The sequence below is a fragment of the Candidatus Eisenbacteria bacterium genome, from assembly GCA_013140805.1.
GTDB lineage: Bacteria > Eisenbacteria > RBG-16-71-46 > RBG-16-71-46 > RBG-16-71-46 > JABFRW01.
Map to the genome: position 1 here is coordinate 1 of JABFRW010000033.1, position 57671 is coordinate 57671.

50 protein-coding genes (1 of these 50 running past the window's edge) are annotated in these 57671 nt (G+C 67.4%); 28 read left to right on the forward strand and 22 right to left on the reverse strand.

Going from position 1 to position 57671, the window contains the following annotated elements; all coding sequences use genetic code 11:
* Positions 1-126 precede the first annotated feature (126 nt).
* The 5 genes from HOP12_03370 to HOP12_03390 all read right to left on the reverse strand — a co-directional run bounded on the left by HOP12_03370 (position 127) and on the right by HOP12_03390 (position 7182).
* A complete protein-coding gene (locus tag HOP12_03370; GenBank protein ID NOT33190.1) occupies positions 127-357 on the reverse strand; it encodes a hypothetical protein in 231 nt (76 codons plus the stop codon).
* A gap of 44 nt (positions 358-401) precedes the next feature.
* Positions 402-2438 (reverse strand): T9SS type A sorting domain-containing protein, encoded by a 2037-nt coding sequence (locus HOP12_03375; protein NOT33191.1) that lies wholly within the window; start codon positions 2436-2438, stop codon positions 402-404.
* A 128-nt stretch (positions 2439-2566) separates the two neighbouring features.
* Positions 2567-3061 (reverse strand): hypothetical protein, encoded by a 495-nt coding sequence (locus HOP12_03380; protein NOT33192.1) that lies wholly within the window; start codon positions 3059-3061, stop codon positions 2567-2569.
* 9 nt (positions 3062-3070) lie between these two features.
* Positions 3071-5485 (reverse strand): hypothetical protein, encoded by a 2415-nt coding sequence (locus tag HOP12_03385; protein NOT33193.1) that lies wholly within the window; start codon positions 5483-5485, stop codon positions 3071-3073.
* Between the two features lie 137 nt (positions 5486-5622).
* Positions 5623-7182, reverse strand: coding sequence for a DUF4301 family protein (locus HOP12_03390; protein NOT33194.1), 1560 nt, complete (start codon positions 7180-7182; stop codon positions 5623-5625).
* Between the two features lie 109 nt (positions 7183-7291).
* On the opposite strand from HOP12_03390, the gene HOP12_03395 reads away from it, so the two are divergent.
* A complete protein-coding gene (locus HOP12_03395) occupies positions 7292-8023 on the forward strand; it encodes a hypothetical protein (protein ID NOT33195.1) in 732 nt (243 codons plus the stop codon).
* A 31-nt stretch (positions 8024-8054) separates the two neighbouring features.
* Here the strand turns inward: HOP12_03395 and HOP12_03400 are convergent, their stop codons facing one another.
* Positions 8055-8465: an ACT domain-containing protein gene (locus HOP12_03400; GenBank protein ID NOT33196.1), complete on the reverse strand. Its 411-nt coding sequence runs from the start codon at positions 8463-8465 to the stop codon at positions 8055-8057.
* A 106-nt stretch (positions 8466-8571) separates the two neighbouring features.
* Between HOP12_03400 and HOP12_03405 the strand changes: the two genes are divergently transcribed.
* From HOP12_03405 to HOP12_03430, 6 genes are all read left to right on the forward strand, one after another.
* Entirely contained in the window at positions 8572-9939 is a 1368-nt protein-coding gene (locus HOP12_03405; GenBank protein ID NOT33197.1) for a dipeptidase, read from the forward strand.
* Between the two features lie 17 nt (positions 9940-9956).
* Positions 9957-11585 (forward strand): hypothetical protein, encoded by a 1629-nt coding sequence (locus HOP12_03410; protein ID NOT33198.1) that lies wholly within the window; start codon positions 9957-9959, stop codon positions 11583-11585.
* A gap of 48 nt (positions 11586-11633) precedes the next feature.
* Positions 11634-12137: an SRPBCC family protein gene (locus HOP12_03415; GenBank protein NOT33199.1), complete on the forward strand. Its 504-nt coding sequence runs from the start codon at positions 11634-11636 to the stop codon at positions 12135-12137.
* 22 nt (positions 12138-12159) lie between these two features.
* The gene (locus HOP12_03420; GenBank protein ID NOT33200.1) at positions 12160-13779 is read left to right on the forward strand and encodes a M20/M25/M40 family metallo-hydrolase; all 1620 of its coding nucleotides are present in this window, start codon (positions 12160-12162) and stop codon (positions 13777-13779) included.
* A complete protein-coding gene (locus HOP12_03425; protein NOT33201.1) occupies positions 13776-15878 on the forward strand; it encodes a S9 family peptidase in 2103 nt (700 codons plus the stop codon). The genes HOP12_03420 and HOP12_03425 overlap by 4 nt, the downstream gene beginning before the upstream one ends.
* 152 nt (positions 15879-16030) lie before the next feature.
* The gene (locus HOP12_03430; GenBank protein NOT33202.1) at positions 16031-17251 is read left to right on the forward strand and encodes a hypothetical protein; all 1221 of its coding nucleotides are present in this window, start codon (positions 16031-16033) and stop codon (positions 17249-17251) included.
* A gap of 9 nt (positions 17252-17260) precedes the next feature.
* Here the strand turns inward: HOP12_03430 and HOP12_03435 are convergent, their stop codons facing one another.
* Both HOP12_03435 and HOP12_03440 read right to left on the reverse strand, forming a co-directional pair.
* Positions 17261-17767, reverse strand: a complete 507-nt coding sequence (locus tag HOP12_03435) for a YajQ family cyclic di-GMP-binding protein (GenBank protein NOT33203.1) — start codon at positions 17765-17767, stop codon at positions 17261-17263.
* The gene (locus HOP12_03440) at positions 17767-18297 is read right to left on the reverse strand and encodes an NUDIX domain-containing protein (GenBank protein ID NOT33204.1); all 531 of its coding nucleotides are present in this window, start codon (positions 18295-18297) and stop codon (positions 17767-17769) included. Before HOP12_03440 ends, HOP12_03435 begins: the two co-directional genes overlap by 1 nt.
* 168 nt (positions 18298-18465) lie before the next feature.
* Between HOP12_03440 and HOP12_03445 the strand changes: the two genes are divergently transcribed.
* The 12 genes from HOP12_03445 (at position 18466) to HOP12_03500 (ending at position 26728) form a co-directional block, all read left to right on the forward strand.
* Entirely contained in the window at positions 18466-18747 is a 282-nt protein-coding gene (locus HOP12_03445; protein NOT33205.1) for an AtpZ/AtpI family protein, read from the forward strand.
* Positions 18748-18772: 25 nt separating this feature from the next.
* A complete protein-coding gene (atpB, locus tag HOP12_03450; protein NOT33206.1) occupies positions 18773-20140 on the forward strand; it encodes a F0F1 ATP synthase subunit A in 1368 nt (455 codons plus the stop codon).
* Positions 20141-20158: 18 nt separating this feature from the next.
* Positions 20159-20395, forward strand: coding sequence for an ATP synthase F0 subunit C (locus tag HOP12_03455; GenBank protein ID NOT33207.1), 237 nt, complete (start codon positions 20159-20161; stop codon positions 20393-20395).
* Between the two features lie 11 nt (positions 20396-20406).
* Positions 20407-20898: a F0F1 ATP synthase subunit B gene (gene atpF, locus HOP12_03460; protein NOT33208.1), complete on the forward strand. Its 492-nt coding sequence runs from the start codon at positions 20407-20409 to the stop codon at positions 20896-20898.
* Positions 20895-21440, forward strand: coding sequence for an ATP synthase F1 subunit delta (gene atpH / locus HOP12_03465; GenBank protein ID NOT33209.1), 546 nt, complete (start codon positions 20895-20897; stop codon positions 21438-21440). Before atpF ends, atpH begins: the two co-directional genes overlap by 4 nt.
* Positions 21441-21487: 47 nt before the next feature.
* Positions 21488-22996, forward strand: a complete 1509-nt coding sequence (locus HOP12_03470) for a F0F1 ATP synthase subunit alpha (protein ID NOT33210.1) — start codon at positions 21488-21490, stop codon at positions 22994-22996.
* Positions 22997-22998: 2 nt separating this feature from the next.
* On the forward strand, positions 22999-23856 hold the full coding sequence (atpG, locus tag HOP12_03475) for an ATP synthase F1 subunit gamma (protein ID NOT33211.1): 858 nt from the start codon (positions 22999-23001) through the stop codon (positions 23854-23856).
* An 11-nt stretch (positions 23857-23867) separates the two neighbouring features.
* A complete protein-coding gene (atpD, locus tag HOP12_03480; GenBank protein ID NOT33212.1) occupies positions 23868-25277 on the forward strand; it encodes a F0F1 ATP synthase subunit beta in 1410 nt (469 codons plus the stop codon).
* Positions 25278-25295: 18 nt separating this feature from the next.
* Positions 25296-25568, forward strand: coding sequence for an ATP synthase F1 subunit epsilon (atpC, locus tag HOP12_03485; protein NOT33213.1), 273 nt, complete (start codon positions 25296-25298; stop codon positions 25566-25568).
* Between the two features lie 7 nt (positions 25569-25575).
* The gene (locus HOP12_03490) at positions 25576-25908 is read left to right on the forward strand and encodes a hypothetical protein (GenBank protein ID NOT33214.1); all 333 of its coding nucleotides are present in this window, start codon (positions 25576-25578) and stop codon (positions 25906-25908) included.
* Positions 25909-26056: 148 nt separating this feature from the next.
* Complete coding sequence (locus tag HOP12_03495) at positions 26057-26407, forward strand: hypothetical protein (protein ID NOT33215.1); 351 nt, start codon at positions 26057-26059, stop codon at positions 26405-26407.
* Positions 26408-26452: 45 nt separating this feature from the next.
* Positions 26453-26728 (forward strand): hypothetical protein, encoded by a 276-nt coding sequence (locus HOP12_03500; protein NOT33216.1) that lies wholly within the window; start codon positions 26453-26455, stop codon positions 26726-26728.
* A gap of 47 nt (positions 26729-26775) precedes the next feature.
* Here the strand turns inward: HOP12_03500 and HOP12_03505 are convergent, their stop codons facing one another.
* Entirely contained in the window at positions 26776-29301 is a 2526-nt protein-coding gene (locus tag HOP12_03505) for a M20/M25/M40 family metallo-hydrolase (GenBank protein ID NOT33217.1), read from the reverse strand.
* 176 nt (positions 29302-29477) lie between these two features.
* Here HOP12_03505 and sthA point away from each other — a divergent pair, with 176 nt between their 5' ends.
* Positions 29478-30875 (forward strand): Si-specific NAD(P)(+) transhydrogenase, encoded by a 1398-nt coding sequence (sthA, locus tag HOP12_03510; GenBank protein NOT33218.1) that lies wholly within the window; start codon positions 29478-29480, stop codon positions 30873-30875.
* Positions 30876-30891: 16 nt separating this feature from the next.
* Here the strand turns inward: sthA and HOP12_03515 are convergent, their stop codons facing one another.
* Positions 30892-31818 (reverse strand): hypothetical protein, encoded by a 927-nt coding sequence (locus HOP12_03515; protein NOT33219.1) that lies wholly within the window; start codon positions 31816-31818, stop codon positions 30892-30894.
* 276 nt (positions 31819-32094) lie between these two features.
* On the opposite strand from HOP12_03515, the gene HOP12_03520 reads away from it, so the two are divergent.
* From HOP12_03520 to HOP12_03535, 4 genes are all read left to right on the forward strand, one after another.
* Positions 32095-33825, forward strand: a complete 1731-nt coding sequence (locus HOP12_03520) for a hypothetical protein (GenBank protein NOT33220.1) — start codon at positions 32095-32097, stop codon at positions 33823-33825.
* Between the two features lie 104 nt (positions 33826-33929).
* The gene (locus HOP12_03525) at positions 33930-35255 is read left to right on the forward strand and encodes an MATE family efflux transporter (protein ID NOT33221.1); all 1326 of its coding nucleotides are present in this window, start codon (positions 33930-33932) and stop codon (positions 35253-35255) included.
* Positions 35256-35451: 196 nt separating this feature from the next.
* Positions 35452-37245: a hypothetical protein gene (locus HOP12_03530; GenBank protein ID NOT33222.1), complete on the forward strand. Its 1794-nt coding sequence runs from the start codon at positions 35452-35454 to the stop codon at positions 37243-37245.
* A gap of 161 nt (positions 37246-37406) precedes the next feature.
* Entirely contained in the window at positions 37407-37919 is a 513-nt protein-coding gene (locus tag HOP12_03535) for a hypothetical protein (protein ID NOT33223.1), read from the forward strand.
* A gap of 146 nt (positions 37920-38065) precedes the next feature.
* Here HOP12_03535 and HOP12_03540 read toward each other — a convergent pair whose 3' ends face one another.
* From HOP12_03540 to HOP12_03550, 3 genes are all read right to left on the reverse strand, one after another.
* Positions 38066-38548, reverse strand: a complete 483-nt coding sequence (locus HOP12_03540) for a hypothetical protein (GenBank protein NOT33224.1) — start codon at positions 38546-38548, stop codon at positions 38066-38068.
* 5 nt (positions 38549-38553) lie between these two features.
* The gene (locus HOP12_03545) at positions 38554-40356 is read right to left on the reverse strand and encodes a hypothetical protein (protein NOT33225.1); all 1803 of its coding nucleotides are present in this window, start codon (positions 40354-40356) and stop codon (positions 38554-38556) included.
* A 93-nt stretch (positions 40357-40449) separates the two neighbouring features.
* Positions 40450-41136: a phospholipase gene (locus HOP12_03550; GenBank protein NOT33226.1), complete on the reverse strand. Its 687-nt coding sequence runs from the start codon at positions 41134-41136 to the stop codon at positions 40450-40452.
* A gap of 125 nt (positions 41137-41261) precedes the next feature.
* Here HOP12_03550 and HOP12_03555 point away from each other — a divergent pair, with 125 nt between their 5' ends.
* On the forward strand, positions 41262-43721 hold the full coding sequence (locus tag HOP12_03555) for a T9SS type A sorting domain-containing protein (GenBank protein ID NOT33227.1): 2460 nt from the start codon (positions 41262-41264) through the stop codon (positions 43719-43721).
* Between the two features lie 94 nt (positions 43722-43815).
* Here the strand turns inward: HOP12_03555 and HOP12_03560 are convergent, their stop codons facing one another.
* Genes HOP12_03560 through HOP12_03570 form a run of 3 tightly spaced genes read right to left on the reverse strand, consistent with a single transcriptional unit; the run spans position 43816 to position 47946 of the window.
* Positions 43816-44538 carry a hypothetical protein gene (locus HOP12_03560; protein NOT33228.1) on the reverse strand — a complete coding sequence of 241 codons (723 nt, stop codon included), beginning with the start codon at positions 44536-44538 and terminating at the stop codon, positions 43816-43818.
* The gene (locus tag HOP12_03565; GenBank protein ID NOT33229.1) at positions 44535-45125 is read right to left on the reverse strand and encodes a sigma-70 family RNA polymerase sigma factor; all 591 of its coding nucleotides are present in this window, start codon (positions 45123-45125) and stop codon (positions 44535-44537) included. The genes HOP12_03560 and HOP12_03565 overlap by 4 nt, the downstream gene beginning before the upstream one ends.
* Positions 45126-45153: 28 nt before the next feature.
* Complete coding sequence (locus tag HOP12_03570; protein NOT33230.1) at positions 45154-47946, reverse strand: CHAT domain-containing protein; 2793 nt, start codon at positions 47944-47946, stop codon at positions 45154-45156.
* 169 nt (positions 47947-48115) lie between these two features.
* Between HOP12_03570 and HOP12_03575 the strand changes: the two genes are divergently transcribed.
* A complete protein-coding gene (locus HOP12_03575) occupies positions 48116-48703 on the forward strand; it encodes a DUF4394 domain-containing protein (GenBank protein ID NOT33231.1) in 588 nt (195 codons plus the stop codon).
* Between the two features lie 236 nt (positions 48704-48939).
* On the opposite strand, the gene HOP12_03580 is transcribed toward HOP12_03575, so the two are convergent.
* Positions 48940-50658 (reverse strand): peptide transporter, encoded by a 1719-nt coding sequence (locus tag HOP12_03580; protein NOT33232.1) that lies wholly within the window; start codon positions 50656-50658, stop codon positions 48940-48942.
* A gap of 137 nt (positions 50659-50795) precedes the next feature.
* Between HOP12_03580 and HOP12_03585 the strand changes: the two genes are divergently transcribed.
* Entirely contained in the window at positions 50796-52148 is a 1353-nt protein-coding gene (locus tag HOP12_03585) for an MFS transporter (protein NOT33233.1), read from the forward strand.
* On the opposite strand, the gene HOP12_03590 is transcribed toward HOP12_03585, so the two are convergent.
* From HOP12_03590 to HOP12_03610, 5 genes are all read right to left on the reverse strand, one after another.
* Positions 52145-53056, reverse strand: coding sequence for a formamidopyrimidine-DNA glycosylase (locus HOP12_03590; protein NOT33234.1), 912 nt, complete (start codon positions 53054-53056; stop codon positions 52145-52147). The genes HOP12_03585 and HOP12_03590 overlap by 4 nt on opposite strands.
* Before the next feature lie 63 nt (positions 53057-53119).
* Positions 53120-53746, reverse strand: coding sequence for a thioredoxin family protein (locus tag HOP12_03595; GenBank protein NOT33235.1), 627 nt, complete (start codon positions 53744-53746; stop codon positions 53120-53122).
* On the reverse strand, positions 53743-54348 hold the full coding sequence (locus HOP12_03600; GenBank protein NOT33236.1) for a TlpA family protein disulfide reductase: 606 nt from the start codon (positions 54346-54348) through the stop codon (positions 53743-53745). The genes HOP12_03595 and HOP12_03600 overlap by 4 nt, the downstream gene beginning before the upstream one ends.
* Positions 54349-54414: 66 nt before the next feature.
* Positions 54415-55950, reverse strand: coding sequence for a carboxypeptidase M32 (locus HOP12_03605; GenBank protein NOT33237.1), 1536 nt, complete (start codon positions 55948-55950; stop codon positions 54415-54417).
* Between the two features lie 85 nt (positions 55951-56035).
* Entirely contained in the window at positions 56036-56605 is a 570-nt protein-coding gene (locus tag HOP12_03610) for a peptidylprolyl isomerase (protein ID NOT33238.1), read from the reverse strand.
* Positions 56606-56868: 263 nt separating this feature from the next.
* On the opposite strand from HOP12_03610, the gene HOP12_03615 reads away from it, so the two are divergent.
* A protein-coding gene (locus HOP12_03615) for a class I SAM-dependent methyltransferase (protein NOT33239.1) crosses the window boundary here: on the forward strand, positions 56869-57671 show its 5' portion. The gene runs 10 nt beyond the window's last position; only the first 803 of its 813 coding nucleotides appear in the window; its start codon is at positions 56869-56871; its stop codon lies beyond the right edge, outside the window.

Here is a 57671-nt window from a genome sequence, read left to right on the forward strand (position 1 = left end):
CATCGCTTCCTCCTTCGTTGACGTCTTCCAGGACATCGACGAGGAGAGCCGACGCGGCCCGCCGTTGCAACTCCCGGCGGCCGCTCATGCAGGAAATATGAATTTACAGAAGCGACGTTACGCTAACTACACGGTGAGCTGCGCGCTGTGATGCACGAGGCGGTTGATGGTCTGCCGCACGACCACGGATCGCCACATCGTCATCAACACCTTCTCGCCCATGGTGAGCGACCAGCCCACGGCGAGATCCGCCTCACTCGCTTTCATCAGCGCGACCTTCGCTTCCGCCACGTTGCGATCGAAGCTGGCGAGCAGCCGCTGGGTGGTCTCGTTGCTGTACTTGGGCGCCTTCGACACGTCGAGCGAACTCTCGTGAGTGACGTTCGCCTCCCGCGGCTCCCTCAGCGCGCAATCGCGAGACGGCGCGTCGTAATTCGCTCGGGAGTTGAATACCGAACGAAGTAGATACCGGCCGGAACCCGGTCGTGTTTCGCCCGCCCGTCCCAATTCAACTGATAGCTCCCGCGTTCGTGGCGACCCTCGGCGAGGTTCGCGATCTCGCGACCGGCGAGGTCGAGAATGCTCAGTCTCACCTCGGTCGGAGCAGTGAGGGCGAATTGAATCGTCACGGGTCCGCGGGACGGATTAGGCGATACGGCGGTCAGGCCGTCCTGAAGTCGCGGATGAGCTTCGACCACGATCGGCCCGAACGCCATGCGTTCGCCGTCAGGCGAGAGAGCTTCGAGGCGATACCACCACGGGTTCCCGGCCTCGATCGAGTGATCCTCCGCCACACTCACGCCGGCCTCGCGACGAATCGCGGCGGTGACCGGTGTCCACGGACCGGTCGCATTCGACGCTCGGAAAAGCTCGACCTCTGAAAATGGCGAGGGGCCCGAGAACTCCCACGACACGCGAATGCCAGCTTCGATCGGCTCGGCGTCGAAGCGCACGAGCATCGTCGCGGTGGGTGACTCCCCGATCGAAATCTTCCGGACGTACACATCGCCCTGGTCCGAGCGCGTGTCGACCCAACTCACGTACGCACTTCCCGGGCCCGCAGGTTCGAGGCGCGAGCCGCCCTGAAAGCCGGGCGCGGTGCACACGGCGAGTCGGTCCGAACCGCTGATTGGCCAGAGTGAGCCGCCCGCATCGACTCGCTGTGCGAACAGATCGGTTTCTCCGGGCGTCAACGAGGAGTCGGACCACACCACCATGGCCCCGCCCGATCCATCCGTGACCGTGAGCGGCAGGTCGCCATTCGCGAGCGCAGCACCCACACGAACCCCGAGTGGATCCCAGCCCGGCGGAATCGTCGCGTCGGGGCGAATGCGCTGCACACGCACATCCTCGTGCCCGGCGCCCGGAACGTAGACGTTCCATGCGGTCAGCACGCCGCCGAGTCCGTCGGCTGCCGACCATTGACCATGGAGCGAATTCCCACTTGTCGAGTAGAGATTCCCGAGCGCCGGCCAACCGCTGGACGGAGTCCCCGTCGGACCAAGTCTCTGAACGAAACTCCCGGCCCGAGCATGCGGCTGATCGCTTCCGTCCCAAAGCACGAAGACGCCGCCCGATTCGTCTCCGACCATCCCGAACTCTGGATAGACGTCGAAGCCGCCGACGCCGATCCCGCTGGCCGGAACGAGTGGATCAACCACACCAGCGGCAGTGACGTGCTGAAGAACTCGCAGGTACGTTTGGACGCTCAGCGACTGAGCCCGAGAGGCCGCCGCTGTACCGTCATCCGACCAACCCACCCACACGCCGCCGGAACCGTCGAGCGACAGCACGGGTTTGTCCTGCTCGTTGAATCCAGTCTTTGTCAGAACACCATCGGTGGGCCAGCCGGGATACGGTGAACCGTCGACTTGAAGTCGATGAACGCGCACGTGTCTCCAGCCGTCCCGAGCATCCGACCATGCGACGAAAACTCCGCCGGCACCGTCCGCGAGAATCGTTGCACTCCAAATGGTGATCGGCTCGGGCGCCGGACGCAGCCCACCGGCCGGCCAATTGGAGTCGAGCTGGCCATTCGCGGTGACGTGAGCGACGCGAAAGCCGCTGAAGGCGGGCCACAACACGAAGGCGCCGCCTGCTCCGTCCGACGCGATCGAGTGGTCGCGCCACAAGTAGAACAACGGCTGCGGCGAAACGCCGCCGTCCCCGACGCGGACGCCACTCGTAGGCCAGCCGGCTGCGAGGTTCCCTCCCGAATCGTAGCGAGTGACGTAGGTCGCGAATTCCGTGTCGCTCAAGCTCACCCACGATACGAGCACGCCACCCGCGGGGTCGGCGCAGATCACCGTCGAGTACTGGAGACCGGCTCCGTCGCCGACTTTCGCGCCTTGCTCGGGCCAGGTCGCATGGGCGGCCGGGGCCATGACCGCGAGAGCCGACGCGATGCAGACGAGTCGGAATGCCAGTGGGATTCGCATGCGGGCCGTCTCGATCGGAGGGGTTGATTTCCGAGAAGCGTGATCGACCTGAAATGTTACGGCTCGCCCGCATCGCCTCAAAGGCGAATTTCTACAGAACTCAAGGAATTCGCGCGCGGTTGTGACTCTTACCCGCCCCACCCCTCATCCGCCGTCGGCCCGTAAATCGAGGGCACCGGCACGTCGAGCAGCCGGAAGTACACGGTGAGCTGCGCGCGGTGATGCACGAGATGGTTGATCGTCTGTCGCACCACCACGGATCGCGGCATCGTCATCAGCACCCTCTCGCCCATGGTGAGCGACCAGCCCACGGCGAGGTCTGCCTCGCTCGCTGCCATCAGCGCGGCCTTCGCCTCCGCCACGTTGCGATCGAAGCTGGCGAGCAGCGTCTGGGTGGTCTCGTTGCTGTACTTGGGCGCCTTCGACAGGTCGAGCGACGTCTCATGCACGATGTTGACGAGCCAGCCCGGCATGTTCGACACGAGCTGCGCCAGGTGTGCGAGCGAGAACGACTTCGTGTGCGGCTTCCACTCACCCTTGTCGCTCGGCACGCGTTCGAGCAGCCGCCGCGTGGTCGCCATCTCCTGATCGAACTCCGGAATCAGCTCTCCCTTGATGTTCACGTTGTCCCCCTAAGGCATCAACACGACGCGCTTCGAAAACGCGCGATCGCCGACGATCGTCCGAACGAAGTACACACCTGCTCCGACTCGGCTTCCATCCGAAGCATCCCCGCGCCACGTCAGAGGCCAGCGCCCCGCTGCCATCGTCTCGCGCGCAAGTTCACGCACCAGTCGCCCGCTCGCGTCGTAGATCGCGGCATCCACGCGCGCCGCACTCGGCAGTTCCACTCGCATCGCGATGCCTGCACGTGAAGGATTCCCGGACGTGATCGCGAACGCGACTTCGCGCGGCAAGTCATCGCCCACCGCGGTCGTCCCCGCCGGCAGCACCAGCGCTGTCCCACTTTCGTTGCCATGGATGTCCACTGCCGACACGCGGTACCAGAACGGGCTCGCGCCCGCATCGATGTACCAGCTCTGCGTGGGCGATGCGATGCGATTCGCGATCGACGGCACGAAGCTGGGCGAAGCGCCGCGATACAGGCGATAGTTCGCGAGGTCCGCTTCGCCGTTCGCGTTCCACAACAGCGTAGAGCCGCCGCTCGACCAGGTTCCCGCGAAGCCGCTCGGAATGGTTGGCGGGAGGTTGTCCACCGAGTAGGCCGAGTCCTGGTTCGAGAACCAGTACACGTCAGGCACCATCGGGCCCGGCGCGTTGAAGTAGTCCACCGCTTCCACGAGTAGCTGTGTGCGCGGGTTCGATCCCGCGATCGAATCGCTCTCGGTGTCCACGGTCATGCTGTAGCCCGCGAAGTGCTGGGCCGCGACACCGCCCGCGTACTCCCAGTAGGTCGCGTTCACGCCCGTACCGATCTCGCGCAACAGACTCGCGCGGCCTGCTCGCTTGGCCGCCAGCGCGATGTTGGGCGGTACCTGCCGCCACACCTGGTACCCGCGCACCAGCGGATCCACCGAGTTCTCGAGCGGGCTCGCGTTCCAGCTCACCCGGACCTGTCCGCCCTGATCGTTCGGCACATCGCGTGCGTTCACGATGCGAGGCTCGGACTGCCCGATCTGTCCGAACTGATCGATGCGCTGGGCGCTGATCGTGTAGGTCGGCGAGTTCGTCACGTCGAACCAGCTCGCGAACATGCCGCTCTGCCCGGTCGGCGCCACCACCGCCGAGTTCACTGCGCCCGGCTTCGCGCACACCATGTTGCCGGTGGCGTTCCAGCCCGAGGGGCGTGTGCCGTTGGCCTTGAGTCGCATCGCCTTCACGGTGGCTCCAGCGCCACCCGAGAACTCGTGCCACAGGACGATCGCGCCCCCCTGGCCGTCCGGCGTCGCCGTCGCGGGAATCTGGTAGAACGCGAACGTGGCCACGATCGCAAGTCCTGACGACGGCCATTGAGGATCGATCATGCCGTTGAGCAGCAGGTGTGAGCCGTACACGTCGCCCTGGACGTCGGTGCGCAGGTCGTACCAGAACACGAACGCACCACCCGCTCCGTCCGACACCACGATGGCGGAGTTCTGCTCGTCGGGGGCGGCTCCCGATAGATTGCGAATCACGAATCCGCCCGAGGGATAGACGTGCGTGCTGTTGATCTCGCTCGACGCGCCCTGCACCTGAGTCCACACCGCGATCACGCCGCCGACGCCGTCGGGAATCGCGTTGAGCTGCTGAATCAGGCCAGCGGCGAAGAGCTCGGCGACGTCGCCCCCCGCAGCAAACTGAGCAACGCCCGCTGAGTTCAACCGCTGTTTGTAGAGATTGTCGTTCGCCACGGTCAGGTCGCGCCACAGAATCCACATGCCGCCCACGCCGTCAGTGGCCGCGACGACCTGGTCCTGAATCGACGTGTTTGAGGCGACCGCCAGGCCGCTCGCACCCCACTGCAGCACCCCTGAAGCATTGAGTCGCTGCGCGTAGGCGTCGGTGTCGCCGATCGAGAAGTTGTAGGTCCAGGCGAACATCGCACCGCCGGTGCCGTCCGGGACCAGGCCGAAGCGCGTGGACTGCGAGTTTGGCTGCGTGGCAACGCGCACGCCGCCCGCCGTCCACAGTGCGGTGCCGGCGGAGTTGAGTCGCTGCGCAAAGATCGCGTCGACGCCGGCGACATTTTGCGCCCACGCGACGATGACGCCGCCGGTGCCGTCCGCGACGAGCGTTCCATTGAACTGAGAGGGCGAGCCGGTGGCGATCGGCAGGCCGTTCGCGTTCCACAGCAGCGTGCCGTTCGCATCGATCCGCTGCGCGTAGACATCGCTGTTCCCCGACCGCTCGTCTGACCACACCAGGTAGTAGCCGCCGGCGCCGTCGGCGATCGAAGCGGTCGTGAATCGCTGGCTCGCTGCCGAATAAATCGTGAGCGGTGATGCCGGATCGTTCGGCCACGCGGCGAGACACACGCCTGGAGTCAGCAGCGCCGCGAGGGCGCTTGCGAGAACGGTGAGGCGAAACCACGCCGACATCCGGGACATGAGCGACCTCCTGGTGAACGGGGTTCAATTCCTGCTCGTTCGGTCATGGAACGCAGCGATAGGCAGCACCTTCGGCCGCGGCCGAAGCTACTCCGCGGCTCGAGGCTGCTCAATCGCTATGTTTCGAGCGGTTGCGCTCAGTCCGGCTGATGCGCGGGGCGCAACAGATCGAGCACGGTCTTGACCGGGTTGAACACCTCGAGCGGCACTTCGATGAAGCGCGTGTTCCAGTGCGCCATCGCGCCGTTCCAGAGTCCCGGGCGTTCGAGCACGCGCAGCTCGCGGCCACCTGCCGACTTGCGAGTCAGAATGATCGCGTCGGGGTCCACGAACGCGTTCAGGTCGTAGGGCTGGCCCGTGGCGCTTCGCAGCCCGCAGGCGAGAAACACCGGATTGAAGTGCGTCCCGGCTTCGAACGCCGCGCGTTGCGCCGGCACCCGCATATTGACCTGCGCGCTCTCAACGATCTGCGGTGACAGCGCGCCGTCGCGGCCGCGTACCCAGAACGGGCCGCCGCCCGGCTCGCCGGTATTCGGCACCATGCCGCAGATGCGCAGCGGGCGGGCGAGCGCCGCGCGAGCGTCACGCCGTCGAGACTCCGCGTCGCCGCTGATCACTGCCGGGCGATTGAGCACTTCGCGCACGAACGCGAGCGCTTCGTCCGCCGCGTCGGCCGACGCATCGAGCCGTCGCACCAGCTCCTGCACGCGCGACTCGGTCTCGGCGGCAAGGCCCAGCAGTACGCGCGCCCACTCGAGGCTCGGTTCCCGAACGCGTGCATGCGCGACGTTGTCGATGTTCTTGATGAGCACCAGGTCGGCGCCGCATTCCGCCAGATTGGCGATCAGCGCGCCGTGCCCGGCGGGACGCAGCGTCAGGTGGCCGTCGGCGTCGCGAAAGGGCTGGCCATCGGCATCTGCCGCGAGCGTGTCGGTGGCGGGATGTTGAGACGAGAAGCGCACCTCGAGCGGCGCCTCGATGCGCGCCTCGACGCGCGCCCGAACCTGCGCCAGCAGCGCCTCGAACAGCGTCCGATGCTGTGGCGACACGGTGGCGTGCAGGCAGCAGCGCTTCGATGCGGCGCGCACCACCAGCCCGGCCTCGATGAGCTGAGCTTCGAATGCGGTGCGGATCTCCGCGCCCTCGCGATGGAACGGCAGCACGCCTTTGGGGCGATTCGCGTAGTCGAGCGCGCGAGCGTCGAGCAGCGCCGCGAGGATCGGCGCGAATGGCCCCGATCGCGCGTGAGCTTCGAGTGACGCGCCGGGCGTCATCTGAGCGAGAGTCTCCGCAAGCGCTTCGCGAAACGCGAAGCGAGGGAGTCCATCCAGAAACGCACGCAGCGCCTTCGCTTCGGGCTTGCCCGAGGCGGCCTGCGCGTCGAGTTCGGCCGGCGAGTCGGGGCGGCGCTCGGCCTGCACCTGCATCAGCTCCTTGAACATGCGACTCGCGGCACCCGAAGCCGGCACGAACCACTGCGCGCGACCCTCCGAGGCGGCATGCGCATGCGCGGCCAGCGCCCGTTCGCGCGTCGCGTCATCGAGCACTTCGATCCCGTCGCCTCGCGTGCACGGCCGTTCGAGCGTTGTCCACGCTTCGCCGCGTGCCAGCAGTGCGAGCTGGCGTTCGGCCTCGGCCGCGCTGATTCCGAGTGCCGCGAGCTGCGAGTGATCGGCGGGGGAAAGGGGGGAACTCATGCCGGCAGTTTCGACATTGCGCGCCGCAATCTCAAGCGCGCACCATGGCGTCGTGCCGTGCACCGTTCCGGCGCGGCGCCGATCCCCGACCGGGGAACAGGAGGCAGGCATGAGAGCAACGAAGCGGTTTCTCATCGCAGTCGCGGCCGTGGTCGCCGCGGCCCTCGCTCCGCATGCAGCACAGGCACACGGCTGGGAGCTGGGCATCGCAGGCATCGGCCAGCAGAACGTCGAGATCCGCAAGTGTTCGACCGGCGCCCTGATCACGACGGTGATGAGCCTTGCCGCCAATCCGGGATACTGCGGCAGCAACCTGCTCGTGAGCTTCAACAGCGCGGACGGTGGAGCCCAGGTCACGCTGGAGCCCGACGTTCAGTACGTCTTCACGTTCCAGAGCTGGGGCAAGTCGGCGTTCGTGATCGGCTCGATCGGAAACGCAATCGCCAACGACGATGTGTGGGGTTTGTCGAACAATTCGAGCCCGCCGGTCTGGAAACCCAACGGCTGCACCATCGGCGCAGACATGCAATGGGTCGGCGGATGGCCGAACGCAGCATGCGCCACGCCGCCTCCGCCGCCACCTCCGCTCAGCGTCAACCTCGTGATCGATCACACGGTCCCGCAGGGAAGCAAGACCACCTACTACCTGGTCGCGACCGCATCGGGCGGAACGGGGACCCACAATTTTTCGTGGTCCAACGCCACGCTGTCGAGTGCGGCGAACGTGAACCCCAGCACCGCGACTCGCACGATCCTCAATTCTCAGTCGGCCACGGTGACGGTCACCGTGACGCGCGGCACCCAGACGGCGACTCGCTCCATTCAGCTCGGCGGTCTCTAGCTTCAGGCGCTCGAGGTGCGGTGGCGCGTCGCTACCGCACCTCGAAGTGCTCGCGCAGGCACGCCGAGGCGCGCTCGAAGTAACGCTCCATCACCAGCAGGTAGTCGGTGTCGAAGGTCGAGAGCACGAACACCGGCAGTCCTGCCGCGGCGAGTGGTGCCGTGAGCCCCGCGATGACGCCGGTGGTTTCGAACGGCACCTGGCCCTCGATGACGAACGCTCGCCACGGCCGCTCGACCTTTGCGACCGAAGGTGGCACCGCTCCGTCGTCGCACACGATCGAAAGCTCGTCTGGCGTGCGAGTGACCGACCACACGGTGGCCTCGGAATGCAGCACCCAGGCGGGAAACGAGTCGTCCGGCGCCAGGCGGCAGACCGCGAGGCGTTCCGGAAGCAGGCGCAGCGTGAGCCGCGACGCAGGTGGTTCAGTCGAGGGGATCATCGCGCCGCATCGTCGTGCAGGCATTCCACCCGCGTCAATCGCGGATGGCGCCTGTGCTAAGGTGCCCGCTTTCTCGCGAATGATTCCCACTCTCGGAGCCCTCTCGATGGACGCCCTCACTACTTATCTCGAACAGAACCGCGAGCGCTTCGTCGAGGATTTGAAGGAATGCCTGCGAATCCCCAGCGTGAGCGCGCAACCGGCGCACCGCGACGATTGCGTGCGCTGCGCCCGTTTCCTGGCCGACCACCTCAGGTCGATCGGCATGACGCACGCCGAGGTGGTTCCGACCGCCGGGCATCCGATCGTCTACGCCGAGTGGCTCGGGGCGCCGGGCGCCAAAACGGTCGTGCTGTACGGCCACTATGACGTTCAGCCACCGGAACCGCTCGAGCTCTGGAAGACCACCCCGTTTGACCCCGAAGTGCGCGACGGCAAGTTGTTCGCGCGCGGCGCGGTCGACGACAAGGGTCAGGTCTACATGCACCTGAAGGCGATCGAGGCTCACTTCAAGGTGAACGGGAAGCTGCCGGTCAACCTGAAGGTCGTGATCGAGGGAGAGGAAGAAGTCGGCAGCGAGCACCTCGATGCCTACCTCGAGGCGAACAAGGTGCGGCTCGCGGCCGATGTGCTGGTGGTGAGCGATACGGCGATGCGCGGCCCCGATCAGCCGGCGCTGACCTACGGGTTGCGCGGCATCCTCTATACCCAGATCGAGGTCACGGGCCCGACGCACGATCTGCACTCCGGACACTTCGGCGGTGCGGTGCAGAATCCCGCCAACGCGCTCGCCATGATCATCGCGGCGCTCAAAGACGGCGAAGGTCGCATCACGGTGCCGGGTTTCTACGAGCAGGTGCGCGCGCTGGACGCGGCCGAGCGCGAACTGCTGCGCTCGACGCCGTTCGATGAGGCGGGCTTCATCGCCGAGAGCGGCTCGCCCATTGCGTTCGGCGAGCGCGGATTCAGCACCGTCGAACGCATCAGCGTGCGCCCGACGCTCGACGTGAACGGCATGTGGAGCGGCTACATCGGCGAAGGCAGCAAGACCGTGCTGCCGTCGTTCGCGGCCGCGAAGGTCTCGATGCGCCTGGTGCCGGACCAGGATCCGGTCGAACTCTTCAAGCGCTTCGAAGCCTACGTGAAGAAGCTCGCCCCGCCCGGCGTGACGGTGAAGGTGCTCGACCTGCACGGCGCTCAGCCGTGGGTCACGTCGTACGACGATCCGATGCTGCAGTGCGCGCGTCGCGCACTCGACCGCGCGTGGACCAAGCCGGCGGTCATGATCCGCGAGGGCGGCTCGATCCCGGTGATCGCGAGCTTCCAGCGCATCTTCGGGATCCCCGCGATCCTGATCGGCTTCGGCCTGGACGACGACAACGTGCACGCTCCGAACGAGAAGTTCTCGCTCACTTCGTTCCACGGCGGCACCCGCAGCGTCGCCTACCTCTATGAGGAGATCGCGCGCGGTTGAAGCCGAGCCGCGACCCCATGACTCGAGCCCCCGCGATGCCGCGCTTCGCTGCGATCCGGGCCACGCTGTGTGCGCTCGCGCTGCTGCCGGCAATGCTGGCGGCACGTGACGCGATCGCCGCTCCGCAGGTCGAGGTGCACGGCACGGTGCTGCGCCCCGACGGCGCTCCGGTGCCGCGTGCGCGCATCACGCTGCGAAATGGTCGCAGCGCTTCGGTGAGCGCCGACGCGCAGGGGCGCTTCACGATCCGCATCGCGCTGCCGACCCTCGCCAGACTGTCGCGCGACACGCTGCGACTTCAGCTCGACGCCGCCGCCAGGGGCTGGCGCCCGGTGTACGGCGATCGCGAGCCGGCGCTCGGACTCTCGCTGACGGTCACCGAGGTCGGAGGCGGTCGTCGGCTGATCGCACGCTCCAACGACTCGCGCCTCGCGGCGGTGGCGGCGCGTGCGGTGGCGACCGGCGTCTCTCTGGTGCTCGACGAGGTGCGCTTCACTGCGCTGGCGGGCGAGCGCGCGGGTGTTCCGCCGCCGCCGATCCTCACTCACAGCGCGACGCTCACGCTGGAAGGTGCGCCCGGAAACGATTCGACGCTCGTCAAGCCCGTTGCCGTGCGCCCGCGCGTCGACTCGCTGCAGCGCGTGGTGGTCGAGCGCGAGCGCACGGTGCGCGAGCGAGCGAACAGTGAACGCGCCGAGCGCTCGCGCACCGTGCGCCCGCGCGTCGACTCGCTGCAGCGCGTGGTGGTCGAGCGCGAGCGCACGGTGCGCGAGCGAGCGAACAGTGAACGCGCCGAGCGCTCGCGGCGCGATTCGCTCGAGCGCATGCAGTGGCGCGAAGCGGTGGCGGCGCGCGAGGACTCGTTGCGCGCGGTCTGGGGGGTGCGTCGCGATGCGCCTCGCAATGCGGACCCGGCGCTGATCCGCCGGCTCGAGCGCGAGCGCATCGACTCGACTCGAACCGCGAACACGCTCAAGCGTCGTGAGTCCGCGCGCCGCGACTCGCTGCGCTGGGCGGACTTTCGCATGGCGAAGCAGGCTCGCGAGGACTCCGTCGCGCGACTCGAGCAACTGCGCAACGACGAAGCGGATGCGGCGAAGGCCGCGAAGGAAGCGCAGCGAGTTGCGCAGGCCGAGGCACGGGTGAAGCGCAACGAAGCATCGAAGGCGGCGCGGGCCGAGCGAGTCGAGAAGGCGAAGCCACCGCGCGAGGAGAAGCCGGCGCGGGTTGCGAAGCCGAGAGTCGAGAAGCCGATCGCCGCGCCACCCACGCCGGTCGCTCGGACTGAGCCGCCGCGAACCGAGCCGCCGGTCGCCGACGGCTGCTCGTGTCGCATGGCGGGCACGGTCGAGATCGCTCCGCGAATGGTGTTGCTCGAACCCGAGCGCGTGGTGGTGAGGCTCGCGGGTCGCGCCACGCCCGCCGACACCCTCGAGATGTTCATGGGCGCTCCGCGTGCATTCCGCCTCGCCGCGGTGCCGTGCGGTGCGAGACGCCTCGAGATCATTCGCCTGCGCCTCGACGCCCCCGAGGCGCGTCTGGTCGACGGACAGCCGGCGGAAGGTTTCGGGTGCTCGAGCGGCACGCTGCTGCAGCCGCGTCTGGTGATCGCGCTCGACCGTCCGCGCAACGCGATTCGCCGCTAGGCCGAATCGGCGCGAATCCCGCACGCTTGCGGCGGCATCTGAGCGCACATGCGAATGCATCGGCTCGAAACGCTCCAGATCTTTCCGCGCGGCGTCGACGAAGTGTTCGCGTTCTTCGCGGATGCCCGCAACCTCGAGCGCATCACGCCCGAGTTCTTGCGCTTTCGCATCGTGACGCCGCAGCCGATCTCGATGGGAGTCGGCACCGAGATCACCTACGCGCTGAGCCTTCATGGCTTCCCAATGCGCTGGGTGTCGCGCATCGATGCATGGGAGCCGGGCCGCCGTTTCGTCGATCGGCAGCTTTCGGGGCCCTACGCGCGCTGGGTCCACGAACACACCTTCGAGCCCGTGCCGGGTGGTACCCGCGTCGCCGATCGAGTCGATTACGCGTTGCCTCTCGATCCGCTGTCGCGGCCGCTGCACGACCGATTCGTGCGCCCCGACGTGGAGCGCATCTTCGCGCACCGGCATCGGGTGCTCGCCGAGCACTTCGGCACACCGCTGCGCACCGCAAGGCGTGCGCCGGCCGTGGCGTTGTCGCCCCGCTAGTCCTCGACTACCGTCCGGCCGCATGGCCGACTCCATCGATCCCGCTCGCGTTCGAGACCTCACGCATCGACTGGTGGCAAGCTCGAGCGTGAGTCCGGATGCGATCGCCGAGAACGCGTGCGGCGCGGCGCTGCGCGCCGAACTCGCGAGCTTCGCCGAGACCGGAACATGGGGCCTCGCCGATGGTCGCGAGATCACCTGGGCGCTGGTGCGCGGGGGCTCGTCGCGAACGCTGGTGTGCCTCGGGCACCACGACACCGTGGCGGTGGGCGAATACGCGGCGCTCGATTCGGCCGGCGACGCGCGGCTCGCGTTCGATCCGGAGCGCCTGCGAGAGCGGCTCCTGACGCTCGCGGCCGGGTCCAGCGAGTCGTTGCCCGATCACCTGCGCGCCGACCTCGAGCAGGAGCGCTCGACACCCGGCACCTGGATGTTCGGACGCGGTGCGCTCGACATGAAGAGCGGGCTCGCCGCAGGGGTCGAAGCGCTGAGAGCCTACGCGACGCGTGACGGCGGGCCCGCGGGCAGCGTGCTGTTCGTGAGCTGTCCCGACGAGGAAGTGCACTCGGTCGGCATGCTCGCGGCGGTGCCGCGCATCCTCGAACTGCGCGACGCGCAGGGCCTCGCGTTCGAGGGCGCGATCAATCTGGACTACGCCGAGGAACCCGCGATTCACTTTGGCGTGGCAGGCAAGCTGCTGCTGCAACTCTGGGTGCTCGGCGATCCGACTCACGCAAGCGAGCCGTTTCGCGGCGTCGACGCGACCCAGCTGGCGGCGGCGATCGTGTCGCAACTCACGCTCGACCCGGCGCTCGCCGACCTCGATGCGGATTCCCGCGGCGTGCCGCCGGTGGTGTTGCGCCTGCGCGACTTGAAAGACGCCTACGACGTGCAGACAGCCCTTGAAGCGGTGGCCGAGGTCAACCTGCTCACGCGCGGTCGGTCGCTCTCGGAGTGGATCCGCGTGCTCAAGCGCAGCGTGTCGGAAACACTCGCCTCGCACGCGCGCTCGATGCGCGAGCTGGCTGCGCGACTGGCGCCCGCCGAGCGTGCACGAGAGCTCGCGACGCCGCGCGTGCTCAGCTACGCAGAGCTTGCCGAACGGGCGGGGCCGGCGGCGCGTGAGACGGCCGAGCGTGCGGCGGCCGATGCCATCGCGCGAGGTGCCGACGTTCGCGAATCCACGCTGGTGCGCGTGCGCACGCTGGCGCGGCTCGCTCAGCTCAGTGGTCCGGCGGTGGTGCTGGCGTTGGCGCCGCCCTACTACCCGGCGGCGGCCGCGCGCGAGGCACCCATCGCGCGCATCGCGCGGGAGGTGGCCGAGCGGCACGATCTCGCCGTGCGCGGGGTGTATCCGCATATCACCGACGCGTCCTATGTGGCATGGCGAGATGCCCCGGCCGCACGGCTGGCCGAGTGGCTGCCGGCGCTCGGCGCCGAGTATCGGCTTCCGATCGATGCGGCGACCGCACTCGACCTGAACGTGGTGACGCTGGGGCCCTGGGGGCGCGACGCTCATGGTCGATTCGAACGCGTGCATGCGCCGCATGCATTCGCTACGCTTCCGGCCGCCCTGCTCGAGCTGTTCAGTCGCACGCTCGACCGCACGGTCCCCCCGACCGAATTGGAGCCTCCGTCATGACGCCCGAAACCGCTTCCATTCCCGACGCCGCCCGGGCGCCCAACGCGACCGGCGCTCGCCGTCCGATGCGCGAGGACGATCTGCTGCGCTTCGTGTGGGTCGCCGATCCGCAGATCTCGCCCGATGGCGCGCGTGTCGCGTTCACCCGCGTGTGGGTGGATCGCGAGAGCGACGACTATCAGACCGCGGTGTGGATCGCCGACGCGAAGACCGGCGGCGCGCGAGCACTCACGTCGGGCAAGTGGGACAGCCAGCCGCGCTGGTCGCCCGACGGCACGCGACTCGCGTTCGTGCGCAAGACCGCGGGCGATCAGCCGCCGCAGCTGCACGTGCTGCCGATGGCGGGCGGCGAAGCGCAGTGCCTGACCACGCTCGAAAAGGGCGCCGGTGCACCCGCGTGGTCGCCCGACGGCACGCGCATCGCGTTCACGAGCGGAACGAACCCCGAGATCGACACGCCCGAGAAGACCAAGAACAAGCCCAAGCACGAGCCGGCCCGCATCGTTCAGAAGCCGGTGTTCCGCTGGAACGATCAGGGCTTCGTCGACTTGGAACACCTCGACCAGTTGTGGGTGATCCCCGCCGCCGGCGGATCGCCGCGACAGCTCACGCGCGGCGAGTTCGCGGCGGGCGCTCCGCGCTGGTCCCGCGATGGTCGCCGCGTGATGTTCGCGGCCGATCGTCGCGCCGAGCCGTGGTTCGGGCACGAGGAGGCGCGCCTCTACTCGGTGTCGCCGGAACTCGAGTCACCGACGACGGGCGAGGCGCTCGAGCTGGTTGCGGACTACTCGGGCACGGTGATCGCGTGGGCCGAGCGCGAGGACGGCGCGATCGCAACCATCGGCAAGCTGCTCGACTCGTCACGCTTCGCGAGCTACGACCAGATGGACGTGCTGCTCTCCGAGGGTGCGTCGCCATTGCGCAAGGTGCGGCGCGTCAACGCGACCCGCGACCACGCCATGGGGGAAACGCTGTCCGCGGATCAGCATCCGCCGCGTGGCGGCGGCGGGGTTCCGTTCGCGTTCGCCGAGAACGGTCGCGTGATCCTGACCCTCGCTTCGCGACACGGTGGCGCCATGCTGGTGCGCGTCGATCTGGCGAGCGGCGAAGTGCGCGAGCTGACGCCGATTCAGCGCGACATCTCGGTTGGTAGCGCGACCCCCGACGGCCGGCGCTGGGCGCTCACGGTCGGCAGCCCGACGACGCCGGGCGACCTTGCGATCTTCGACACCGCCAACGGCGAGCTGCGCACGCTCTATGCGCCGAACCAGGACTGGCTCGCCGAGATCGCGCTCGGCGCGATCGAAGAGATCTGGTACCCGAGCTTCGACGGCAAGCAGATCCAGGGCTGGATGGTGCGTCCACCGGATTTCGATCCGAAGGGCAGTTACCCGCTGGTGCTCGAAATTCACGGCGGTCCGCACACCGCCTACGGCGTCGCGTTCTTCCACGAGTTCCAGGTGCTGGCGGGTGCCGGCTACGTGGTGCTCTACACCAATCCGCGCGGCAGCACGTCCTATGGCGAATCATTCGCCGACTGCATCCAGTACCGCTACCCGGGCGACGACGTGCAGGATCTGCTGCTGGGCGTTGACGAAGTGGTGAAGCGCGGCTCGATCGACGTGAAGCGACTCGGCGTGACCGGCGGGAGCGGTGGCGGGCTGCTGACCAACTGGATCATCGCGCACGACCAGCGCTTCGCGGCCGCCGTCACCCAGCGGTGCGTGGCGGACTGGATCTCGATGGTCTACAGCAGCGACTTCGCGCTGTTCATGCCGTACTGGTTCAGGCGCCAGCCGCACGAGGACCCGAAGGAGTATCTCGACCGCTCGCCCTACATGATGGCCGACCGCATCCAGACGCCGCTCATGGTGATCCACAGCGAGGAAGACTGGCGCACGCCGATCGGGCAGGGGGAGACCATGTTCCGGGCACTCCTTCAGCAACGTAAGACCTGCGTGATGGTGCGGTTCCCGGGCGAGAACCACGAGCTGTCGCGTAGCGGCATGCCTACTCGGCGGGTGCAGAACCAGGAGCACATCCGGGCGTGGTTCGACCGCTGGCTCCAGGGCAAGCCGGCACCTCAGTACGGGGTCTGAGGGGCGCGGGGGTACACTCTCCGGTCATGAAAGTCCGCCCGGCGAAACGCCCGTTCCGTGTGGTGGCCGGCTTGTGTGCGGTAGCCGCCGCGTGTCTCGCAGGCTCGCTCGCTGCTCCGCCTGTGGTCCGCGAGTCGCACGCGTCCTACTTCGTGCCGACGCCGCCCTGGCGCCCCAAGGAAGCGACGCTGGTACGGCGCCAGGGACTCTTCCACCTCTACTACACGCGCGGCATTCCGACCGCCCCGTTCGATTCGACCTGGACCGAACTCGGGCATGCGGTCTCGGGCGACCTCTACAACTGGGTCGAATGGGCGCCGGAGATCCCGCCGCGCGCGACCGAGTGGGACAACCACCAGATCTGGGCGCCTCACATCGTCGAGACCGACACGCTCTACTACATGTTCTACACCGGGATCACGCACTCGCCGCCGGACTGGATCCATCACCAGCGCATCGGCGTTGCGACCTCGCCCGACCTCGTCAACTGGACGCGACTCCCCGAGCCGGTGCTGGAGTGCCTCGATGTCCCGTGGACTTACTGCATCCCGTCGATGGAGGGTGCCGGCGACTTTCGCGATCCCTACGTGATGCCCGATCCGGATTCGGCCGGACACTGGATCATGTACTACACCGCGCGTCATCGCGACGCCCCGGGCGAGCTGCTGATCGGCGCCGCGCGCTCGACCGGCGACCTCACGCAGTGGACCGGCGCGGGACCGTTGTTCAATACCGCACAGCGCTACACGCTGAGCAGCGTCACGGAGACGCCCGACGTGTTCGAGCACCAGGGACGGTGGTTCCTGCTCTACACCACCTGGAACAAGCACCCGATCGGCATCCAGACCGCATTGCATCCGCTCGCGGACTCGTCGGGCTGGAGCGCTCAGCAGTTCCTGCACGAACAGGTGCCGTTCAACAACACCGATCCAAGCTTCGGTCCCGAGCACCTCGTCGTCGACGGGCACGAGCTCTACTACCACGCCAATTCGGCGGTCGACGGGATCGAGTTCCTCGAGTTCGTGTGGGAGGACTCGCTGAACTTCGACCTGATCGACCCGTGGATCGTCGACACCGCGCTCTCGGTACCGCAGCCGCCGCTCGCCGGCGTGCGCCTGGTTCCGGTGCTGGGCGCGGGCGGCGTGCGGCTGGTCGTGGACACGCCGCGCTCGCTCGAGGCGCGGTTGTGGATCGCGGACGTCTCGGGACGACGCATTCAGCTGCTGCACGAGGGGCGATTGCCGCGCGGTCGCAGCGAACTGCCGTGGGATGGCCGCGCGTCGGCCGGGTTCGTGATGCCGTCGGGCGTCTACTTCGCGGTGCTCGAGACCGCCGGCGAACGCCGCGTCGCGCGCTTCGCGCGACTGCGGTAGCGGAGGACTTCAGTTCGAGCGGTAGTTCCCGAACTTGAGCTCGACGCCGAAGTCCTGCTGCTTGAGAAGCGCGATCACGCCCTGAAGCGAGTCGCGGTCGGGCGACGAGACGCGCACCGTGTCGCCCTGGATCGACGCCTGAACCTTCTTGAGCTTCGCGTCTTTGAGAGTGCGCGCGACGTCTCGGGCCATGTCGGCGGTGAGGCCATCCTGGATCTCGATCACCTGCCGCACCGTGCTGCCGCCGGCGGCTTCGATGGTGCCGGGTTTCAGATTCTTGAGCGGCACCTGCCGCCTCACGATCTTGGTCTGCAGCACGTCCCAGACCGCCTTGATCTTGAAGTCGTCGGGCGCGATCAGGGTGATGTTCTTGTCCTTCTGCGACAGCTCGATGCCGACCTTGACGCCCTTGAAGTCGTAGCGCTGGGTGATCTCTTTGGTCGCCTGATCGACCGCGTTGTGAACTTCCATGAAGTCGACGCCGGTCGTGACGTCGAATGAGTTGCTGGCCGCCATCAGCGCTTCCTCCGGGTCGAGTGGATCAAGGTCGTGATGTCGCGCGGATGCGTGACCTTCGAAGTCGGCCGGAACGACGGATGCAAGAACACCTCGCGATCGATCGCCTCCATGGCGTCGCGCTGCGCCTGCCAGTGCACGGTTTTGCCGGCGCGGGCCGGCGGCAGGAACTGGTGCGCGTCGTGTTCGCGCGAGCGGGTGACCAAGTCGCTCGGGCCGACCTCGGCGAGGAAGATCGGCAGCGCCTCGAGCCGATCGGTGTGCGGCTCATAGAACGCGACCAGATGCTCGAGCGCCCACCAACGGTGAGGCGTGAGCCCGGTTTCCTCGCGCACTTCCCGAACCGCTCCCCGCCACGCCGCTTCGCCGCGGCGGAGCGAGCCGGTGATCGGTTGCCAGATGCCAGGCAGAGGCTGCCCGGCAGCCCTTCTAAGTAACAGAAACTCTATGCCGGATGGCGTTTTAGCCGATTTCGACAGCGGCCGGCGAAAGACATGAATCTCGACGTGACGAACTTCGAATCCGCTCATAGGAGGGCACCATAGCCGAGCCGCCTCGGCCGCCCAAGCCCGGCAAGCGGGAGTTGCGCTGAAGCGAAGGCTCGACGACCTGATTCGGGCTTGACCGAATGCCGTGCTTCCCTTACGGTCCCGCCGCCTCTCTCAACCGTTGCTATTGCGTCGGTTGGGGGAATCATTGTGAAACTTTTCACCGGGGTGCGCAGCATGAAATCTCCCGGCCCGAAGGACGCGGATAAAGCGGGTCTTCGCACGGCTGGAATGCTGCTCGCCATCCCGTCTCTGCTCATCGCCGCACCCCTCGTTGGTCTCTTCCTGGGCAGGGCGCTGGACCGGTGGCTCAATTCCGGACTGTGGTGCACCGCGATCGGCGTGGGATTGGGCTTCTTCGCCGCCGGGCGCGAGATCTACCTGATCATCCGTCGCGTTCAATCCGAAGAGGAGGGCAATGGTCGCCGCTGACCGCACGTCCGGCGATCGTTCCTGAATGGGCCTCGAATTCCTCAGTCGCGTCCGGCGCAGCTCCCTGCTGGCAGCCGTCGTGGTCGCTCTGGCGACTGCCGTCTACGTGGATCTTCGCCACGGAATCGGCGTGGCCGCCGGTACCGCGTGGTGCCTCGTCAACCTGTCATTGCTCGCGCATCTGGTGCGCGGAGTGTCCGAGCGCTCGAGTGCCACGGCCCTGCGCCGTGTGGTGCTCTCGATGGTCGGGACGCTCGCGTGGTTCGGTGCCGGCGCGTGGCTGCTCGTTCAGCTCCCGCCCATGGCACTCGCGGCCGGCTTCACGCTGCCGTTCGTCGTGATGGTGCTCAAGGCCGCCTCGACGATGCTCATCGAGTCGCCGGCGTGGGCGCCGATGACCCGCGGCCGCTGGGTCGGCGCGGTGGTACTGGCGGTCGCCCTCGGTGCGATCGCATTGGTGTCGCGCTTCGGGCCCGACGCGCCGCGTGCGAATGCGCAGGAGCACGGCGCACACTCGGCCACGACCGCACCGCCGGCCGCGCATGGCGCGCCCGCACCCGGTGAACACGCGCCCGCACCCGGTGAACACGTGCCCGCGGCGGGACCCAAGAAGTTCGACACCGTGCTCAGCGTGCTCGCGAAGTCGAATCACGGCAACGCGGTCGGTCGCTTCATCCACACCTTCGAGCCGGTGCTGTTCTCGGGTGCCGTCGCGATCCTCCTGTGCATCGTGATGCTGCTCGCGGCGCGCAACTACCAGCGCATCCCGGGCCCCCTCGCCAACGTGGTGGAGATGCTGGTCGAGGCGCTGCAGAACTTCGTGGTCGGCATCCTGGGACCCGAGCACGGCAAGCGCTTCACGCCGTTTCTGGGCTCGCTGTTCCTCTACATCTGGTGGATGAACTGGTTCGGACTGGTGCCGTTCATGGAAGCGCCGACTTCGAATCTCAACGTCACGCTGGCGCTCGCGCTGGTGGTGGTGATCTACGTGCAGTACGTCGCGGTCCGCGCCCTCGGGTTCGGCGGCTACCTGCATCACCTCGCGGGCAGCCCGCGCTCGGCGATCGAGTGGGGGCTGGTGCCGCTGATGCTGCCGATCCACGTGATCGGCGAACTCGCCAAGCCGGTCTCGTTGTCGTGCCGACTGTTCGGCAACATCTTCGGCGAGGACATGCTGCTGGTCGGCTTCACGACGCTCGGCGTCGGGGTGCTGGCCGCGACCGGGCTGCCGTTCGGCCTTCCGATCCAGCTGCCGTTCCTGTTTCTGTCGCTCATGATGGGCACCATTCAGGCGCTCGTCTTCACCATGCTCAGCACGGTTTACCTCCTCCTCATGCTGCCGCACGACGATCACGGTCACGGCCATGAGGCGGAAGCTCATCACGCCCACTAAGAGAGAAGGAGAACGATCATGGATTTTCAGACCGCACTCGGATTTGCGCTTCCCCTCGGCATTGGCGTCGCCGCCATCGGTTCGGGGATCGGCCTCGGCATGATCGGCAACGGCGCGATGCAGGCGATCGGCCGTCAGCCCGAAGCGACCGCACGCATTCAGCTCGCGATGATCATCATCGGCGCGTTCGCTGAAGCACTCACGATCTACGCGTTCGTGACCATGTTCATCCTCTCGTCGAAGATCGGCGGTTGAGGGGAGACGTCATGAATGGATTGATCGATCTCAAGCTGGTTCTCACCCAGGCCTTAGGCTTCATCGTGATGGTCTGGGTCCTGAGCCGCTATGCGTGGAAGCCGCTGCTCGCGATCCTCGACAAGCGTCGCGCGGACATCGCGGCGGAGTTCGGCGAGGCCGAACGACGTCAGGCGGCGGCCGAGGCGCTCAAGGCCAGGTACGAGGGCGAACTGCGCGGCATCGAAGCGCAGGCGCGCCAGCGCCTGCAGGACGCGGTCGCCGAGGGCAACAAGGTGGCGGGCGAGATCCGCTCGCAGGCCCAGACCGAAGCGGCTTCACGACTCGAGCGCGCGCAGGACGACATCTCGCGCGAGCGCGAGCGGGCCAAGGAAATCCTCAAGGAGCAGACCATCAGCCTCGCGATGCGGGCCGCCGAGAAGATCCTGCGGTCCAAGCTCGATGAGCCGACGCACCGCAAGCTCGCGGGTGACTTCATCGACGAGGTGGGAGCGCGCCAGTGAAGGAATCCTCGGTCGCCGGCCGCTACGCACGTGCCCTGATGCTGATCACCGAGAAGCGCAGCGAAACGGTGCGCTCGCTCGCGGATCTCAAGGCGGTGCTGGCGACGCTGGGCCCGGAGACCCGGTCGGGCAGCATGCTCGCGAGCCCGCTGGTGCGGCTCGCCGACAAGCGCAAGGTGCTGGCCGAGGTGTTGAAGCCGCATGCGCTGCCGACCGTGGTGGTGTTCGTGGATCTGCTGCTGCGCAAGAAACGCCTCAACGAACTTCCCGGCATCACGCAGAGCTTCGAGGCGCTGGTCGAGAAACTGCAGGGCATCCGCCGCGCGCAGGTCGTGAGTGCGGTGCCGCTGACGCCGGAGGAAATTCAGCGATTGCATCGCGAGCTGGAGCGGCTCACGGGCGGCAAAATAAACCTCGCGACCGAAGTGGACGCATCCCTCGTGGGCGGGGCGATGGTCCGCATTGGTGATCGCGTGATCGACCGCAGTGTCACGACTCTGCTTCAAGCCATGGAACAACGACTGCTCGAGACGTCGGTCTGATGGTCAGCCACGTCCTCAACACTCAGCCATAGAGAAGGTCCGACCTCATGTCCTTTCGACCCGAAGAAGTGAGCGCGATACTCGCGCAGGAACTCGAACGCTACGAGGCCAAGCTCGAAACCAAGAGCGTCGGCACCGTGCTCTCGGTGGGCGACGGTATCGCCCGCCTGTGGGGCCTCGAGGACGCCATGGCCGGTGAGTTGCTCAAGTTCCCGGGCGACGTGATGGGCATGGTGCTGAACCTCGAAGAAGACAACGTCGGCGCGGTGCTGTTCGGCTCCGACAAGAACATCAAGGAAGGCGACCGCGTCGAGCGCACCAACCGCATCGCGTCGGTGCCGGTCGGCAAGGCGATGATCGGCCGCGTGGTGAACGCGCTCGGCCAGCCGGTCGACGGCAAGGGGCCGATCGGCTCGGACAAGTTCCGCACCATCGAGTTCAACGCGCCCGGCGTGATCGAGCGCCAGCCGGTCACCGAACCGCTGCAGACCGGCATCAAGGCGATCGACGCGATGATCCCGATCGGCCGCGGACAGCGCGAACTGATCATCGGCGACCGCCAGACCGGCAAGACCACGATCGCGCTCGACACCATCATTCATCAGAAGGGCAAGGACGTGGTGTGCGTCTACGTCGCGATCGGTCAGAAGGAATCGACCGTCGCGAACGTGGTGTCGACGCTCGAGAAGCACGGCGCCATGGAATACACGATCGTGGTGACCGCCTCGGCTTCGGAGCCCGCACCGCTCCAGTACATCGCGCCCTACGCGGGTGTGGCGATGGGCGAGGAGTTCACGTACGCCGGCGGCCACGTGTTGTGCGTGTACGACGACCTTTCCAAGCACGCGGCCGCTTACCGCCAGCTCTCGCTGCTGTTGCGCCGTCCGCCGGGTCGCGAGGCGTACCCCGGCGACGTGTTCTACCTGCACTCGCGACTGCTCGAGCGCGCCTGCAAGCTCTCGAAGGAGAAGGGCGCCGGTTCGCTGACGGCACTGCCGTTCATCGAAACTCAGGCCGGCGATGTCTCGGCCTACATTCCGACCAACGTGATCTCGATCACCGACGGCCAGATCTTCCTCGAGTCGGATCTCTTCTACTCGGGTGTGCGGCCCGCCATCAACGTCGGCATCTCGGTGTCGCGCGTCGGTGGCAACGCACAGATCAAGGCGATGCGTCAGGTTGCCGGACGCCTGCGCCTCGACCTCGCGCAGTACCGTTCGCTCGCGGCGTTCGCGCAGTTCGGCTCCGACCTCGACAAGTCGACGCAGGCGCAGCTGACGCGCGGCGAGCGCATGGTCGAGTTGCTCAAGCAGGGCCAGTTCGTTCCGATGGCGGTCGAGCGCCAGGTGGTGTCGATCTTCTCGGGCGTGAACGGCTACCTCGACGACGTGCCGCTCCTCGCGGTGCGACGCTTCGAGGAGGAGTTCCTCGCGTTCGTCGACAAGAACTACGCCGAGGTCCCGCACAACATCCGCACCAAGGGTGCGATGTCGGACGAGGATCAGAAGCGTCTGCACGACGCAGCCAAGCAGTTCAAGACCGTGTTCAAGGCCTGATCGTGGCATCGCTCAAAGACCTGAGACGGCGCATCCGCGCCACCAAGAACATGCAGCAGATCTTCAAGGCGATGGAGATGGTGTCCGCCGCCAAGCTGCGGCGTGCTCAACAGCGTGCTCAGGCTGCCAGTCCCTACGCGGCGAAGATCACCGAGATGCTCGCGAACCTCGCCGGCTCGGCGTCGGAGCTCGAGCACCCGCTGTTCAAGGTGCGCGAGGTCAAGACCACCGCGCTGGTGGTGGTGACGTCGCAGCGCGGATTCTGTGGCGCCTACAACTCGAACCTGATTCGCGCCACCGAGCAGCGGCTGCGGGCCGCGGCGCCGGGCACGATCCAGCTGGTGTTGATCGGCAAGAAGGGCAACGACTACTTCCGTCGCCGCAACTGGCCGATTCTCGCCGCCTACACGGACCTGCCGGGCGAAGCGAACCTCGAATTCGCGCGGCGCATCATGCAGGACCTGACGGAACACTTCACGAGCGGCACGGTCGATCGCGTCGAAGTGATGTACTCGCACTTCCTGAACGCGCTGTCGCGCAAGATCGTGACCGAAGTGTTCCTGCCGGTCGGCGCGAGCGAGTCACAGGTGGTCCCGCAGGACCGCGGCACCATCTTCGAGCCCGACCCCGAGATCATCTTCGGCGAGCTGCTGCCGCGTTATGCGAGCGCCAAGCTCTACGCCGGCATGGCCGACGCGCTGGCGTGCGAGTACTCGGCACGCATGGTGGCGATGGGCTCCGCGCGCAAGAACGCAGGTGAACTCGTGGACAGCCTCACGCTGACTCGCAACCGGCTGCGCCAGGCGGCCATCACGAAGGAAATCGCCGAGCTGGTTGGCGGCGTCGAAGCACTCAAGTAAGGGAGTCACGCATGAACATCGGACGAGTCGTCCAGGTGATCGGACCCACGGTCGACGTGGCGTTCGATCCCGACAAGCTGCCCAACATCCTCGACGCGATCACGATCACCGACAAGGCGCGCGGCATCGACGTGACGGTCGAAGCGGCGCTGCACGTCGGTGACAACGTGGTGCGCTGCATCGCCATGAGCTCGACCGACGGACTGGTGCGCGGCATGGCGGCTCACGACACCGGCGCACCGATCACGGTGCCGGTCGGCGAGCCGTGCCTGGGCCGCATCTTCAATCTGCTCGGGCTTCCGATCGACGGCAAGGGACCGGTCAAGGTCGACAAGAGCTACCCGATCCATCGTTCGCCTCCGGCGTTCGACGAGCAGGCGACCGAAAAGCAGATCTTCGAGACCGGGATCAAGGTCGTCGACTTGCTCGCGCCTTATCAGCGCGGCGGCAAGGTCGGTCTGTTCGGTGGCGCCGGCGTCGGCAAGACGGTGCTGATCCAGGAGCTGATCCGCAACATCGCGACCGAGCACGGCGGCTTCTCGGTGTTCGCGGGCGTCGGCGAGCGCACCCGCGAGGGCAACGATCTCTATCGCGAAATGACCGAGTCGGGCGTCATCGCGAAAACCGTGATGGTGTTCGGCCAGATGAACGAGCCGCCGGGAGCGCGCCTGCGCGTCGGCTTGACGGGCGTCACGATGGCCGAGTACTTCCGCGACGAGAAGGGCCAGGACGTGCTGTTCTTCGTGGACAACATCTTCCGCTTCACGCAGGCCGGCTCCGAAGTGTCGGCGCTGCTCGGCCGCATGCCGAGTGCCGTCGGCTACCAGCCGACGCTCGCAACCGAGATGGGTGCTCTTCAGGAGCGCATCACCACGACCAAGAAGGGCTCGATCACTTCGGTGCAGGCGATCTACGTGCCGGCCGACGACCTGACCGACCCGGCGCCCGCGAACGCGTTCGCGCATCTCGACGCCACCACGGTGCTGGAGCGCTCGATCGCCGAGATGGGCATCTACCCCGCCGTCGATCCGCTCGCCTCGACCTCGCGCATTCTGGATCCGCAGATCGTCGGCGAGGAGCACTACGCGGTCGCCCGCCAGGTGCAGCGGATTCTGCAGCGTTACAAGGACCTCACCGACATCATCGCGATCCTCGGCATGGACGAGCTGTCCGAAGAGGACAAGATCACCGTGTCGCGTGCACGCAAGCTGCAGCGCTTCCTGTCGCAGCCGTTCTTCGTCGCCGAAGCGTTCACCGGCTCGCCCGGCAAGTACGTGAAGCTCGAGGACACGGTCAAGAGCTTCCGCATGATCGTCGACGGCAAGTTCGATCATCTGCCCGAGCAGGCCTTCTACATGAAGGGCGGCATCGAGGAAGTGATCGAGCACGGTGAGAAGCTCATGGCGGTGAACGCGGCCTAACCGGGAATCGAGCGAACCATGTCGAACACGTTCACGCTGATGGTGCTGACCCCCGAACGCACGGTGTTCGAGGGCGCGGTCGAGTACGTCGAGGTGCCCGGAACCGAGGGCTACCTGGGCGTGCTTGCGAACCATGCGCCGCTCGTCAGCGGACTGGCGGCCGGCAAGCTCAAGGTGCGCAAGCCCGGCGGCGCGATCGAGACGTTCGAGGTCAGTGGCGGGTTCTTCGAGGTCTCGCAGAACCAGGCGACGGTGCTGGCGGATAGCGTGAGCGGCGGCGCCACGACGTAGCGAGCGGTTGACGAGGCAGTCAGCTCAGCGCCCGGGTGCCGGCGCCGCGCAGGTCCATCGTGCGGCGGGCTTCGCGCAGCCACTCGCGCGCGTGCCCGACGTCACCGAGTCGGGGCAGCCCGCCGAGTGCGACTTCCGACTCTGCGCTCCCCACATGAAGGTCAAGCCGATGATCGCGAACGTCCGTTTCGCCGCAGGCTGTCGACCGGCCAAGGACATGCTTGCCGCAGGAAAGCTGGTGACGCACGGCATCCGCAAGGGCGACACGCAGGCGATGGCGGCCAATGACAAGCCCGAGGGACGCGCGATGAACCGTCGTGTGGAGTTCGCGAAGCTCTAGCGCTCCACGACCTCGACCGTGCCGCGCCACTCCGCAAGTCGCTCGAGTCCGGGCCGCATTCGTTGCGTCCGACCGCTGGAATCCCCTACGGTCCGCCGGTCGGCACGGATGCCCGGTCGACTCGATCACTCATCGGAGGAGGTCCCGCATGCGCCGCTTCACCGTTTCCGCTGTCGCACTCCCTGTCGTCGCGGTCGCCCTCGCGAGCTGCGTGTCGCTGAGTTCGTCGGCGACCCTGCGGTTCGGCGGCACTGTGTTCGGCGGGTTGAACGCGTACTCGCTGGACGACTGGAACGACGTCATCGACCTCTCGAACGGCAGTGCCACCGACAAGGACGACAACATCACGAGCGGAATGTCGTTCGGGGTCGGACCGCACCTGCTGGTCAATGATCAATGGATGATCGGCGCGCACTTCGAGAAGCTGACGCCCAAGAAGAGCAGCGACGACCTCGATGTCGAGCTGGCGGCCAACGCCCTGGGCGCCTCGGTCGGATAGCTGTTCGAGCCGCACGGCCGGATCGGATTCGGACTGGGCGTCGCGGTGGACAAGCTCACGCTGTCGGGCGAGGTGTCGGATGTCTCCAACACGTTTGATGTCGAGGGCTCAGGGATCGGATTCTCGATGCTGGGGCTCGGCAACTACTCGTTCTCGCCCATGCTGAGCGGCGGGCTGGCGTTCGGTTACCGCGTGGCGGATATCGAAATCGACGACGTGGGAGGACAGACCCCCGAGGACTTCGACTCGGCGCTCGAGACCGAGAACTACTCGGGCGTTGTCGCTCGAGTGAGCCTGAGCTTCACGCAGCGCAGGAAGTAGGGTCGGACGGAGCCGGGCGCGACCTGCGCCTGGCTCCGTGCTCCACGCTACTGAATCAACACCAACCTGCGCGCCCGAACCTGGCCGAGCGTCTCGAGCCGGTAGAAGTACACCCCGGTTGCCGCGAGCGCTCCGGCGCCATCGCGGCCATCCCAACGCACTTCGTGAGCGCCGGCGTCACGCGCGCCGCGGACCAGCGAGCGCACCAGGCGACCGCGCACGTCGTAGATCGCGAGCCCGACGGTCGCGCGTGAAGGCAGCTCGAAGCGCAGTGTTGCGCCCGCATGCGCCGGATTCGGCATGCTCGTGTGCAACACGACACCGCGCGAAGGCGCGGCGTCTTCCACGCCCGTCAGCAGCGGCGTGTAGGCGGTGAGCTTGACCTCGTCCAGGTTCCAGCCGCCGTAGTGCACGGTGGCGTTCGACCGCATGCCGAAGCGCACCTTCACGCTCGGATTGCCGTCGGCGATCGAGCCGACGTTGAAGGACTGCGCAGTCCAGTTCGCATCGATCAGCGGAGTCGTGGCCGGGTTCGACCACACCAGCGTGCCGTTCACCCACACCAGGGCCGCATCCCAGGTGCCGCCGTCGGACTTGTCGGTCGCGAGTTTTCGCATGAAAGAGAGCTGCACGTCGGTCGCCTGCGAGCAATCGACCGCGGGCGATTCGAACCAGCTGTTGGTGAACGGTTCATAGCGGCCGAGATTGGCGCCGAGGCCGGTGATGTCGGTGCCCGCGATCATGGCTCCCGCGAACGCTGCAGTCGGATCCTCCGCGAGCCCGGCGGGTGCGGCAACCTGCCAGTCGTTGCCGGTGCCGCCGCTCGTCCAGCCGGTTGCTCCGGTCTCGAAGCCCTCCGCGAGCAGCGTGGTGCGTGACGAGACGAGGAACTGATGCACCACCGCGGGCGCGCCGTCGGGGGAGACTGCGAGCCGATTCGCGTCGTCCCTCGCACTCATCCAATAGCGCACAGTCGTGCCGCTTGGCTGGCCGGGGATGAACGCGTGGTAATTGCCCGGCGGCGAGATCGCGGTCATGACCTGCGCGACCTCGGGCCCGCCATTCGACCAGTGGAGCAGCAGCGAGTCCGGAACCAGCGCTCCGCTGGTGGTCAGACTCGTCACGACTTCGTAGGGGCCGGTGGTGTTCGCGGTGTTCTCGAGCGGCGTGTGCGAGAACAGGAACACGCGTGGCACCGCGACGTGCGCGATGGTCGCGAGTCCGGCGCGCACCACGTCGCTCTGGATCGCGGTCTGGTTCCAGCCCGTGGTGTCGCAGGTCTGGTGATAGCACGGGAAGTCTTCGTATTCGTCCTCGATCGCGAGGAACGCCGGGAAGTTGTTGTCCTGGAACGGCACGTGGTCCGAGCCGAAGCTGAACAGCACCAGGTCGGCCGCCAGCGTGGTGTACTGCGCGCACGCGTCGTTCATGACGTTCATGAGCGGCAGCCAGGCGGATTCGCCCTCGATGTCGATCTTGTGGTTGAGATTTCGCCACCCGATCATGTCGAAGATCACCACGCCCACGATCGAATCCCCGCGCGCGGCGGCGGCATCCGCGTAGTGCTCGGAGCCGAACAGGCCCTGCTCTTCGCCGGTGAACGCGATGAACTTGATGGTGTTCTTGAACGAGTAGTTCTTGAGGATCTCCGCGATCATCAGCAGCCCCGCCGTACCGCTCGCGTTGTCGTTCGCTCCGGGTGCGTTGGTGCTCGCGACCGGCGAGGTCGAGTCGAGATGAGCACCCAGGATCACCACCCGGTTCGGGGTCTCGTCGCCGGGCTTGGTTGCAACCACGTTGCGGGCACTCACCGACGAGAACGTGAACGGGTCGTAGGCGACGTCGGCGTAGCCCATCGCCTGGAAGCGTTCGAACACGTACTGCTCGGCCTTGTCGCACAGCGCGGTCGGCGTCGAGCGCGTCACGAACGAGGTCGGGACTCCGCCGACGTTGACCGAGAACTTCCCGGCCAGCTGCCCGATCATCTGGATCAGCGTCGGCCCCGACACCTGATCGACCATCTGCTGGACGACCGGCGAGAAGCTGGTGACGTTCAGCGTCGGGCCACCCGGCGAACGCTCGACGGTGGTGATCTCGGTTCGCTTCCGAAGCGAGCGCTCGCGCAACACTTTTCGATGGTGCGGAAGCAGGCCTTCGCTCTCGGGCAGTGTGCCCTCCGAAGCGATCAGCCAGTCGTCTCCGCCGCGCCACAGCACCTGCGCGCCGACTCGCGCGACCTGGGAGGCGTCGAGCGTGGCTTGCCCGTGACCTTCCGACCGCAGCAGCGTGATCATGCCGTGGGCCGGCAGAGCGATCGGGCCGTCGATGCGAAAGCCGGCCGCGCGCAGGCGCGCCAGCGACGCTTCGTTCGCAACGAGTACGGCATCGGGGAAGCGATCGAGCAGTTCGGCCCCGGTGGCCATCGCCTGTTCGAGCGTGCGGCCGTCGAGCCACGCCACGTGCAGGCGGGCGGGCCGCGGAGTCAGATCGCGGGCTGCCAGCGTCGGAGTGGTCAGGAGCGTCGCCGCGATGGCCGCGGCGAACAGGACGGAGAGGGCGGGGTGACGTGGCATGAGGGCTCCGAGTCGACAGTCGGCGGCGGTGGAATCAGCCGACAGAGATTGAAGGCACGCGGCGGCCCGGTCAATCCCGCTTTTTCGCTCGATGACGACCGCGCTCGAAGCAGCATCGGCAGTCGCGGCCATTCGAAGTATCCTGCCGCGTCGCCCGCCCCATGACCGGAGTCCTCATGCAACCCTTCGACATCGTCGTGATCGGCAGCGGCCCCGCCGGCCAGCGCGCGGCGATTCAGGCCGCGAAGCTCGGCAAGCGCGTCGCGCTGATCGAGAAGCAGATGGAGCTGGGTGGCGTGTGCATCAATACCGGCACGCTCCCGAGCAAGACACTGCGCGAAGCCGTGCTCGATCTGTCGGGTCTGCGGCAGCGCGGGCTCTACGGCGACTCCTATCGGGGCAAGAACGAAGTCACGGCGGCCGACCTGCTGTGGCGCGCAGACCTGATCCTCAAGCGCGAGCGCGAGGTGATCCGCGCACAGCTGCTGCGCAATCACGTCAACCTGCTCGAGGGATTCGGACGGCTCGCGGGGCCGAACGAAGTGGCGGTCGAAACACCAGGCGGCATCGAAACCTGCCGGACGGAATTCGTGGTGATCGCGGTGGGAACCGCTCCCGCGGTGCCGCGCGGCATGGAAGCGGACCATCAGATCGTGCTCACGAGCGACGACATCCTGTCGCTCAAGGCGCTCCCCCAGCGGCTGGTCGTGGTCGGCGGAGGCATCATCGGCATCGAGTACGCCACCATGTTCGCCGCGCTGGGTATCGATGTCACGGTGATCGACAAGCGCACCGAGCTGCTCGAGATGGTCGACGCCGAGATCATGGCGGCACTGCGCTACCAGTCGGGAGTGCTCGGCGTGACGTTGCGACTCGGCGAAGAGGTGCACGGCATCGAACGCGGCGCGCAGACCTGGGTCCAGCTCGAGAGCGGCAAGCGCATCTCGACCGACATGGTGCTGATCTCGGCGGGGCGTCAGGGCGCGACCGCGAATCTCGGTCTCGAAACGGCGGGCATCGAAGCCGATGCGCGTGGCCGCATCACGGTCGACGCGCACTACCGCACTTCGGCGCCGAACATCTACGCGGCCGGCGACGTGATCGGCTCGCCGGCGCTCGCTTCGACCAGCATGGAGCAGGGGCGTCTCGCGACCTGTCACGCGTTCGGGGTGGAGGCGCGAAGCGTGCCGGAGCTGTTCCCGTACGGCATCTATGCGATTCCCGAGATCGCGTGGGTCGGTGCGACCGAGGCAGACCTCACCTCGCGCGGCGTGCCGTTCGAAACCGGCGTCGCGCGCTATCGAGAGATCGCCCGCGGCCAGATCGTCGGCGATCTCGATGGCATGCTGAAGCTCATCTTCCATCTCGACACGCGGCGCATCCTGGGCGTCTGGATCATGGGGACCCAGGCGGCCGAGCTGGTCCATGTCGGGCAGGCCGTGATGGCGCTCGACGGCACACTCGATTACTTCGTGACCGGAGTCTTCAACTACCCGACGCTCGCGGAGTGCTACAAGGTCGCGGCGCTCGACGGCTACAACAAGGTGCGTGAAGCCGTGCGAGCGCCTGCCTGAGAGTCCGCTCGGCGCTTCAGCGGTAGAGCGCCTTGATGCGTCCCCACGAGCTCGAGACCGAGACCGTCGGGCGTTCGTCGCGGCGGAAGTCGAGGTCGACGACCTTGTCGCCGGGGGCCGGCGTGAGCACCGCCGCATTCACCTCGACGAACGTGAGCGGATCAAACTTGTGCACCTGCGCGCTGACGCCATCCACCACGTAGATGTGGCCATCGTGCGGGCTGATCGCGATGCCGTGCGTGTTGCCCCATCCCGTACCCGAGAACGAGCCCAGGAAGTTGTGCGCGGGCGTCGAGTCGAAGCGGAAGACCTGGTTGGTGCCGAGCGCGGTCACGAGGATCTCGCCGTTCAGGAACGCGACGTCGTTCCCGCGGCCGATTCCCGGCAGTGACCACGAGCTGACGATCGCTCCGCTGGTCGGATCCACCTCGACCACGCCGTTGCCGCCGTACTGGCAGACGTACAGGTTGCCGTTCGGCCCGAACGCCATGTCGGCCGGTCCGCCCGGGATGTTGGTCTTCACCTGCACGAATCCGCCGGTCACGCTGTCGTACTCGATCAACTGATCGCTCAGCGTCGAGGTCACGAACACGTTGCCGTTCGGCGCGTAGACGCCGGCCCACTGCCACGCGACGGGTCCGTAGGACTTGATGAAGGCGCCGGTCGCGGCGTCGAACTCGAACATGCCGTTGAAGCCGCCCACCAGCACCCGGCCATTGAGCGGTCCGAAGTGAATGCCGAGCGGGCTGTGGGTGGTCGGCGTGAGGATGCCGAGATACGAGCCGGTGGCGCCGGTGTAGACGCGCACCGTGTTCGAGACGTCGCCGGTCACGTACATGTCGAGCAGTCCGCCGACAGCGACGGCCGGCCGGGCCTCGATCGAATTCAATGCGAGCGAAGTGGCGATCAGCACCAGCAGGGAGCGGACGTTTCGGCGGCCCATGGGGGAGGTCCTCGATGCGAGTTGTGGTTGGGGCGCCCGGGGCAGCGGGGGCGCAGCAGTAGGGGTGTGCCGGATCGAAGCATGCGGCCGGACGACCGCCCGAGGCAATGGCGAAAGTCGGTGGCCAGGGCCGATGTTCGTCGAGCGGCATTCGCGCCCGACGCACTTGTCACGCCCCGGCACCCGTTCGCGGAAAACCGGCTGTCGGAGCCGCATTCGTGCCGTAAGCTTGCCCCTCTGCAAGACCGCGAGCGACTCCCAGGAGGAACGAAGACCATGACCCCGATCCGACTTTCGCATGATGGGCTGAGCGTGCTTCGTGTTGCGCAACGCGCGCTCCTCGGATTCTCGATCGTCGGCAGCCTGATCTTCACGGCCGCACCCGGTTTCGCGGCCGGGCTACCGCTCGAGCGCCCCGACGATCCACCGCTGCCGGCAGCCAAGGCTCCGCCGGGAGCTCGCAGTGCCGCGAACGTCAGCTTCGGGCGCTTCACGCACATTCAGGTCAACGTCAACGGCCTCGGCGCGAACATCCCCGGCGATGCGGCGAATGAGCCGTCGATCGCGGTCGATCCGAACGACCACAACCGCATGGCGATCGGGTGGCGGCAGTTCGACAACGTGGCTTCGAACTTTCGTCAGGCCGGCTTCGGATTCACCACCAATGGCGGACTCACCTGGACCGCCGGCAAGATCGAGCCCGGTGTGTTTCGGAGCGACCCGGTGCTTCACTCCGACGGCGCCGGCAATTTCTTCTACAACAGCCTGACCTCGACCTCGATCATCACCACGCAGCTGTTTCCGTCGACTGATGGCGGCGCGACGTGGGGTGCCTCGACGTTCGCGTTCGGCGGCGACAAACAGTGGATGACGATCGATCGCACCGGTGGACTGGGCCACGATCACATCTATCAGGCCTGGAGCACCGCCGCGAATTCCTACGAACCCAACACCTTCAATCGATCCAACGATGACGGCGACACGTTCCAGTCGCCGAGCATCATTCCCGATTCGCCGGTGTGGGGAACGCTCGACGTTGCGAGTGACGGCACGCTGTACGTGGTCGGCACCGAAGGACCTGGCGGACTGATCTTCGTCGCGCGCTCGACCGACGCGAAGAACGCGCTCGTGACGCCCACGTTCACGACCGTACCCGTCGACCTCGGTGGCTTCGTGCAGACCGGTGGGCCCAATCCGGCCGGACTGCTCGGCCAGCTGTGGGTCGCCGTCGACCGTTCGACCGGACCGCGCGCCGGCTGGATCTACGTGCTCGGATCGGTCCGGACCGAGAACGATCCGCTCGACGTGAACTTCATTCGCAGCACCGACGGCGGTCAGACCTGGAGCGTGCCGCTGCGGGTCAACGACGACCCGAGCGGCAATCGCGCATTCCAGTGGTTCGGGTCCATGTCGGTCTCACCGGAGGGCCGCATCGACGCGGTGTGGAATGACACGCGCGCTTCGGCGGACAGCACCAAGAGCGCGCTCTACTATTCGTATTCGACCGATGGCGGCTCGAGCTGGTCGGTGAACGAGCAGGCGAGCCCGATCTGGACCAGCACGGTCGGCTTTCCAAATCAGGCGAAAATCGGCGACTACTGCCACATGGTCTCGGACAGCGACGGCGCCGATCTCGCCTGGGCCGCCACCTTCAGCGGTGGCCAGGACGTCTACTACGTTCGCATTCCGAGTCTCGTGCCGGTCGCGGTCGCCGAGCCGCCGGGGCGTGGCGCGCGGCTGCACGCCGGCTCGCCGAATCCGTTCACCTCCGCGACCTCGATTCGTTTCGACGTGCCGCCGGCCGGCTCGCGCGTGAAGCTGGAGGTGTTCGATGCCGGCGGACATCGCGTCGCCACGCTGGTCGACGCGTTCGTGCCGGGAGGGACGCACCTCGCTCGCTGGGCAGGAGTCGACCGGTCGGGCCGCACGATGAATGCGGGCGTGTACTTCGCTCGCTTCGAAGCCGACGGGCATCGGGAGTCTCGAAAGTTGATGTTGCTTCGATAGCCGGAGGGCAGGACGTCCGCGCGCGACTTGGCGCCTGCGCGGTTTCCGGTTACTTCTCCGGCATGCTCCGGAACTTCGTACCCACTGCCGCGGATGTCCGCTCGTTGCTGCGCCTGGCGGTGCCGATCGTCACCGTGCAGGTCGGCATCATGCTGATGGGCGTGGTCGACACCATCGTGGTCGGCCACGTCTCGGCGCGTGAACTTGCGGCGGCGTCGCTCGGGCACCTGTACGTGTTCGGGCTCGCGGTATTCGCGATGGGAACGTTGTGGGCGCTCGACCCGATCGTTTCGCAGGCGATGGGCGCGCGCGACCACGAGGCGGCTTCGCTCGGCATCCAGCGTGGACTGGTGCTCGGGGTGCTGCTCGGCATCGTCATGACCTTGCTGTGCTTCCCGGCCGAAGCGGTGTTCCGGGCGCTGCGCCAGCCCGCTGACGTGGTGCCGCGCGCGGCCGGCTTCGTGTGGATGTCGGCGCCCAGCATGTCGGCATTGCTGATGTTCGTGATGCTGCGCCAGAGCCTCCAGGCGATGAAGCACACGCGGTCGATCGTCGTCACGATCGTGGTCGGCAATCTCGTGAACCTCGCGCTCAACTGGGTGCTGGTGTTCGGCAACCTGGGCGCCCCGGCGATGGGTGCGATCGGCTCGGCTCTCTCCAGCACGATCGGGCGCTGGGTGATGCTGCTGATGCTGATCGCGCTGTCGTGGCGCCACATCGGTCCGATGCTGCGCCCGTGGCATCCCGAAGCACTGGCGCGCGGCCCGCTGCTCAAGACGCTTCGGATCGGACTGCCGATCGGGATCCAGTCGACGGTCGAGTTCACGACCTTTGCCGCGATCTCGATCTTCGCCGGCTGGTTCGGCGCCGAGGCGATCGGCGGGCACCAGGTGGCGATCAATCTCTCCTCACTCACCTTCATGGTGCCGATGGGCGTCGGGAGCGCGGCGGCGGTGCTGGTCGGTCACGCGATCGGCGAGGGCGACATCGGACACGCGCGACGCATCGCGGCGAGTGCGCTGCTGTGCGGTGCCGGCTTCATGGCCCTGTGCGCGCTCGTGCTGCTGGCGATCCCGGGGCACTTTGCGGCGCTCTATACCTCGGTGCCGGGCATCGTGGCGCTGGCCTCGACGCTGATTCCGATCGCGGGGGTGTTCCAGATCTTCGACGGCCTCCAGGTCGTTGCGTCCGGTGTGCTGCGCGGTGCGGGCGACACGCGCGCGGCGTTGATCTCGAACGTGCTCGGCTTCTGGCTGATCGGCATTCCGGTCAGTCTGTGGCTCGGCTTCGGGCTCGGTGGCGGGGTGGTCGGGCTGTGGTGGGGTTTTGTGGCCGGGCTGTTCGCGGTCGCTCTCTTCCTCGTGCTCCGAGTGCGATTCCGCCTCGCGGGCGAGATCGCACGCCTGAACGTCGACGCGGCTCGCGGCTAACCGCTCCGGGTGCCGGGGGGCCATCCCGGATCATCCCCGTGCACGTGCGCTGGGCGCCGTCCGAATCGCCGTTCGTCCCATTGCGAAACTCTGCCAGCCGATCCCGAGTAAACGACCGGCTCGGCGTCGCGACCTCGCAGCGCGCCCGGCCTCGACTCCCCGCGAGGCAATCGATCGTTCACTTCGCGGAGGCACCATGATCGTCGCTACTCGCCTGAGCCCGTCACCACGCCGCGGTGTCGCGCCGATTCGCAGGTTATCGCTGCTGTGGCTCGCGATCACCGGGCTTGCGCTCAGCGGGCTCGCGGCGGGCCCCGGTCGCGGCTTCGCTCAGGGCCACACCGATACTCGGCGGGTCGTTTCCTCGACTCCCGCCACGGCTGCAGCACTCGCGGACACCGCACGGGTCCGCCGCTGGCGCGAGGAAGTGCGTGCGATCACTCAGCGGGTGAGGCACCAGCACCCGCGACCGTTCGCATTCAGCTCCGAAGCGGCATTCGACTCCTCGGCACGGGCGATCGAGGCGCGCATCGCCACCAGCGACGACGCACGGCTCGCGGTCGAGTGCATGCGCATGGTCGCGGCACTCGGAGACGCTCACACTCAGGTGATCGGCACCCTGCCGCCGCTCGGCTTCACGACCGTGCTGCCGATCGTGATGCGACCGTTCGAGGACGGGCTCTATGTGACTGCCGCCGGTCCCGAATATGCCGCGTGGGTCGGGAGCAAGGTGACCCGCATCGGAGAGCTCGCAACCGACGACGCGCTCGCCCGAGTCGCCTCGGCGACCAGCGCCGACAATCGCTACACGCAACTCGATCGAGCTCCGCTGTTCCTGATGATGCCGGCGCTGCTTCAAGCACTCGGAGTCGTCCCCGACCGCGATCGGGTGTCCCTCGAGATCGAGCGCGCGCCGGGAAAGCGCGAGCGCATCGTTGTCATCGGCGGGCCGCCGCCCGAGGGCTTTCCGTTCGCGTTTCTCGAGACCGAGCCGCCGATTCCGGCCGCCTGGACGAGTGCGCGCCGGGTGACGGCGAACGCACTGCCGCGCTGCGACCAGCGGCCCGAGTCGGCGTGGTGGTTCGAGGTGTTACCGGATTCGCGCGCCGTGTATCTGCGACTGCGTCGTATCGAGCCCATTTCGGGTGATCTCGCCTACTTCGAACTCTATCGACGCCTGTTCGCCGTGCTCGACAGCCTCAAGCCGTCCGCGCTGATCGTGGATCTGCGGCACGATCACGGCGGCAACAACACGATCCTCGATCCGCTGATCCGCGGCATCATCGCGCGGCCGTGGCTCGACCGGCAGGGTGCCCTGTTCGCGCTCATCGATCGCGGCACATTCTCGGCGGCGATGAACGCCGCGGTGTTCCTCGACGAGCGTACGCGTGCGCTCTTCATCGGGGAGCCGACCGGCGGCCGCGTCAATCACTACGGCGATGCGCCGGAACGGGACACACCGAACTTTGGAATGATGCTGCAGGTCTCGACCGTGCCCTGGACGTCGCGGTTCCCGAACGATGATCGCGCGTGGATCGCACCCGAGCACGCGGTGCCGTCCACGTTCGCCGACTGGCGCGAAGCCAAGGATCGCGCACTCGATTCGGCGCTCGAGGCGCTGCGGGAGGGTGCGCTTTCGCCGCGGGTGCTGGCCTCGGCGAAGCGCTCTGGAACCGAGGCGGCTCAGGCGACTTTCGAAGCCTGGAGAGCCGCTCATCCGAGCCCGTGGGAGACCGATCCACACGGCGATCTCGCCGGTTACTGCGCGGACCTCATCGAGGCCGGAGAGTGGCGCGATGCCGCGGTGCTGGGTGAGGTCATGGTGGCGCTCGACCCGCGCTCTTCGATCTCGTGGCGGCTGCTTGGCGAGGCTGCGGCGGCGAATGGAAATCGCGCTCGCGCGGTCGAGTGCCTCAAAAAGACGCTCGAGATCAACCCCCGTGCCCAGGTCGCAGCGATGATGCTGCGCCGACTGGGCGAGAAGCCCTAGCCCGGATCATTCACGAACGTAACGGAGGTCTTCGCGAGGAGCGACGCGAACCTCGCGTGGACGTCTCCGCCGTCGTCCGAGCCAGGGAAGCAGGCTGCGTCGACAGGGGCAGGCTCGACAGGTACGCTGCGGAGCATGTTCGGCGAAGAAGAGTTCTGCGCGTGACGAACGCCGAAACTCAGCTTGCAAGCTACTTCGCGAAGTACGAGCCGGCGATGGCCAAGCTCGGAAAAGCATTGCGCGCGAAGCTGCGTGCTCGACTGCCCGGTCTGTTCGAGATCGTGTACGTGTACGAAAGCCAGAACGCGCTCGTGATCTCGTATTCACCGACTGAGAACGGCTACGAGGGGCTGTGCGCGATCGCGCTATACCCGCGCGAGGTGAAGCTGTCCTTCGGGCAGGGCGCTCGATTGTCGAAGTCGGATCCGAACAAGCTGCTGCAAGGCCGCGGCACGACGGTGCGTCATGTCGTGCTGAACACGGTCGCGGACTTCGACCGCGCGGAGATCGAAGTGTTGATGGCGGCCGCATTGAAGCTCGCGCAGCTGCGTCTCGATGCGAGCGCGAAGGGCTCGGTGATCATCCGAGCCGAGGCACAGAAGCAGCGTGCGCTCCGCGCGAGTAAAGCAGCGCGACCGGCCTCTGCACGTCGGACGGCGAAAGCCCGGCGCTGACTCGCCAGCACGGATGCCGGCGCGGTCCTTCCGAAGGCGGCGGATCGGCGGCTCGGTTCCGCATCGACTACGCCGCTGCGAGGCCATCGCGGCCGACTTGACGAATGAGCCGGGCCAGGGGGCTCGAACACCGGGCGCGACCGCCTTCAGCGTTCCGGCTTCCACGCCGCGCGCAGCTGGATCAGCACGCAGTAGAGCAGCGCCAGCGCTCCGATCGGGGCGAGGAAGATTCCGAGTCCGGGATCGCCCTCGTAGTGCTGGATTCCGCCGAGCAGAAAGCCGAGCGGCATCAGCACCGTGCCGGCGACCAACGCGCGCGAGGCGTGAAGCCGCTGCGTTGCGCCGAGGCTCGGAGCCTCGGCCCAGCGCACGTAGACGAGATTCAGCACCGAGAGCAGCGCGCCGTGAAAGTGTGCGAGCGTCAGGAACTCGCGACGCAGCGGGTCGAGCAGATAGCCGCCGAGCTTGAAGCCATGCGCGAGCTCGAGCACCAGGCCCAGGCACATCCACGCGAACAGCGAGGTCCAGCCGAAGCGACGATGAAGCAGGGCGAGCCGCTCCGCGGCCGCACCTTCGGGCCGTTGCTCCTTCGTCGAGGACTCGCCGCGTGGTTCCTTCCTGGCGCTCATGGGATTCACTCTCCGATCGAAACCAGATGGTTGCTCTGCCGCGCGATCAGGCTCGTGATGACGTCACGCCTGGGCATGAACTCGGCATCGAGCGGGACCGCCGCACCCGGGTGCGAGAGCCGTCGTTTGTCGAGCCCCTGCCACCACGACCACCACGATTGAAGCGCCGCGGTGCGAGCCGCCGGCTCGGCAAGATAGTCGAACGGCGGCGACTTCGGAGCCGCCCCGATTGCCGACTCGCCGACCTCCGCACGTGCGCACAACTCGAGCAGCCCCCGATGGGCGAAGTGCCGCACCGCGGGGTAGGGGTCCTCCATGGTCAGCAGCAGGAAGGGCACAGCCCACAGCCGCTGCGTGGGGTCCGAGGTGTACGAGCGGGCCTGCGCGAGTGCGTTCGCCGCCACCGCGCGCTGCACCACGTCGCCGCCGAACAACGAGCGGATGCTCTCTGCAGTCTCGAATGCGCGATCGCTCGGCTCGTCGTCGGGAGGCGGTGTACCGAACTGTCGCGCGGTCTCTCTCGCGGCCCAGATCGCGGTCCGATCGGTGTGGCACAACGTGCAGGCCTCCGGCATTTCGTTTCTCCACGCCCGCGCGGGTGCCGGGCTGGTGATGCGGTGGCTCGGGTGCACGGTCAGCAATCCGTAAGTGGTGGGCGGCATGTGGCAGGCGTAGCACTCGCTGCCCGAGCCCGCGGCCTCGTGCCCGGTGTGCTTCGACACGTTGCGACCGATCTCGGCGTGGCACTGCACGCAGCCGGCATTGCCGCGCATCGCCGGCTGGATCATGCCGCGCGGATCGCCGCCATGCATGTCGTGGCATGACATGCAGGTCAGGTCGCTCGAGCCGTGGCCCTCGGACGTCAGCAGTCCCTGGTACTCGTAGGCGGTGAGTCGCGGCGTCCCGTCGCTCCAGAATCGCTGGCTCAGATCGGTGCCGGCGAGTTCGGTGTGCGCGTCGATCGGCGTGGTGAAACGACTCAGGTCGTCGCCGGCCGTGTAGGGATCGCCGACCGTCATGAACTCGGCGATGCGCTCGCGCGGGTTCGGCAACCGCTGACCGTGGCAGTGGCCGCAGATCTGGATCTGCTGCATGCGCGGCAGCTCGCGCGGCGATCGGATCGTGGGGTCGCGGTCGCCGAGGTACAACAGGTAGCGCCGGAGCGGATCCCGGTTGCGACGAATGTGCAGATCCGCTGGACCGTGGCAGGCCTCGCACGCGATGCCCAGTTCGGCGACGCGAGCGTCGAAGGTATCGGTCTCGCGGTTCAGTCTCGGCTGAGCCTTCACGTTGTGGCAGAAGATGCAGTTGCTGTCCCAGTCGGTTCGATGGGCATTGAACGCGGTGGCGTCGGGATCGAGGAAGCCGCCGTTCAGATGGATCCACCGGCGTTCCTCGATGTTCCACGCGACCGGCAGGCGGACGTGCCGGTCGCCGACTCGCGTCACGTATTGCTGAATTCGACGCGAGCCGACCGTCATGGCGATCTCGTAGCGTTCCATGGTGTTCGCGGGAGACAACGTCTCGACGAAGAACCGCTCGCCGTCGCGCGTGAATCGCGACGTGACGCCCTGATAGGTGAGGCTCGCGTTCTCGAAATCGCCGACCACCGCAGTGGCGCGTGCAGGCTGAGTCATGGTGCGGTGGAAGGTGCGATGCCAGGTCTCGTAGCGCCCCGGGTGGCACATCACGCACTGCTCCGAGGTCGCATAGGCGACCTGCGGCAGTTCGACCGGCGTGCGCAGCTCGCCGGTGATTCGCGCGCCGATGGCGACCGTCGCTGCGAGGGCCGCGAGTGCGGCGATCACGAATCCTGTGGCGCGGCGAATGCGTGGAGAGGCCAGGGGGAGCTCCGGGTTGAGTGGGAGCGGCGACGGGTCGTCGAGCGTGCGACGACGATATCAGTCCCGCGTCGCGGCGCCGATCGACTCGAGTAATTCGCGGCCGGCCTGGATGACCTCGCTCGACCACTCGTGACCACCCACGAATGGGAGGCTTCGAACCTCGCAACCGCCCGTGCGCAGGAACTCGACGTCGGCCGCGAGCGCCGCGGGCGGATAGTAAGTGTCCAGCGTGCCGGTCGCTGCCACGATACGCGGATGTCGTGCGAGCGGAGCGTCCTTCAGTTCAGGCGGCAGGTCGCCGCCTGCCACCAGCAGGCCATCGCATGCGTGGCGCCCTCGGAACGCGGCCCGGTAGGCCATCGCGACGCCCTGCGAGAAGCCGGCGAACACACATGCGGTGAAGGGGCCGAACTCGCGCTGTAACTCGGCTCCCGCGGCGTCGACGTACGTGAGGTTGTCGGCGATTGCATGCTCGCGATCCTCGCGCGTCATCCAGTTCGCGACCACTTCGTCGGTGCGCAGTGCATAGAACGGATGGAGTGCCTGGACCGCGGCCACCAGCCAGGTGCCGGTGGGGTCGAGTGCCGCCAGCGAATCGAAGAACGAAGTCGCGCTCTGTCCGTAGCCGTGGAATCCGATCAGCGCCGGGCGCGGGCGCCCGCCACGTGCCGCGCGGACCAGCATCCGGCCGTGGACCGGGGTGCTCACGAGTCGCAATTGGGGAGCGGCGGGTTCAGTCGGCATCGCGCGTCGCCTCGAGGGGTGTCGGGCGAGAATAACGGCGAGTCGGCCTGTTCGCCTCATGGGGCTCGGACGTAGTCGAGAGTGCAGCCGGCAGGTGCCGGCGGACACCCCTCTGGAGGCTATGAATGCATTCGCGATATGACGTTTCCATTCGAAGCGCGCTTCTCACCGTACTGGCGTTCGCGCTCGCCGCCGGCCCCGCACAGGCGGCGTGGCTCCCCGACGCCTACGTGGGCGGCTTTGGGTTGTCCACCACGACGGCGACCCACGCCAATCCGACCGCCATCGCGGACGGCGCCGGCGGCGTCATCGTGGTGTGGCAGGACCAGCGCAATGGCGTCGATTACGACATCTACGCGCAGCGCATCAACGCGCGGGGTGACGCGCTGTGGACGGCGAACGGCGTCGCGGTGTGCAGCGCGACCAATGCCCAGATCCTTCCGGTCGTCACCTCCGACGGTGCCGGTGGCGCCATCATCGCGTGGCAGGACTTTCGCAATGGCAGCCACTACGACGTGTTCGCTCAGCGCGTGAACGCGAACGGCACGACCGCGTGGACCGCCAGCGGCATCAACGTGTGCAACGCCGCCGGGATTCAGGAAGCGCTCGCCATCATCAGCGACGACGCGGGTGGCGCGATTCTGACCTGGCAGGACCTTCGATCGGGCGGGACCAACGACATCTACGCGCTTCGCGTGGGGCCGACCGGCACCTCGCTGTGGACCGCGAATGGACGAGCGGTGAGTGTGGCGGGTGGGTCGCAGCTGGCGCCGAGGCTGGCGTCCGACGGCGCCAATGGCGCGATCATCAGCTGGCACGACCTGCGCGGCGCCAACTACGACATCTACGCGCAGCGCGTTCCCGCCAGCGGCATCCCGCAGTGGACGGCCGATGGCGTGTCGGTGTGCAACGCCGCGGGCAATCAGACGTCTTCGATGATCGTCTCCGACTATGTCGGCGGCGCGGTCATCACCTGGGATGACGCGCGCTCCGGCACCTCGGACATCTATGCGCAGCGCGTGGGTCCGAACGGGACGACGCTGTGGGTCGCCAACGGCTCGGCGGTCTGCACCGCGACCAATGCGCAGGTCACGCCTTCGATCGCCACCGACGGCTCGGGCGGTGCGATCATCGCGTGGACCGACTGGCGCGCGGTGGCCACCAACTCGCAGGACATCTATGCCCAGCGAGTGAACGCGGCAGGATTCACGGCATGGACTTCCAACGGCGTGCCGCTCCACACCACCACGACCGGGGCCCAGATCGCCCCGGTGTGCGTGAGCTCGGACGGCCTCGGCGGTGCGATCATCTCGTGGGCCGACTCCCGCAGCATGCTCAACTACGACGCCTACGCCCAGCGCGTGGGGCCCAACGGCACCCGCTACTGGAATGACGAAGCGCTGGTGACCGGCGCGGTGCTCGATCAGTACGTCATCGCACTCGTGAGCGACGGCGCGCAGGGCGCCTACGCCGTGAGCATCGACAATCGCAATGGCGTGTTCAAGACCTACGCGCAGAAGCTCAATGCCAGCAGTTCGCTGGGTGACTGCACGCCGCGCATCGTGTCGGTGCGCGACGTTCCGAATGATCAGGGCAGCTTCGTCAACCTGCGTTTCGATCGCAGCCGGCTGGACCTCCAGATCGACGATAATTTCCAGGTCGATTACACGATCTGGCGCCAGGTCCCGAACGCCGCGGCACTCGCAGCGCTCAAGGGCGGTGCTCGGCTGCTGGCGGCCGGCGAGCGTGCGGAACGGGGCGGCGCCGATCGCGGGCTGCTGCGAAAGACGGTGGAGATGAACGGCGTCACCTATTACTGGGAGCAGTGGGACTGGGTGGATGGTCGCGGCATTCCGAGCTACGGAGCCGTGCTCGAGACCACTTCGGACTCGCTGCCGAGCTCGAATCCGCGCACGCTGTACATGGTCGAGGCGCAGTCGTACGAGGACGGCGACTACTGGTACTACCAGTCAGCTCCCGACAGCGGCTACTCGGTCGACAATCTGCCGCCGGGTGCTCCGGGCTCGTTCGCGGCTCAGTACGCCGCGGGCACCACGCAGCTGCACTGGGCGCCGGTCGTGGCACCCGACTTCGCGGGCTACCGGCTCTATCGCGGCGGCACGCTGACGTTCACTCCCGGCCCCGGCAATCTGGTCCAGGCGGTGTCGGACACCGGCTACACCGACGCTGCGGGCGGGCCGTACGTCTACAAGCTCACCGCGGTCGATCTGCACGGCAACGAATCGCCGATCGCGACCGTTGCGCCGACCGGCATCGTCGACGCGCCGCCTGCGGGTCCGGCGGTGTTCTTCCTGGGCGCGCCGGTTCCGAATCCAGCGCGCGCGAACCTCGGGGTGACGCTGCGCTTCGGGCTTGCCCGGCCGGGCGAGGCGCGAGTGCGCGTGTTCGATGCACAGGGTCGACTGGTGCGGACACTCGAGAGCGGGCCCCATGCCGCGGGCGAGCATGTGGCGCGCTGGGATGGACGAAACGATCACCACGTACCGCTCGCTGCGGGGCTCTACTTCGTGAGGCTCGAGGCCGAATCGCGAGTCGCGACCACGCGCGTGACGCTGCTGTGGTGAACGCCGCCCGGTAGCTCGAGGATTTCGAGCGCAACGCCCCGTCGACCGAGTCGGCGGGGCACTTGCGCATCTCGCGAGCGAGTCGGTTGCGACGTCAGGGCGCGATCAGGACCCGGGCGCGCGAGGTCCCGAGCGTGTCGCCGGAGCGGACCGCGGCCACCTGCACCACGATCGTCTCGCCTGCAGGAAGCGTGAACGGCAGATTGGCGAGTGCCGAGTGGAACGAAGTCGTCGACAGTGGGCCGAGCGTTCCGATCTCCTGCAGCTCGGGGGTGAAGATCCGCACCACGTAGCCTTCGGCATCAGAGACGCCGGCCCACTCGAGGTCGAGCCCGCCGACTCCCAGTTCGGCACGACCGAGCGCGAATTCGGCGATCGCGCGCTCGCCGCGCAGCACCGGCTCGCCGCCACGGGGTGCCGGTGTCATGGCGAGGCGAGGCCACACCGCGACCCCGCCGAGCACGAGTGCGAGAACCGCGAACGCGAGCGCCGGCCGCAGCGAGGGATGCAGCAGCCGCTCGAGCCACGAGAGTCCGGTCGCGTTCGCGCTTCGTTTTCCGGAGGTCGCGTCGGCGATCGGACGCGCGGAGGAGCCCGCAATCCCGGTCATCGAAGCGACGACCTCGTCGAGTCGGGCGGCGGCACGCGCGACGTGATCGGACTGCAGCTCGGAGCCCGGCGAGAGGAACAACCGGTAGCTCTCGAGAAGCGAGGAGCAGCGTGGACAGTCTCGCGCATGCCGGCGGCGCGGGTCCGACTCCGAAAGGGCGAAGACCTCGGCCAGCGCCTCGGGCTCGAAGCAGTCCTTCGACTTCATGACACCGCCCTCCCTGATTCCTCGAGCGCCGCCCGCAATCGCCGCCGCGCCCGCTGCAACAGGGCTCGCGCGCCGGTGGCGTTCTCGAGCCCCATCACCTTCGTGATCGATTCGACCGAGAGCCGCTCGATGCATCGCAACCACAGCGCGCGCCGCTCGGCCTCGTCGAGCTTGTCCATCATGAGCTGCCGCAACCGTTCTTCGTCCTCGGCTCGCTCGTAGGCTGCATCGGGCGCTGCCGCCGGATGCTCGGCGGCGTCGGGGTCGGCGTCCTCATCCACGAGCAACGCCGGTGCCGAGACCGCCTTGAGACAACAATTCCGCGCAATCACGAACAGCCATGACGAGAACCGCGACCGACCCTCGAACGACGACATCGCGCGATACGCGCGCAGCAGCACGTCCTGCGTCAGATCCATGGCGCGGTCCGGATCCCGTACGTAGCGGAAACACCACAAGTAGACCTGGCGATGGTAGCGACGCAACAACTCGGAAGCCGCCTCACGGCTGCCGACACTGTCCGGATCGCGAGCCGCGATCCGCAGCAGTGTTTCGTCATCTCGCTCGCGGGTCGCAGAACCCGTCATGCAGTGAGAGCCCCCGTGGGGCCGGAAATCACACCGGGATCCCGGAAAGGCGCCGGCGGTCCCTCGAGGTCCAGGCGAGGAGCAGCGAGAGGAGCGCCGACACCCCGCCAGCATAAGCCGCAACCCGGTTCGGCAGAAGGGGATGCATTCGGACCGGAACCCCGAGTGCCGCGTCGCCCAGCAGCACGAATCCGGACCAGTAGAACGGGTGGACGGTGCGCGGATCGGCCCGCACCGAGCGCTGCGCCCGGGCGAGCGCCCGACCGGCATCGTCGCCCAGCGTCAGCCGTTCGTAAAAGCGCCGCACGATGCGGGAGGTGGCCTGATCGTCGACTGGCCACAGGCTCGCGACCACCGCCGGCGAGCCGGCCGCCAGGAACGCACTCGCGAGGCCTGCGACACCTTCCCCGGAGCGCACTCGATTGCCGACCGAGGCGCAGCTCGCGAGCACCACGAGATCGGCATCGAGCGAGAGCTTCGCGATCTCACCGGCGGTCAGCATCTCGCCGTCGGCTCCGCGCAGTCCCGGCAGCCGCGTTTGCCAGGGGCGCAGATCGTCCGGCTGCGTGTGACCCGCGAAGTGAACGATCGCGGTACCCGCCAGATCGGCGACCACCCCGCCTCGTCCGAGTACGCGTGCCTGATTGAGGTGGGCGCCGATCCACGCCAGCTCGGAGCGCGCGCCCGCGAGCCGAAGTGAAGAGTCGCGAGCGCCGAGTGCCACCACGCCGCGTTGCCGCACCTGCGTGCGACCGCGCGCGATGCGCCGCAGATCGGCGAGCAGCGAGGCGGCCGGCAGGACGCTCACTTCGCGCTGGGCGAGCAGCGGCTCCGGGCCGGTCCCGAGATCGACCATCAAGGCTCCGACCGGAACCAGATGCAGCGCATCGTCCCCGATCACGAATACCCGCGACTGGGTCGCGAGCAGATCGCGCACCGGATCGAGCAGCCGGGCGCCGAGTGTCGCGAGCACCCGACGGGTCGCGAGGGAATCGAGTCGCACCTCGCCCGCAGGCTGTGAAATGACGTCGCGCGCCAGTGCGAGCTGACGCCACAGCCCGCGCGGCGGCAACGTGACCAGCCGGCAGGAGTCTCGCGTCACCGCGAACAGCCACGCATGATCCGCGGCGATGAAGAAGTCCAGCAGCAGCTCACCGGGCGCCAGGGTTTCGAGCTGCAGCGTCGCGAGCTTGACCGGCTGGAGCCCCGCGCGGTCCGCGCGGCGGCTCGGACGCGGGCCGAAGGTGCGTTCGATCAGCGTGCGGGCCTTGAATCGCTGCAGGCGGTCGAAGGCGAGCTCCGTCCGACGGGCCGCGCTGCCTGACTCGCCCACGATGGTCAGCGCGAGCCACTCGCTCGCCAGCGTGCGCGATTCGATCGCCAGGGTCTCCCGCCACTCGGCGGCCGAACTGCGGCTGCGCCCCGACTCCCACGACGTGACCGCGGAATCGAGCAACGCCAGTGCCGCCACCGTGTGGCCGCGATCGCGTTCGACGCGGGCCAGCATCGTGAGGGCATTCGCGATGACGAAGCCCTCGGCGATCGTGCGGCCCCCGGTGAGTGCCCGTTCGGACCAGCGTCGACACGCGGCTGCGTGACCGAGACGGTACTCGGCCTCGGCGAGCACCAGATGCTGCCACGCGAGAAACGCGATCCCGATCTTGCCTTCGAACGAGTTGAGATGGCGTGCGATCAGTGCACGCGCGCTGTCGGGCTGGTTCATGGCGAGGAACGTCATCCCCAGTCGCGTGACCGCGATCGCGCGCACGTCGATCTGCGCCGACGGCTCGTCCATCGCGGCGCTGAATGCGGTCGCGGCCTCGCGCAGTCGCCCCTGCTCGGCTCGCACCCGGCCGATCTGGCTCAGCACCATCGGAATCTGCGGCCGAAGCCCGTTGTCGCGGCATGCGGTCAGCAACGTGTCGAGCAGCGCGAGCGCTTCGTTCGATCGGCCCAGCGTGGCGAGCGAAGAGGCGAGATCGGCACCCGGGTACGCCGCCTGCGAGAACAGTCCGAGCCGTCGATAGGTTTCGTACGAGGCACGCTGGTATTCAGCGGCGAGCGACAGATCGCCGCCGGTGGTCTCGATCATCGCAAGGTTGCCGAGCGCGTGGGCGATATAGGCCGACTGCACATGGATGCGGCTCAGCTCGAGCGCGCGCAGGTTCGAGCTCCGCGCGGCTCGATAGTTGCCGAGGCCGAATTCGGAACGTCCGAGTCCGAGGCGCGCGAGGATCTCGCCATTCGGCTCATCGAGCGCCGCCAGCGAATCGGCGGCGCGCGCATATTCGTCGCGGGCCCGCCGGAAGTCGCCGTCGATCACCGCGTACCAGCCGAACGAAATGTGTGCGCGTGCGTCGTGGACTCGATCGCCGATGCTGCGGGCCAGACGCTGCATGCGCTCGGCCACCGGACGGGCCTGGCTGATGCGACCCTGCTGCTGGAGCGCGAAATCTTTCCAGCGCAGCGCATTCACCAGCGTGAGCGTGTCGCGAAGTCGTTCCGCGAGCTGCACCGCTTCGTCGATGGCGGCGGCTCCGAGCGTCACGTCACCGCGGCGAATGCGAAGCTGGCCCTCGCGCCGCAGCAACCACAGCACGGCGATCGAGTCGCGCCCCGCGCGGGCGCTGCGCAGGTGGGGGGCGAGCAGCGTCAGCACCTGCTCATGAGCGCCGGCTTCGTAAAGCGAGTCGGTATGGCGTGCGACTGATTCGAGCCCACGCCCGGCAGGGGCAGGCCTCGCGTCCGCGGCCGCATGGGCGCCGGTCGGCATGGCTCCGGCGACCAGCAGCGCGATGGCGAGAGAGAGCGGGAGGGCCACGCGAGCAGTCACCCCACAATGCTACGGACCGCGCTGCTCGCGGCCAAGCGCCTTCCCGATCAAATCCGGTCCCGGATTCGCTCCGTAGCCCCGACGTGGTGGCTCCCGGGGTGCCCCGGCCCAGGAGCAGATCTGGGTCCTGACCTCGAGCAACAACCTCATCAACTTCATGAGCAGCAGCCCGGCCACGTTTTCGTCGCGCCCGATCACCGGCATGGCAGCCGGCGAGGTCGCACTGGCGATCGACTTCCGGGCGGCGGCGCCGCTGAGCCGTCTCTACGCCATCACCAACTTCGGGCAGCTGTACCTGATCAGCAATCCGAGCACCGGAGCTGCGGTCGCGGTCGGCCCGGGCGGCATCGCGATCAACGGCACCGAGGTCGGTCTCGACTTCAATCCGACCGTCGATCGCATCCGCCTGATCACCGACAACGAGCAGAACCTGCGCCTGCACCCGGATCTCGGAACCGTCGTGGCGACGGATCTGAGTCTCGCCTTCGCCGGCTCCGACGTGAACGCGGGCTCGAATCCGCAGGCCACCGGCGCCGCCTACACCAACAGCTTCGCGGGTGCGACCACGACGACGCTCTACGACGTGGACGCCAGCCTCGATGTGCTGGTCACGCAGCTGCCGCCGAACAACGGCACGCTCAACACCGTGGGCTCGCTGGGCGCGAACGTTGACACCCTGAACGGCTTCGACATCTCGGGCGCCACGACCACCGCCTACGCGGCCTTCCACGTGCCGGTGACCTGAACAGCGGCTTCTACACCCTCAATCTGGCGACCGGCGCGGCGACGTTCATCGGCTGGATCGCCTGCAACGAGCCGCTGCGCGGCCTGAGCGTCGACAACAACAATCCGACGCCGACGCAGAACTCGACGTGGGGGCAGCTCAAGTCGCTCTACCGGTAGAGCGGAGCGGAACGAAGCACGAACGCCGCGCGGCGCGAGCCACGCGGCGTTTCGTTCGTCACGGCGAGAGTCGGGAACTCAGCCCCTCGTCATCGCGATGATCGCGAACACCAGCACCAGCAACGCCTCGCCGGCGATGAAGCCCGAGGACAGCGGCAGGTTGAACGCGTCCTCGCTGCTGGGATGCGACTTCTTCCACGCCCACTGTGCGATTCCGCCGAGCACCATGGGCATCACCGCGAGGCCCGGCACCAGCATGCCGATGCCGACGCCGGTCGGCGACGGCAGGAAGCGGCGATGCTTCGGCTCGAAGACCGTGATGATCGCACCGACGACGACGGCAACGAGCAGCGCCTGGAAGCAGCCGGCCGGAAGCGCCGAGAAGCCCTGATTGAGCAGCTCGGCGAAGCCCGCCCACTTGACGCTGATCGGAGACGACAGGCCCTCGCCGCCGACGCCGTACTTGGCCTTGAGCGCCGGGTAGACCAGCGAGACCGCGATCGCTCCGACCGGCACCGCGAGGAGCTGCATGATCGTGAGATTGCGGTTCGATGAGCCGACGATCTTGCCGGCTTTGTAGTCCTGCATCAGGTGCTCGCCGTTGGCGGCGATGGTGCCGGACATCCCGGAGCCGATCATGTTGATGGCCATGTTGCCGGGCGCGAGTACGGCGAATACCGCCTGCATGAGGTTCGCCATCGCGCTGATCGGGGCCCAGTTGGTTTCGCCGAGTACGCGCGTACCCACCAGCATCAGGATCATCGAGAGCACCAGCGAGACCAGCGACAGCCACAGCGGGAAGCCGAGGCTGATCCATTGCACGAGGAACAGCGCGAGGCTCGCCACGATGACGCCCGTCACCACCCACTTGAGCGGAAAGTCGGTGCTCCCGACCTGGGCGGTGCGCAGGTTCACGAACGTTTTCGCGACCAGCTTCCACTTGAGCAGCAGTGCCGTGATCCCGCCGGCGACGAGCAATCCGGTCGCCGGCCACATCACCCAGCGCAGCACCAGCGGAAAGGTCTGCTCGGCCACGATGCCGCGGGAGACCAGCATCGGCGGGGCGATCACCCACGACAACAGCATGCCGAGTCCCATCGAGAGCGCGATGCGCGGTCCCACCAGCATGCCGGAGCCGAAGCTCAGGAGACTCACTTCGGAGCCCATGCGTAGCGCCTCGCCGCTGGGACCGAAGCTGATGTGGTCCGGCAGCTTTTTGACGCCGTCTCTCAGCCACGCGGCCAGTGCGGAGAGCCCGATGCCGATGCCGAGTGCGGTGACGCGTGGACCCGCTTCCTTCGGGCCCTGATCCAGCACCAGCAGCGTCTCGCCGGCCGCGGTGCCGTCGGCGAAGGTGAGGTTTTCCTCGTCGATGAAGTGCCGGCGCAGCGGCACGGCGAGCAGCACGCCGACGATTCCGGCGAGGCTCAGCCACAGGAAGGTCTGCAGCACGGTCAGATGGAGCGAGAAGCCCAGCTCGGGCTTCTGATTCAGCATGTCGATGGCGGCCAGCACCACGCACATGAATCCCGCCTGCCCGGCGGTGGTGCCCGCGGTCTGCACCATGTTGTTCTCCCACCGCGTTCCGCGCCCGCCGACGACCAGACCGATCACCGACAGCGCGATGTAGCCGAAGAACGCGCTCACCACCGAGATGTTCGGGCCATAGCCGAGCTTGAGCACGACGTAGGGATACGAGCCGGCAATCAGGGCCGCGACCACCAGGGCCACGGTGATCGAGCGAAAGGTGAGTTCGCGATGCGGCGCGCCAGTGGCGTCGTCGGCGTGGGCGTCCATTCGGCCTCCGAGGGTGGGAACGTAGAGGCCGGAGACCTTAGCGCAGGCTCCGCTCGTCGTCATTCGGGAATCGAGCGCCCCTCGCGCGTCATTCCGTGCTTGACGGCTGCCCGCCGGCGCACGCAGTGTGACCCGCCATGCGCTTTCCCGATCTGCTCGCGACTCGGCCGGGTCGCATGGCCGCATTCTTCTTCCTCTACATGACCGAGGGCATTCCCCTCGGTTTCACGGCCACCGCGATCGCCACTCAGATGCGCCGCCAGGGCCTCGGCCCGGCCGAGATCGGGGCGTTCGTCGCCTCGCTCTACCTGCCGTGGGCATTCAAGTGGGCGACCGGGCCGTTCGTCGACGTGATCGCCTCGGATCGGCTCGGGCGCCGACGCGGCTGGATCCTCATCATGCAGTTGCTGATGGTGGCGACGCTGCTGATCGCGTTCCCGGTCGACTACGTGAAGAACCTGCAGTTCTTCACGGTGCTCATCTTCATCCACAACCTGTTCGCGGCCACCATGGACGTCGCGATCGACGCACTCGCGGTCAACGTCCTGCCCGAGGCGGAGCGTGGTGCCGCGAACGGCTTCATGTTCGGCGGCGCCTATATCGGCCAGGCGGTCGGCGGTGCCGGCGTGCTGTTCCTGGTGCCGCATCTGGGCTTCCCGCCGACCTTCTTCGTGGTCGCCGCCACCATCCTCCTGGTCACGGTGTTCGTGGTGCTGCCGTTGCGCGAGCCACCAGGTCCGCCGCGCCCGGCGGTGATCGGCAGCAAGCTCGTCGCGATCGGCACCGAGATCGGACAGTTCGCCAAGGACGCCTTCAGCGCCTTCATCGGCAGCCGGGGTGCGTTCGTGGGACTGCTGTTCGCGCTGCTGCCGGGCGGCGCCTATGCGCTCGGTCTCGCGCTGCAATCGAATCTCGCGGTCGAGCTGGGCTTGAACGACACGCAGGTGGGCTTCATCAATCTGTGGTCGACCGTGATCTCGGCGGTGTTCTGCGTCGCCGGCGGGTGGCTCTCGGATCGCTTCGGCCGCCGCATCACGCTCGCGTGGACGATGGCCGCGACGGTGCTGCCGACCCTCTATCTCGCCTACGTGATGCATCAACAGCACTGGATCATGCCGGTGCCGCTCGATGCCGCGAATCGCGCGGTCCCGAGTGCGGTGCTGGTCGGAACCTTCTGGGCGACAGTGCTGATCTACAACGTGTTCCAGGGTCTTTACTACGGCATCCGCACGGCGCTGTTCATGGACGTCACCACGCCTCGAGTGGCGGCGACTCAGTTCACCGCCTACATGGCGCTCATGAATCTCGCAATCTCGTTCAGCGCGCAGTGGCAGGGCTGGGCGGTCGAGCGATTCGGGTATCCGAAGACGCTCGCCGCCGATTGCGTGATCGGACTCGTGTGTCTGGCGTGCCTGCCGTTCATGGGCGCGGTCAAGAAACGCATGGACGCGGGACCGGGTGCTGCGATTCCCGAGGCGATCGCGCCCTAGTCGGGTCGTCGCGACTCTTCGAGTTCCTCGAGCGACCTGGGCCAGTCGCGTTTGAGCAGTCGCGACAGCGCGCGATCCGCGAGCAGACGCCCTCCGGTCTGGCAGCGCGCGCAATAGTTCGTCTCGTGTTCGGCGTAGACGATGCGCTGCACCGGCGCCCCGCACACCGGACACGGCAGCTTGAAACGGCCGTGCACCGCCATCTCGGGGCGAAACGCGGTGACCTTCTCGGGGAACCGATCGCCGCTCTGCGATCGCAGCCGCTCGGTCCACTCGGTCAGCACCTCGCGGGTTGCGTTCCATAGCGTCTCGATCGTTGCGTCGTCCAGTCGCGCGGTGCGGCGCAACGGCGAGAGCCGCGCGCGGTGCAGGATCTCGTCCGAATACGAGTTGCCGATCCCGCTGAACAGACGCGGATCGGTGAGCGCGCGCTTGAGCGTGTGGTCCTCGAGTCTGAGCCGCAGCGCGAACTCTTCACGGCTCGCCTCGAGCGGCTCGAGGCCGCCCGGGTCGAGCGCGCGAAGTTCCGGGGTTCCGGCGAGCACGTGCAGCGCGGCGCGCTGATGGCTCGAAGCCTCGGTCAGGAGCAAGGTGCCGCGATCGAAGTCGAATGCGGCGAGCCCCACCTTGCCGGGAATCGCGACCGGCGTCGCCGCGGCGTCACGCCAGCGGAAGCGCCCCGAGATCATGAGATGGATCGCGAGGAACCACTCGCGCTCGAGTGCGAGCACGATTCGCTTGCCGAGCCGCGTCACACCCGTGACCGCGCGGCCGTCACACGCTTCGAGCGGAGGATCGGCGGTGCGCAACAGGTTCAGGCTGCGCACCCGTACCCGCTCGAGCCGCGCGCCGATCAATCGCCGCTGCAGGTGCTCGACGTAGACGACGACGTCCGGAAGTTCTGGCATGCGGCACGCGGTCCTGCCGCGGGGGCGTGAGGGCTGAGCCCTCACGCCGACCCCGCGATGTGACTAGTCCGAGCTCTTCTCGTGGAACTTGATGCTGCAACCGATCGACTTGGTCTCGGCCAGCGTCACGGCCTTGTTCGAAGCCACCGCGGCCACCGCATTGCGCAGATAGGGTTCCTTCACGGCCTTGGCGTCACGCGAGTTGTCGTCGATCGCGCCGTGATAGACGAGCTTGCCCGCGGCATCGAACAGGAACACTTCAGGCGTGCGCGTCGCACCGAACGCCCGTGCGAGGTTCGAGTGGGCGTCCACCACGTACGGAAACTTGAGTCCGAGCGTCTTCGCGCGGGACTGCATCTGCGCGTAGCTGTCCTCGGCGTTCACGGACGGGTCGTTCGAGTTGATCGCGATCACTCCGATGCCCTGGCCGAGCGCCTGATTGCCGAGCTTGGCGACCCGCGACTCCCACGCCTTGGCGAACGGACATGCGTTGCAGGTGAACACCACCAGCGTGCCCTTCTTGCCGGCGACGTTTGCGAGGGTCAGCGACTTGCCGTCGACGTTCTGCAGTGCGACGTCGGTCTGCGGGGCGACCTCGCCGATCGCGAGCGCGCTCGAATCGGATGCCAGGGTCGTCAACGTGAGCGTGGCGAGCGCGGCCACAGCCGCCAGACGAATCAGAGACTTCATGGAGTGCCTCCGGGGATTGCGGGTGAGGAAGCGAGCAATGGCAGCACCGCCTGTTCGAATCGCGCGTAGTCCGCGCGACCTTCCCAGAACGCGGTGACGTTTCCTTGCGCATCGAGCACCAGAGTGGCGGGCAGCGCTCCACTCCAACGTCCGTCGATGCCGTTGATGAATGCTTGATCGTCGCCGGTCTTGAGCAGCCACGGTTCAGGCGCATGATGCTGCGCGAGAAACGCACGCACCTGCGGAGCCTGGTCGTCGAAGTCGGCGGACACGAACAACACGCGCAGGCCGCGATCGCGATGCGCTGCGGCGAGCCGCACGATGTCGGGGAACTCCTCGCGGCACGGAGCGCACCACGTGGCCCACAGGTTGACGAGGGTCGCGCGACCACCGGCCGCTCGCGCTCGCGCGCGAAGTTCGGCCGCGGTCACACGCTCGAGCGCCGGCCCGATCGAGTCCGCGGCGGCCGCGAGCGTCGAGTCCGAGTGTTCCGACGCATCGTGACCGGCCCGCTCCGGCGAGGCCGAGCAGCCCGCGATCAGCGCGACGCCGGCGAGCGTCAGGCCGCCGGCGAGCCGCACGAGTGAGGTGATGTGTCGCATTGGATCGGAGGATGCCACGGCCGTGCGGTTCGGACTGTCCGCATCTCGCAAAGAGATACGAGCGCCTCAGCTTCGCGCGCCGGCCGCCTCGCGCGATTCGAGTCCGTAGAGCGGCGCGTACTTGCCCCACAGATACGTCATGTACGGCTCGACGCTGAGCGGCCCGCCGGTCACGCGCATCAGCAGCTCATCCGCGGTGAACTTGGAGCCGTGCTGGTAGATGTGGTCGCGCATCCAGCCGTGCAGGTTCGCGAACTCGCCGCGCGCGATGTCGTCGGGGATCGTCGGAAGCGCCTTCAGTGCCGCGGCGTAGAACTGCCCGCCCATGATGTTGCCGAGCGTGTAGCCCTGGAACGCGCCGCCGATCAGGCCGGCATACCAGTGAACGTCCTGCAGGATGCCGTCGCGATCGTCGGGTGCCCGCACCCCGAGGTCCTGCTGATAGCGCGCATGCCAGGCTTCCGGAAGATCCTTGATCGCCAGCCGTCCCTCGAGCAGGTCGAGCTCGAGATCGAAACGGATCATGACGTGCAGGTTGTAGGTGACCTCGTCGGCCTCGGTGCGGACCAGGCTGCGCTTGACGCGATTGATCGCACGGTAGAACGCTTCTTCGCTCACGCCGGAGATCGAGTCGCCGAATGCATCGCGCAGCAGCGGGAACGCGAACTGCCAGAATCCGCGGCTGCGGCCGACCAGGTTCTCCCACAGTCGGGACTGGCTCTCGTGAACGCCCGACGAGGTGCCGTTCGCGAGCGGGGTGCCTTCGAGGTCCATGCGGATGCCCTGCTCGTACATGGCGTGACCGGCTTCGTGGAGCATGCTGAACAGGCCGTCGCTGAAGTCGTCCTCGTTGACGCGCGCGGTGATGCGCACGTCGCCGAGCGAGAACTTGGTCATGAACGGATGGAGCGTGATGTCCTGGCGGCCGCGCTCGTAGTCGTAGCCGAAGCGCTTCACCATCGCGGTCGCGAACGCCATCTGCCGATCGGCCGGCACGCGCCGATGCAGCACCGACTCGTCGATCGGCGGCTGCTCCGCGATCGCGCGCGCCAGCGGCACCAGCCGTGCACGCAACTCGGCGAACACCGCGCGCACGCTCGATGCCTTCATGCCGTAGTCCGAGTAGTCGATCAGCGGATCGGCGATGCTCTCGTAGCCGGGGAAGCAGTCGGCGTAGCGGCGGCTCAGCTCGAGCGTCTTCTCGAGCAACGGGCGAACGCGCGCGAAGTCGTTCGCGGGCCGCGCCTCGGCCCACTCCTGATACGAGTGTGCGATGTGGCGATTGAGTTCCGAGATCAGTTCCGCCGGCACCTTGATCGCCTGGTCGTACTCACGCCGGGTCACGCGAATCAGCGCGGCGTCGTCCGAGTCGTAGGGCTGCTTCGCGGCCCACGGCTCGAGGGTTTCGAGCAGCTTCCCGATCGCGGGATCCACGAGGCGCTGGTGCGCGATCGCGCCGACCGTCGCCATCTGTCGTCCGCGCGCCGCGGCACCGCCGGGCGGCATGTAGGTGGACTGATCCCAGCTCAACACCGACCCCGTCATGCGGAGGTCGAAGATTTCCTGAAGCCGGGTCTTCAACTCAACGAGTGGCTCGCGCATGTCGGGATTCCAAAGCGAAGGGGAGAGTTCGCGCGGAGGCGCGGCGGCGGCCGCGACATCGCGGCCGCCCGGGCGAGTGGATCGGTTACTTCACTTCGATCGTGGCCTTCTCGAGCATCACGACTTCACTGGTCTTGCCGCTCGACGAGCCGACCGCTTCGAGCGCCTTCAGGACGTCCATGCCTTCGACGACCGAGCCGAAGATCGAGTGCCTGCCGTCGAGCCACGGAGTCGCGACGAAGGTCAGGAAGAACTGGCTGCCGTCGGTGCCGGGGCCGGCGTTCGCCATCGAGAGCAGGCCGCCGCGATCGTGCTTGGCGCCGGGGCTGAACTCGCCGTCGAACTGGTAGCCGGGGCCGCCCATGCCGCTGCCGAGCGGATCGCCGCCCTGCGCCATGAAGCCCGGGATCACGCGATGGAACTTGAGGCCGTCGAAGAACCCCAGCTGCGTCAGGTACATGAAGTTCGTGACGTGCATCGGAGCGACGTCCGGCATGAACTGGATCAACACTGTTCCCTTGTTCGTCACCATGCGCATGAAGTACTGGCGCGCGGGGTCGAACTTGACCGGCGTCGGCTTCGGCAGCGAGGTGCGCCACGACGGGTTCTTGGTATCGATCTTGGCGTTCATGCACTGGGTGTCGATTTCCTTCATGGCGGCTTCCTTCTTGAGATCGACGACCTTCTTCGCAGCCGCTTTGACTGGCTTGGCCGAGGTCGAGGTGTTGGGGGTTCCACTCGCGAACAGCGAAACGGCGAGTACGCACGACAGCACCGAAATCATCGCGGAAATGCCTCCGAATATTTGGGATTGGATCAAGGAGCGTGCGAGGATGCGCCACCCTCGGAGGGTTGGCGAGCGGCGGACAATAGCATCCGGTCGCCACAGGTCGAAGCCCACGTTCGAAAGGGATTTCCGTGCGTCCGGATCGCCATGTCCTCTATGAGGCTGCCGTGCAGGGGGTCGAATACGACCTCGATTTTCTCGAGCGGGTGTATCGGCGTCACCACCGCGGCACCTTTCGGGACCTGCGCGAGGATTTCTGCGGCACCGCTCAGCTGGCGGGCGCGTGGGTGCTGCGGCGTCCGGCGAATCGCGCCTGGGGCGTGGACCTCGATGCCGCCACGCTGGCATGGGCGCGCATGCATCGAGTGCCGCGACTGCGCCGCTCGGCCGAGCGGCTGACACTGGTGTGCGGGGACGTGCGTCGCGTGCGGCGTCCCGCGGTCGACGTGGTGGTGGCGCTGAATTTCTCCTACTGGGTGTTCAAGCAGCGCGCCGAACTGGTGCGGTACTTCACCTGCGTGCGGCGTTCGCTCAAGCCCGGCGGCATGCTGGTGGCGAACGCGTTCGGCGGCACCGGAGCGCTGCAGAAGCTCACCGAGCGCACCCGCGTACCGACCTCGACCAGCATCGCCGGGGATCTGGTCCCGGGCTTCACCTACGTGTGGGAGCACCGCAGCTTCAATCCGATCGACCACGACATCCAGTGCGCCATCCACTTCGAGCTGCGCGACGGCCGGCGGATCCGCAACGCTTTCCGCTACGACTGGCGGCTGTGGACGCTGCCGGAGCTGCGCGACGCCATCGCCGAGGCCGGCTTTCGCGCCAGCGAGGTGTACGTCGAGGGCTGGAACGCGAAGCACGATCGCCCCGACGACACCTACCGGCTGAAGCGGCGGTTCGAGAACCAGGAAGGCTGGCTCGCCCACGTGATCGG

Excerpts from the sequence above, each read along its gene's own strand:
- HOP12_03375 (NOT33191.1), bottom strand. The coding sequence starts at position 2,438 with ATGCGAATCCCACTGGCATTCCGACTCGTCTGCATCGCGTCGGCTCTC.
- HOP12_03385 (NOT33193.1), bottom strand. The coding sequence starts at position 5,485 with ATGTCCCGGATGTCGGCGTGGTTTCGCCTCACCGTTCTCGCAAGCGCC.
- HOP12_03390 (NOT33194.1), bottom strand. The coding sequence starts at position 7,182 with ATGAGTTCCCCCCTTTCCCCCGCCGATCACTCGCAGCTCGCGGCACTC.
- HOP12_03395 (NOT33195.1), top strand. The coding sequence starts at position 7,292 with ATGAGAGCAACGAAGCGGTTTCTCATCGCAGTCGCGGCCGTGGTCGCC.
- HOP12_03400 (NOT33196.1), bottom strand. The coding sequence starts at position 8,465 with ATGATCCCCTCGACTGAACCACCTGCGTCGCGGCTCACGCTGCGCCTG.
- HOP12_03405 (NOT33197.1), top strand. The coding sequence starts at position 8,572 with ATGGACGCCCTCACTACTTATCTCGAACAGAACCGCGAGCGCTTCGTC.
- HOP12_03410 (NOT33198.1), top strand. The coding sequence starts at position 9,957 with ATGACTCGAGCCCCCGCGATGCCGCGCTTCGCTGCGATCCGGGCCACG.
- HOP12_03415 (NOT33199.1), top strand. The coding sequence starts at position 11,634 with ATGCGAATGCATCGGCTCGAAACGCTCCAGATCTTTCCGCGCGGCGTC.
- HOP12_03420 (NOT33200.1), top strand. The coding sequence starts at position 12,160 with ATGGCCGACTCCATCGATCCCGCTCGCGTTCGAGACCTCACGCATCGA.
- HOP12_03425 (NOT33201.1), top strand. The coding sequence starts at position 13,776 with ATGACGCCCGAAACCGCTTCCATTCCCGACGCCGCCCGGGCGCCCAAC.
- HOP12_03435 (NOT33203.1), bottom strand. The coding sequence starts at position 17,767 with ATGGCGGCCAGCAACTCATTCGACGTCACGACCGGCGTCGACTTCATG.
- HOP12_03440 (NOT33204.1), bottom strand. The coding sequence starts at position 18,297 with ATGAGCGGATTCGAAGTTCGTCACGTCGAGATTCATGTCTTTCGCCGG.
- atpB (NOT33206.1), top strand. The coding sequence starts at position 18,773 with ATGGGCCTCGAATTCCTCAGTCGCGTCCGGCGCAGCTCCCTGCTGGCA.
- HOP12_03455 (NOT33207.1), top strand. The coding sequence starts at position 20,159 with ATGGATTTTCAGACCGCACTCGGATTTGCGCTTCCCCTCGGCATTGGC.
- atpF (NOT33208.1), top strand. The coding sequence starts at position 20,407 with ATGAATGGATTGATCGATCTCAAGCTGGTTCTCACCCAGGCCTTAGGC.
- HOP12_03470 (NOT33210.1), top strand. The coding sequence starts at position 21,488 with ATGTCCTTTCGACCCGAAGAAGTGAGCGCGATACTCGCGCAGGAACTC.
- atpD (NOT33212.1), top strand. The coding sequence starts at position 23,868 with ATGAACATCGGACGAGTCGTCCAGGTGATCGGACCCACGGTCGACGTG.
- atpC (NOT33213.1), top strand. The coding sequence starts at position 25,296 with ATGTCGAACACGTTCACGCTGATGGTGCTGACCCCCGAACGCACGGTG.
- HOP12_03495 (NOT33215.1), top strand. The coding sequence starts at position 26,057 with ATGCGCCGCTTCACCGTTTCCGCTGTCGCACTCCCTGTCGTCGCGGTC.
- HOP12_03505 (NOT33217.1), bottom strand. The coding sequence starts at position 29,301 with ATGCCACGTCACCCCGCCCTCTCCGTCCTGTTCGCCGCGGCCATCGCG.
- sthA (NOT33218.1), top strand. The coding sequence starts at position 29,478 with ATGCAACCCTTCGACATCGTCGTGATCGGCAGCGGCCCCGCCGGCCAG.
- HOP12_03515 (NOT33219.1), bottom strand. The coding sequence starts at position 31,818 with ATGGGCCGCCGAAACGTCCGCTCCCTGCTGGTGCTGATCGCCACTTCG.
- HOP12_03520 (NOT33220.1), top strand. The coding sequence starts at position 32,095 with ATGACCCCGATCCGACTTTCGCATGATGGGCTGAGCGTGCTTCGTGTT.
- HOP12_03530 (NOT33222.1), top strand. The coding sequence starts at position 35,452 with ATGATCGTCGCTACTCGCCTGAGCCCGTCACCACGCCGCGGTGTCGCG.
- HOP12_03540 (NOT33224.1), bottom strand. The coding sequence starts at position 38,548 with ATGAGCGCCAGGAAGGAACCACGCGGCGAGTCCTCGACGAAGGAGCAA.
- HOP12_03550 (NOT33226.1), bottom strand. The coding sequence starts at position 41,136 with ATGCCGACTGAACCCGCCGCTCCCCAATTGCGACTCGTGAGCACCCCG.
- HOP12_03555 (NOT33227.1), top strand. The coding sequence starts at position 41,262 with ATGCATTCGCGATATGACGTTTCCATTCGAAGCGCGCTTCTCACCGTA.
- HOP12_03560 (NOT33228.1), bottom strand. The coding sequence starts at position 44,538 with ATGAAGTCGAAGGACTGCTTCGAGCCCGAGGCGCTGGCCGAGGTCTTC.
- HOP12_03565 (NOT33229.1), bottom strand. The coding sequence starts at position 45,125 with ATGACGGGTTCTGCGACCCGCGAGCGAGATGACGAAACACTGCTGCGG.
- HOP12_03575 (NOT33231.1), top strand. The coding sequence starts at position 48,116 with ATGAGCAGCAGCCCGGCCACGTTTTCGTCGCGCCCGATCACCGGCATG.
- HOP12_03580 (NOT33232.1), bottom strand. The coding sequence starts at position 50,658 with ATGGACGCCCACGCCGACGACGCCACTGGCGCGCCGCATCGCGAACTC.
- HOP12_03585 (NOT33233.1), top strand. The coding sequence starts at position 50,796 with ATGCGCTTTCCCGATCTGCTCGCGACTCGGCCGGGTCGCATGGCCGCA.
- HOP12_03590 (NOT33234.1), bottom strand. The coding sequence starts at position 53,056 with ATGCCAGAACTTCCGGACGTCGTCGTCTACGTCGAGCACCTGCAGCGG.
- HOP12_03595 (NOT33235.1), bottom strand. The coding sequence starts at position 53,746 with ATGAAGTCTCTGATTCGTCTGGCGGCTGTGGCCGCGCTCGCCACGCTC.
- HOP12_03600 (NOT33236.1), bottom strand. The coding sequence starts at position 54,348 with ATGCGACACATCACCTCACTCGTGCGGCTCGCCGGCGGCCTGACGCTC.
- HOP12_03605 (NOT33237.1), bottom strand. The coding sequence starts at position 55,950 with ATGCGCGAGCCACTCGTTGAGTTGAAGACCCGGCTTCAGGAAATCTTC.
- HOP12_03610 (NOT33238.1), bottom strand. The coding sequence starts at position 56,605 with ATGAAGGAAATCGACACCCAGTGCATGAACGCCAAGATCGATACCAAG.